General features: G+C 61.0%; 41 protein-coding genes and 1 tRNA gene (1 of these 42 running past the window's edge). 40 read left to right on the forward strand and 2 right to left on the reverse strand.

The annotated features are described in order from the left end of the window. The first annotated feature begins 224 nt into the window (after window positions 1-224). The 14 genes from GY33_RS0105475 to GY33_RS0105545 all read left to right on the forward strand — a co-directional run bounded on the left by GY33_RS0105475 (window position 225) and on the right by GY33_RS0105545 (window position 22,220). Window positions 225-2,252: a methyl-accepting chemotaxis protein gene (locus GY33_RS0105475; protein WP_031386374.1), complete on the forward strand. Its 2,028-nt coding sequence runs from the start codon at window positions 225-227 to the stop codon at window positions 2,250-2,252. A 77-nt stretch (window positions 2,253-2,329) separates the two neighbouring features. Next, window positions 2,330-2,812, forward strand: a complete 483-nt coding sequence (locus GY33_RS0105480; RefSeq protein ID WP_031386375.1) for a chemotaxis protein CheW — start codon at window positions 2,330-2,332, stop codon at window positions 2,810-2,812. Window positions 2,813-2,948: 136 nt separating this feature from the next. After that, entirely contained in the window at window positions 2,949-5,282 is a 2,334-nt protein-coding gene (gene hypF, locus GY33_RS0105485) for a carbamoyltransferase HypF (protein ID WP_031386376.1), read from the forward strand. A 274-nt stretch (window positions 5,283-5,556) separates the two neighbouring features. Beyond that, complete coding sequence (locus GY33_RS0105490; RefSeq protein WP_031386377.1) at window positions 5,557-9,147, forward strand: FAD-binding and (Fe-S)-binding domain-containing protein; 3,591 nt, start codon at window positions 5,557-5,559, stop codon at window positions 9,145-9,147. Window positions 9,148-9,190: 43 nt separating this feature from the next. Further along, window positions 9,191-10,597, forward strand: coding sequence for an NAD(P)-dependent malic enzyme (locus tag GY33_RS0105495; protein ID WP_031386378.1), 1,407 nt, complete (start codon window positions 9,191-9,193; stop codon window positions 10,595-10,597). A gap of 16 nt (window positions 10,598-10,613) precedes the next feature. After that, on the forward strand, window positions 10,614-11,039 hold the full coding sequence (ruvX, locus tag GY33_RS0105500; protein ID WP_031386379.1) for a Holliday junction resolvase RuvX: 426 nt from the start codon (window positions 10,614-10,616) through the stop codon (window positions 11,037-11,039). Between the two features lie 300 nt (window positions 11,040-11,339). Further along, window positions 11,340-11,431: transfer RNA gene (locus GY33_RS0105510), tRNA-Ser, on the forward strand. 920 nt (window positions 11,432-12,351) lie between these two features. After that, window positions 12,352-13,068, forward strand: coding sequence for an FmdE family protein (locus tag GY33_RS0105515; RefSeq protein WP_152555086.1), 717 nt, complete (start codon window positions 12,352-12,354; stop codon window positions 13,066-13,068). A gap of 75 nt (window positions 13,069-13,143) precedes the next feature. Then, window positions 13,144-15,048 carry a TonB-dependent receptor plug domain-containing protein gene (locus GY33_RS0105520; RefSeq protein ID WP_051822328.1) on the forward strand — a complete coding sequence of 635 codons (1,905 nt, stop codon included), beginning with the start codon at window positions 13,144-13,146 and terminating at the stop codon, window positions 15,046-15,048. A 304-nt stretch (window positions 15,049-15,352) separates the two neighbouring features. After that, window positions 15,353-16,357: an AraC family transcriptional regulator gene (locus GY33_RS19640; protein ID WP_051822329.1), complete on the forward strand. Its 1,005-nt coding sequence runs from the start codon at window positions 15,353-15,355 to the stop codon at window positions 16,355-16,357. 202 nt (window positions 16,358-16,559) lie between these two features. Continuing rightward, window positions 16,560-17,582: a class I SAM-dependent methyltransferase gene (locus GY33_RS0105530; RefSeq protein WP_031386383.1), complete on the forward strand. Its 1,023-nt coding sequence runs from the start codon at window positions 16,560-16,562 to the stop codon at window positions 17,580-17,582. Window positions 17,583-17,707: 125 nt separating this feature from the next. Further along, entirely contained in the window at window positions 17,708-19,822 is a 2,115-nt protein-coding gene (locus GY33_RS0105535) for a TonB-dependent receptor (RefSeq protein ID WP_031386384.1), read from the forward strand. A 221-nt stretch (window positions 19,823-20,043) separates the two neighbouring features. Next, window positions 20,044-20,670, forward strand: coding sequence for a hypothetical protein (locus GY33_RS0105540; RefSeq protein WP_031386385.1), 627 nt, complete (start codon window positions 20,044-20,046; stop codon window positions 20,668-20,670). A gap of 581 nt (window positions 20,671-21,251) precedes the next feature. After that, a complete protein-coding gene (locus tag GY33_RS0105545) occupies window positions 21,252-22,220 on the forward strand; it encodes a helix-turn-helix transcriptional regulator (RefSeq protein ID WP_031386386.1) in 969 nt (322 codons plus the stop codon). A 66-nt stretch (window positions 22,221-22,286) separates the two neighbouring features. Here GY33_RS0105545 and GY33_RS0105550 read toward each other — a convergent pair whose 3' ends face one another. Together GY33_RS0105550 and relB are read right to left on the reverse strand one after the other, a co-directional pair. After that, the gene (locus GY33_RS0105550) at window positions 22,287-22,556 is read right to left on the reverse strand and encodes a type II toxin-antitoxin system RelE family toxin (protein ID WP_031386387.1); all 270 of its coding nucleotides are present in this window, start codon (window positions 22,554-22,556) and stop codon (window positions 22,287-22,289) included. Next, window positions 22,540-22,764, reverse strand: a complete 225-nt coding sequence (gene relB, locus GY33_RS0105555) for a type II toxin-antitoxin system RelB family antitoxin (protein WP_031386388.1) — start codon at window positions 22,762-22,764, stop codon at window positions 22,540-22,542. Before relB ends, GY33_RS0105550 begins: the two co-directional genes overlap by 17 nt. Window positions 22,765-23,054: 290 nt before the next feature. Between relB and GY33_RS0105560 the strand changes: the two genes are divergently transcribed. The 26 genes from GY33_RS0105560 to GY33_RS0105685 all read left to right on the forward strand — a co-directional run. Beyond that, the gene (locus GY33_RS0105560; RefSeq protein ID WP_051822330.1) at window positions 23,055-25,256 is read left to right on the forward strand and encodes a TonB-dependent receptor; all 2,202 of its coding nucleotides are present in this window, start codon (window positions 23,055-23,057) and stop codon (window positions 25,254-25,256) included. Between the two features lie 286 nt (window positions 25,257-25,542). Next, window positions 25,543-26,430, forward strand: coding sequence for an ABC transporter ATP-binding protein (locus GY33_RS0105565; protein WP_031386390.1), 888 nt, complete (start codon window positions 25,543-25,545; stop codon window positions 26,428-26,430). Next, the gene (locus tag GY33_RS0105570; RefSeq protein ID WP_031386391.1) at window positions 26,427-29,798 is read left to right on the forward strand and encodes an ABC transporter permease family protein; all 3,372 of its coding nucleotides are present in this window, start codon (window positions 26,427-26,429) and stop codon (window positions 29,796-29,798) included. Before GY33_RS0105565 ends, GY33_RS0105570 begins: the two co-directional genes overlap by 4 nt. A gap of 273 nt (window positions 29,799-30,071) precedes the next feature. Further along, complete coding sequence (locus tag GY33_RS19645) at window positions 30,072-31,040, forward strand: helix-turn-helix domain-containing protein (protein WP_161788446.1); 969 nt, start codon at window positions 30,072-30,074, stop codon at window positions 31,038-31,040. Window positions 31,041-31,285: 245 nt separating this feature from the next. Further along, complete coding sequence (locus tag GY33_RS0105580) at window positions 31,286-33,487, forward strand: TonB-dependent receptor (RefSeq protein WP_084184818.1); 2,202 nt, start codon at window positions 31,286-31,288, stop codon at window positions 33,485-33,487. Window positions 33,488-33,753: 266 nt separating this feature from the next. Further along, window positions 33,754-34,638 (forward strand): DUF4198 domain-containing protein, encoded by an 885-nt coding sequence (locus GY33_RS0105585; RefSeq protein WP_031386394.1) that lies wholly within the window; start codon window positions 33,754-33,756, stop codon window positions 34,636-34,638. Window positions 34,639-34,678: 40 nt separating this feature from the next. Further along, on the forward strand, window positions 34,679-36,499 hold the full coding sequence (locus tag GY33_RS0105590) for an ABC transporter ATP-binding protein (protein ID WP_031386395.1): 1,821 nt from the start codon (window positions 34,679-34,681) through the stop codon (window positions 36,497-36,499). Continuing rightward, window positions 36,496-38,241 carry an ABC transporter ATP-binding protein gene (locus GY33_RS0105595; RefSeq protein WP_031386396.1) on the forward strand — a complete coding sequence of 582 codons (1,746 nt, stop codon included), beginning with the start codon at window positions 36,496-36,498 and terminating at the stop codon, window positions 38,239-38,241. The genes GY33_RS0105590 and GY33_RS0105595 overlap by 4 nt, the downstream gene beginning before the upstream one ends. Window positions 38,242-38,288: 47 nt before the next feature. After that, the gene (locus tag GY33_RS0105600) at window positions 38,289-39,056 is read left to right on the forward strand and encodes an outer membrane lipoprotein-sorting protein (RefSeq protein WP_200874836.1); all 768 of its coding nucleotides are present in this window, start codon (window positions 38,289-38,291) and stop codon (window positions 39,054-39,056) included. 13 nt (window positions 39,057-39,069) lie between these two features. Further along, entirely contained in the window at window positions 39,070-40,356 is a 1,287-nt protein-coding gene (locus tag GY33_RS0105605) for a DUF1302 family protein (protein ID WP_152555088.1), read from the forward strand. A 30-nt stretch (window positions 40,357-40,386) separates the two neighbouring features. Continuing rightward, entirely contained in the window at window positions 40,387-42,765 is a 2,379-nt protein-coding gene (locus tag GY33_RS0105610) for an efflux RND transporter permease subunit (RefSeq protein WP_051822333.1), read from the forward strand. A 392-nt stretch (window positions 42,766-43,157) separates the two neighbouring features. Then, the gene (locus tag GY33_RS0105615; RefSeq protein ID WP_235185473.1) at window positions 43,158-44,048 is read left to right on the forward strand and encodes a DUF3450 domain-containing protein; all 891 of its coding nucleotides are present in this window, start codon (window positions 43,158-43,160) and stop codon (window positions 44,046-44,048) included. Continuing rightward, window positions 44,045-45,385 carry a MotA/TolQ/ExbB proton channel family protein gene (locus tag GY33_RS21655; RefSeq protein WP_031386401.1) on the forward strand — a complete coding sequence of 447 codons (1,341 nt, stop codon included), beginning with the start codon at window positions 44,045-44,047 and terminating at the stop codon, window positions 45,383-45,385. Before GY33_RS0105615 ends, GY33_RS21655 begins: the two co-directional genes overlap by 4 nt. 75 nt (window positions 45,386-45,460) lie before the next feature. After that, on the forward strand, window positions 45,461-46,015 hold the full coding sequence (locus GY33_RS0105625; RefSeq protein ID WP_051822336.1) for a MotA/TolQ/ExbB proton channel family protein: 555 nt from the start codon (window positions 45,461-45,463) through the stop codon (window positions 46,013-46,015). 94 nt (window positions 46,016-46,109) lie between these two features. Further along, window positions 46,110-46,514 carry an ExbD/TolR family protein gene (locus tag GY33_RS0105630; protein ID WP_031386403.1) on the forward strand — a complete coding sequence of 135 codons (405 nt, stop codon included), beginning with the start codon at window positions 46,110-46,112 and terminating at the stop codon, window positions 46,512-46,514. Next, window positions 46,511-47,158, forward strand: a complete 648-nt coding sequence (locus tag GY33_RS19650) for an energy transducer TonB (RefSeq protein ID WP_031386404.1) — start codon at window positions 46,511-46,513, stop codon at window positions 47,156-47,158. The genes GY33_RS0105630 and GY33_RS19650 overlap by 4 nt, the downstream gene beginning before the upstream one ends. 2 nt (window positions 47,159-47,160) lie before the next feature. Beyond that, a complete protein-coding gene (locus tag GY33_RS0105640; RefSeq protein ID WP_031386405.1) occupies window positions 47,161-48,426 on the forward strand; it encodes a tetratricopeptide repeat protein in 1,266 nt (421 codons plus the stop codon). Window positions 48,427-48,876: 450 nt separating this feature from the next. After that, window positions 48,877-49,671, forward strand: coding sequence for a 2-amino-3,7-dideoxy-D-threo-hept-6-ulosonate synthase (locus tag GY33_RS0105645; RefSeq protein WP_031386406.1), 795 nt, complete (start codon window positions 48,877-48,879; stop codon window positions 49,669-49,671). Between the two features lie 9 nt (window positions 49,672-49,680). After that, window positions 49,681-50,664 carry a 3-dehydroquinate synthase II family protein gene (locus GY33_RS0105650; protein ID WP_031386407.1) on the forward strand — a complete coding sequence of 328 codons (984 nt, stop codon included), beginning with the start codon at window positions 49,681-49,683 and terminating at the stop codon, window positions 50,662-50,664. Further along, window positions 50,661-51,794, forward strand: a complete 1,134-nt coding sequence (pheA, locus tag GY33_RS0105655; RefSeq protein ID WP_031386408.1) for a prephenate dehydratase — start codon at window positions 50,661-50,663, stop codon at window positions 51,792-51,794. Before GY33_RS0105650 ends, pheA begins: the two co-directional genes overlap by 4 nt. A 35-nt stretch (window positions 51,795-51,829) precedes the next feature. Beyond that, on the forward strand, window positions 51,830-53,191 hold the full coding sequence (gene aroA / locus GY33_RS0105660; RefSeq protein WP_031386409.1) for a 3-phosphoshikimate 1-carboxyvinyltransferase: 1,362 nt from the start codon (window positions 51,830-51,832) through the stop codon (window positions 53,189-53,191). A gap of 68 nt (window positions 53,192-53,259) precedes the next feature. After that, window positions 53,260-53,985: a prephenate dehydrogenase/arogenate dehydrogenase family protein gene (locus GY33_RS0105665; protein WP_051822337.1), complete on the forward strand. Its 726-nt coding sequence runs from the start codon at window positions 53,260-53,262 to the stop codon at window positions 53,983-53,985. Between the two features lie 103 nt (window positions 53,986-54,088). Further along, window positions 54,089-55,522 (forward strand): anthranilate synthase component I family protein, encoded by a 1,434-nt coding sequence (locus GY33_RS0105670; protein WP_031386411.1) that lies wholly within the window; start codon window positions 54,089-54,091, stop codon window positions 55,520-55,522. Further along, window positions 55,503-56,129 carry an anthranilate synthase component II gene (locus GY33_RS0105675; protein ID WP_031386412.1) on the forward strand — a complete coding sequence of 209 codons (627 nt, stop codon included), beginning with the start codon at window positions 55,503-55,505 and terminating at the stop codon, window positions 56,127-56,129. The genes GY33_RS0105670 and GY33_RS0105675 overlap by 20 nt, the downstream gene beginning before the upstream one ends. Beyond that, complete coding sequence (trpD, locus tag GY33_RS0105680) at window positions 56,126-57,139, forward strand: anthranilate phosphoribosyltransferase (RefSeq protein ID WP_031386413.1); 1,014 nt, start codon at window positions 56,126-56,128, stop codon at window positions 57,137-57,139. Before GY33_RS0105675 ends, trpD begins: the two co-directional genes overlap by 4 nt. A 4-nt stretch (window positions 57,140-57,143) precedes the next feature. Further along, window positions 57,144-57,671, forward strand: partial view of an indole-3-glycerol phosphate synthase TrpC gene (locus GY33_RS0105685; RefSeq protein WP_031386414.1) — the 5' portion only. 261 nt of this gene lie beyond the right edge of the window; only the first 528 of its 789 coding nucleotides appear in the window; it begins with the start codon at window positions 57,144-57,146; its stop codon lies off the right edge, out of view.

A 57,671-nucleotide genomic window follows, 5' to 3' on the forward strand; every position in this document is an offset into this window, starting at 1 on the left:
CAACCCCGAAAGTTGAGTTCAATACTCATCCCGTTCGTTACGTTCCTTGGCCTCGCGTGAGAAGAATCAGGGCGCTTCTAAAGGAACTTGGGAAAGGAATCTGGGGAACTTGGGATTTTTCGCGAGTAAGGAGCGACTCGGTAAAGATATCGCGAAATTCGCCGATTAATGAAGTCCATGATCTGTTCTTCAAAATACTATAACTTTCCTGGAGTCGTGATCGTATGCGTGTTCCAATCTTCGGCAAACTGATCGGCATCATCGTCTTGGCGGTCCTTCTGACCAGCGGCGTTCTGTTTTTTACCACCAACCACTATGTCACCAAGGGGTTCGATGAAAAAGCGCTTGAGGAACTGGGCGGGTTCAAGGGTGCCGTGGAGGCGGAAGTCGAGGATTGGGAAGTGTTGCTCGGAACCGTGGGCATGCTCCTGGCCGCTAATTTCGAAGTCCAACACGCCATTGATGAGCACAACACCGGCTTTCTTCGCGCCCTGGCCCGAGATGTGATTGAACAAACCGGGATAGACTTTCTGACCTTTTCCGACGCCCGCGGCGTGGTTGTGGCCAGGGGGCATTCAGAAAATGTCGGAGACAGTGTTGCTGGACAGGTCAACGTCCAAAAGGCTCTGCGGGGTCAGCCCAGCGTGGGTATCGAACAGGGTACGGTGATCAAATTTTCGCTCCGTGCCGGGTATCCGGTCAAGATGGGCGATCGGATCATCGGTGTGATCACGCCGGGATTCGATCTTGGAAACTTTCAGTTCGTCGATGAACTCAAAAAACGCTTCGGCGTGGAAGCCACGATTTTCGAAGCTGACACCCGTCTGGCCACGACCATCATGCGCGACGGACAGCGGGTCGTGGGGACGAAGATGGACAATCCTCGTGTAATTACCACGGTGTTGCGCGAGCAACGGACATTCTTCGACCGCAATCTCATCCTTGGTCAAAACTACGATACGGCCTACTGGCCACTGATCGACGCCACTGGTCAGATCGGGGGCATGTTTTTCATCGGGGTCGAGCGCAGCGTCATCGAGCAAACCCAAAACAGCATTCTCATGTCCATTTTGTTGGTCAGCGTGATTATCGGCACGGTGATGATCGCCGTGGGCGCATTTTTCGCCCGGACTTTATCCGGCCCCATTGGACGTGCCACCAGTTTTGCCACCTTGGTGGCCCAGGGCCGGTTGGATGAGCAGCTGGACATCAAGAGTAAGGACGAAATCGGCACATTGGCTCAGGCCTTGAAAACCATGGTGGCCAACTTGAAAGCCAAGATTCAAGAGGCCGACGACAAGGCCGAAGAAGCCGATCGCAAGGCTCATGAATGCAATTTAGCCACCCAGGAGGCCGAGGAAGCCAAGCGTCAAGCCGAGCAGGCCAAGCGGGACGGAATGCTTCAGGCCGCGGGGAGTATTGAAGGCGTGGTAGAGCAGATGACGTCGGCCTCCGAGCAGCTTGCCGCCCAGGTGGAGCAGGCCAGCCGCGGGTCCGAGGAGCAGCGGGCCCGAACCGGGGAGACGGCTACGGCCATGGAGGAGATGAACGCCACGGTCCTGGAAGTGGCCAAGAACGCCTCTCAGGCCGCCGAAGCTTCGGATCAAGCCCGGACCAAGGCCGAGGCCGGTGCGAAAGTGGTCAGCGACTCTGTCGCCGCCATCAACAAGGTCCAACGACAGGCTGGAGAATTGAAGGAAAACCTGAACAACCTGGGGCGACAGGCAGAGCAGATTGGTCGGATCATGAACGTGATCGAGGATATCGCGGATCAGACCAACCTCCTGGCTTTGAATGCGGCCATCGAGGCGGCCCGGGCCGGGGACGCGGGACGCGGGTTCGCCGTGGTGGCCGACGAGGTGCGCAAGCTGGCGGAAAAAACCATGAACGCCACCAAGGAAGTGGGCGACGCCATTTCCGCCATCCAGGAGGGCACCCGGAACAACATCCAAGGTATGGACCAGTCCATGGTCGCGATTGAGGACGCCACGCAGCTGGCCAACAAATCGGGCGAAGCCTTGAAGGAAATCCTGGGATTGGCCGAGCAGGCCGCGGATCAGGTCCGATCCATTGCTACGGCGGCTGAAGAGCAGTCCGCCACCAGTGAGGAGATCAACCGCGGGGTGGAGGACATCAACAGGATTGCCTCGGAAACCAGCGAGGTCATGAACCAGTCCGCTCAGGCCATCTCCGAAGTGGCCAGGCAGGCTCAGGAGCTGCAAAACCTTGTCCGGGAACTGAAGAGCGTTTAGTGTTGCCGGTCTGCGTTTCAGGTGATAGGACGATTCCAAACAGTCACTGAGCCGTTCACCGCTTAGGGAGAAATCACATGCAAGAACACTATGCCCGGCAGGAAAAGGACAGCGCCCTGCTCCAACTGGTTACCTTTCACATCGGCGACGAAGAATTCGGTGTGGAGATCCTCAAGGTGCAGGAGATCATTCGGATGATGGGCATCACCCGGGTGCCCAAAGCCCCGGATTTCGTGGAGGGCGTGATTAATCTGCGCGGCAAGGTCATCCCGATCATCGACTTGCGCAAGCGCTTCGGCATGGCCGCCCAGGAGCACGACAAACATACCCGGATCATCGTTATCGAGATCAACACCGTCATCATCGGCTTCGTGGTGGATTCGGTCTCCGAGGTGCTGCGCATCCCGGCGAACACCGTGGAACCGCCACCGCCGATCATCTCCGGCATCGAGTCCGAATACATCAGCGGTGTGGGCAAGCTGGCCGACCGCCTGCTGATCCTGCTGGACCTGGACCGGCTGCTGAGCAAAGGCGAGCAGAACCTGCTCTCCGGATTGTAGGACGCCACTATCTTCCCGACTCTGTCTTTCCCTCCCCTTTGCCCCGAGGCGGTTTGTTCCGTCTCGGGGCTTTTTTGATTTTTCCATGAAGGATGTTTTCCCAGCCTGGACCGTAAAAAATGCCCCGTCCGCACCCATGCACTTTCTAACGCGTCATCGTCTCGTGGCCACCGGCCAGGTTCAGGGCGTGGGCTTCCGGCCCACGGTGTACAAGCTGGCCCTGGAAGCCGGGTTGACCGGGTTCGTGCGCAACGCACCCGAAGGAGTGCTCATCGAGGTCCAGGGGCCGGACTTCGCGGCTTCCTCCTTCAGCGACCGACTCCGGCAATCCCTGCCCCCTCTGGCACGGATCACCGCCCTGGAAACCGAACGGATCGCGCCCCAACCGGAGGAGGCGGACTTCCGGATTCTGCAAAGTACGGCGGGAGAAGGCCACCAGGTGCTCATCAGTCCGGATACGGCCACCTGCGAGGACTGCCTGCGGGAACTGTTCGACCCGCGGGATCGCCGCTATCGCTACCCTTTCATCAATTGCACCAATTGCGGGCCGCGCCTGACCATCACCCGAAGCATCCCCTACGATCGGCCCATGACCTCCATGGCCTGTTTCCCGCAGTGTCCTGACTGCCTGCGGGAGTACGAAGACCCATTGGATCGCCGGTTTCACGCCCAGCCCAACTGCTGTCCTGCCTGCGGGCCGCGGGTCTGGCTGAGTTCGCCGTCGGGGGAACGCTTGGCCGAAGGGGGCTCGGCAATGAGCGCGGCGGCTGCGGCCCTGGCCGCAGGAAAAATCCTGGCTGTGAAAGGGCTGGGCGGATTTCATCTGGTCTGCGACGCAGGCGACGACGCGGCCGTGGCCGAGTTGCGACGGCGCAAGCAACGCTGGGAAAAGCCTCTGGCCGTGGTGGCTCCGGACCTGGAAACCGCCCTCAGGGTGGTGGAGGCGGACCCGGCGGAGCGGGAGTTTTTGTTGTCCGCCCAACGGCCCATTGTCCTCTTGCCGCGTCTGACTTCCGCCGCCGGGCCGACTCTCTCGAAGCATCTGGCCCCGGACACGGACCGGCTGGGGCTGATGCTGCCCTACACGCCCTTGCACCATGTCCTGTTGGACGCATTCCGGGAAGCGGTCGGGGCAAAACGGCTCTCGATCCTGGTGGCGACTTCCGGCAACCTGAGCAGCGAACCCATCGCCCTGGGCAACCGGGAAGCCCTGGAACGCCTTGCGCCCTTGGCCGATCTGTTCCTGCTCCACGACCGGGACATCCTGATCCGCTGCGACGATTCGGTGCTGCGCGTGAACGGGAAAACAAAACGGCCAGAATTGTTCCGAAGGGCCAGGGGGTACACGCCGTCGCCGATTTTCCTGAACCGCGGCGGCCCGTGCGTGCTGGGGCTGGGGCCGGAACTCAAGGCGACGATCTGCCTGACCAAGGGTGACCAAGCCTTTATCAGCCAGCACGTCGGAGACCTGACCAACCTGGAAACGTACGCGTTTTATCAGGATACCATCCGCCATATGCGGACCATTTTGCGGGTCCAGCCCGAGTTGCTGGTCGCGGATCAGCACCCGGACTACATGAGTACCGGCCATGGCAAGGATCTGAGCGAGCAACAGGGAGTTCCCCTGGCCCAGGTGCAACACCACGTGGCCCATATCCTCGCGGTCCTGGCTGAAAACCGGCATGAGGAGCCCAGCCTGGGTCTGGCTTTGGACGGGGCCGGACTGGGCACGAACCGGACCATCTGGGGAGGTGAGGCCCTGCTGGTGGACCCGCGGAACGGGGAATTCAGTCGAGCGGCCCACTTCACGCCGGTGGTCCAGCCAGGCGGCGAGGCCGCGGCCCGGGAGCCCTGGCGTATGGCCAGGAGTTATTTGTGGAGCATCGGGATCACGGCCCCTGAAAATCGGCCCTGGCCCTGGCTGGTCGAACACGCCCAAGCCGACGCCTTTGTCGGAACCATGCTCCTAAAAGGGATCAACTGTCCGACGACTACCAGCTGCGGTCGCCTGTTCGACGCCGTGGCCGGCCTGCTCGGTCTGAAGCACGTCATGGCCTACGAAGGACAGGCCGCGATTCTTCTGGAACGGGCACAACACCTCGACGACCAGTCCGCGCCCTACGCCTGCCCGGTCCTGGCCGACTGTGATCCGGTACAGTTGGACACTTTGCTGCTGTTCCGCCAGGTTCATGCCGACTGGGAGGCCGGGAAACCGGTCGGAACGATCAGTCGGCGTTTCCATTTGGGCTTGATCCGCGGTCTGGCCGAACTCGCGGCCTTGCTGGCCGAGCAATCCGGTACGCGCACCGTGGGCCTGAGCGGAGGAGTGATGCAAAACGCCACCCTGAGCACGCTGCTGCCCCAAGCCCTGTCCCGGCGCGGCCTGACACCGCTGACCCACGCCCACCTCCCTCCCAACGACGCCTGCATTTCCCTGGGCCAGGCCATCTACGGCAAAATCCTGAGTTGAGCTCATTTCCGACGCTGGATTCCCGCCTTCGCGGGAATGACGTGTTTTTCCATGCCGTCTCCGAATCAGTCATACCCGCGAAGGCGGGTATCCAGGCCGTATTTCCTCGGATGAGCTGAATAGTTACCTTTCGATTTGGATTTCGATCGCGATTTCGATTTCGATTTCGATGAGAACGGATTTGTCCCGGACTCACCAAAAAAGTCGCCTTGTCTTTCCACGTCGTCTTGACTAACATTTTTTGTTTTTCGCCTTTTTCAAGTTGGTACCCATCATGACCCAGCGCGGACCTCATCTTTCCGTCCCTCATATCCGTCTTCTGCCCCGAGTTTTCAACCTGACCCAGGACCAGGTCGAGTCCTGGCCGGAAAGCGTACGCACCTTGGCCGTGGACCTGGCCGCCGAGTTGTTTTTGCTGCGCTACAACCCTTTCATCCCGCAGGAAATGGTTCGCGGCAGCGTGGATAATCAGTTGGCGGTCATTGTCCCGTCCCTGGCGCCGGAGTATGCCACGGCCCTGCAAGAGGCCGTGGAGCATTTTTGGCGGGACTATGAAGCGGAGCAGTTGTTCAAACAAAACCTGATCAAGCGTCTGCGGCAGTGTCTGCCGGAAGAGTGCATCAACAATCAGCCCAATGCCTTGGTGGAGTGCTCCACGGACGCCACGGACCTGCGCCTGGAACTGCCCTTGCTCGTTCTGGCGCCGGAAAATACGGAACAGGTCCAGTGCATCGTCCGACTTGCCAATGAACTGGAGTTCAGTCTCGTGCCTCGGGGCGGAGGATCCGGCCTGACCGGCGGGGCCATCCCGGCCGGACGGAGGACGGTGATTCTCAGCCTGAGCCGGATGAAGGCCGTTTTGAACATCGACGTTCAGGAAAAGGTTTTGTGCGCCCAGAGCGGGATGATCACCCTGAACGCGATCCAGGCCGCGGCGGCCCAGGGATTGTTGTTCACCGTGGACCCGGCCTCCAAGGCCGCCTCGTCCCTGGGCGGCAATATTTCCGAGAACGCCGGAGGCCCCTTTGCCTTCGAGTACGGGACCACGCTGGACAACATTCTCAGTTACGTGATGGTCCTGCCCAGTGGAGAGCGGATCGAGGTGCGCCGCAAGAACCATCCCCGGCACAAGATCCTGTCCCATGAAAACGCGATTTTTGAAATCCTGGACGACCAGGGTCGGGTTACGGAGACCATTGCTCTGCACGGCGACGAGATCCGGGGCGCGAATCTGGGCAAGGACGTATCCAACAAGTATCTGGGCGGGTTGCCGGGCATTCAGAAGGAGGGCGTGGACGGGGTGATCACCGAGGCCTGCTTCACCCTGTATCCTCAGCCGGTCTTCTCCCGGACCCTGTGTCTGGAATTCTACGGGCGGAGCATGCACCCGGCCATGTTGGTGATCAACGATCTGGTGGGCATGCGCGATACCATCCGGGAGCAGGGCGACTTGGTCAAGATGTCCGCTTTGGAGGAGTTCGGGCCGAAGTACGTTCAGGCCATCGAGTACCAGAAAAAATCCTCCCGCTACGAAGGCGACCCCATCTCCGTGCTGCTGATCCAGATGGATTCCGACGACGAGGCGGCCCTGGACGGGGCGGTAGACATGGTGGTGGACATTGTCGGGCCGTACGAGAACGTGGAGGTGTTCACGGCCACGGACGCCCGGCAGGCCGAGGTGTTCTGGGAGGACCGGCACCGGCTGAGCGCCATCACCCGCCGGACCAGCGGATTCAAGATCAACGAGGACATCGTCATCCCCTTGAAGGTGATCCCGGAGTTTTCCGATTTCCTGGAACAGTTGAACCTGCGCTATCTGGCCAAGGCCTACCGCAAGGCGCTCCAGGAAGTGGGCGGGCTGGAAGGCCTGCCGGACAGCGACGAATTCGTGGAGATGGAACTGGACTACTGCGCCCGGATTCTGCGTGGGGAGATCACGGCCAAGGAGCTGTCCGACCAGGAGTTCGAGATCCAGACCCAGTTTTTTTTCCAGGACTTGCGCAATCGCTATCCTCGCCGACAGCCCGAGCTGGACGCCATCCTTTCTCGAATGCGCGGAACCCGGGTCATCGTGGCCAACCACATGCACGCCGGGGACGGCAACTGTCACGTGAACATTCCGGTGAACTCCAATGACCCGCACATGCTGCACCAGGCCGAGGAAGCGGCCGGCGAGGTCTTCAAAAAGGTTTTGGAACTCAAGGGAGCGGTGTCCGGGGAGCACGGCATCGGGATCACCAAGATCGCCTTTCTGCCCGAGGAAAAGATCAAGGCCCTCAAGGCCTATAAAGCCAAGATCGATCCCGGAAACATCATCAATCCCGGCAAACTGACCAGCCGCGAGCAGCCGGTCCAGCCGTTCACCTTTTCCTTCAACCGTCTGATCCAGGATCTGCGCCAGAGCGGCTTGCCGGAACGGGCGCGGCTGATCAAGCTGCTGACCACCATCCAGACCTGCTCCCGGTGCGGCAAATGCAAGCAGGTCTGCCCTATGTATCTCCCGGAAAAGGGGCTGTTGTTCCATCCCCGGAACAAGAACATCAGCATGGGGGCGATGATCGAGGCGGTGTTCTACACCCAGCTCCAGTCCGGACAGCCGGATCAGCGTCTGCTCAAGGAACTGGGGCGGCTGATGGAACACTGCACGGGCTGCGGCAAATGCATGTCCGCCTGCCCGGTGAAGATCAACACCCCGGACGTGATCCTGGATCTGCGCGGCTACCTCAAGGGCAAGGGCGCGGACGGACATCCCTTCAAGAATCGCATCCTGGACTATATGGCCAAGGATCCGGCTTGCCGCCTGCCCAAGGCGGCCAAGTTCCTGGCCGTGGGCCAGGCCATTCAGAACACGGCCGTGGGGCTGATCCCCTCCAGATGGCGTCGACGGGCTGAGAGTCCGCTGCTTCAGGGCAAGGGGCCAAGCATGGAGATGAAGAACCTGTCCGAGAGCCTGAACCTGGGCAAGGGCGGCGTCTTTCTTCCGGCCGGCAACGGCGGCTCGATCCCGGACAAGGAGACCGTGCTTTACTTTCCCGGTTGCGGAGCCGGGCTCTTTTTTCGCTCCATCGGGCTGGCCACCATCTCCCTGTTGCTGGACGCGGACTGTCAGGTCATTCTTCCCGAATCCCATCTGTGCTGCGGGTATCCGCTGCTGGCCGGCGGCGGCGAGCAGGCCTTCGGGGCCAATCGGGAGCGGAACATCGCCGCGCTGAACCGCTTGCTGAACAAAACCAGAGCCCAGGGTTTCACGGTGTCCCACGTGATCACGGCCTGCGGTTCCTGCCGGACGGGGTTGCGCGATTACAATCTGGCCTCCTCCGGTCCGGTCTTGGAACTCCAGGATGCGCTGCAATTTCTGCTGCAACGCATCAGCTCAAAACAAGGGCGGAAACAAGGCCCAAAACAGGGTAAATCGCTGATCCAGTCTCTCCAGGCCGATGGTGCGCGCGAACTGCTCTACCACGCCGCGTGTCACGCTGAATGGTCCGGAGTGGAGGGCGTCAAGGCGGCCCGCATTTATTCAGAAGCACTGGGCAAGCTCCTGGACGCCAAGGTCCGCGTCAGCCCGCACTGCTGCGGGGAGAGCGGCCTGGGGGCCATGACCTCTCCGGCCATCTACAACAAGCTGCGCCGACGCAAGATCGACCAACTACGCACGGACATCAGCCAGGTGGAATCTCCTGCTCCGATCCTTGTCGGATGCCCGTCCTGCCGCATCGGGCTGACCAGATGCCTGAACGAGCTGGGACGCCCGCGGGAGGTCCGGCATACCCTCGAATACCTCGCCTCCCTGCTCGGCGGGAAAGACTGGGAAAAGAACGCCGTCAAACGTATTGTCCAGGCCCGGTTTGTTCCGGAGCGGTGAGACGTTATCATATAACCATCTAGCAAAAGGAGCCCTGTCCACCATGAGTACCCATTTTTCCGCAAGTTATAGTTTCACTATGGACATCCGGTTGGAGAAGAAACAGGAGAACCGCGTATCGCTTTTAGAAACCCTGGGCCGTGAAGGCGCGCGTCTGGTCCAGTTCTTCCGTGTGGGCGAGGACATGGAGGCCGAGGAAATTTCACTGGAATTCTACGGCACCTCCGTGGACCATGGGGAAAAGGTGGTCGCCGCGGTGCAGGCCCTGCCCTGCGTCCTGGATTCCTGGGCCACGGACACGACCATGGCCATTCACGACGGAGGCAAACTGGAGATCGCGCCGACGTCGTCGGTGGACAACGCGGACGAACTGGCCATGGCCTACACGCCCGGCGTGGCCCGGGTCTGCCAGGCGATCCACAAGGATCCGGAGCGATCCTTCGACCTGACTATCCGCCAGAACTGCGTGGCCGTGGTTTCCGATGGTACCGCGGTCCTGGGGCTGGGGAACATCGGCCCCTTGGCCGCCATGCCGGTGATGGAAGGCAAGGCCGTGCTGTTCAAGGCCTTTGGCCGGGTGGACGCCTTCCCATTGTGCGTAAAGACCACGACCCCGGAAGAACTGATCGACTTCGTGGAAAAGGTCGCCCCGACCTTCGGCGGGATCAACCTGGAAGACGTGGCCGCCCCGAATTGCTTCATCGTGGAGCAGGAATTGAAAAAGCGGCTGGACATCCCGGTATTCCACGACGACCAGCACGGTACCGCTGTGGTGGCCTTGGCGGCGCTGCTCAACGCCCTGAAGCTGACCGGCAAGAAGATCGAAGACCTGCGAATGGTGGTCAACGGGTTCGGGGCCGCCGGAGTGGCCTGCGCCAAGATGTTCGCCGAGGCCGGGGTGAAAAACATCATTCCCTGCGACCGTACCGGAGTGGTTTATCGTGGGCGGACCAAGGGCATGAACCCAGTCAAGGAAGAGTGCGCCCGGATTTTCAACCCGAACAACGAGCAAGGCACCCTCGCCGATGTGATCAAGGGCGCGGACATCTTCGTGGGCGTATCCGGACCGGGAACCCTGAAACGGGAAGACGTGCTGAAGATGGCCCCGAAGCCGATCATCTTCGCCATGGCCAATCCCATCCCGGAAATCCTGCCCGAGGAAATCGCGGACCTGGATTGCCTGATCGCCACGGGTCGCTCCGACTACCCGAACCAGATCAACAACGTGCTCTGCTTCCCCGGCATCTTCCGGGGCGCTCTGGACTGCCGGGCCTCGGACATCAACGAGGCCATGAAGCTGGCCGCGGCCCAGGCCATCGCGGATTGCGTGGACGACGAGCAACTGGCCCAGGGCGTGATCATCCCCAGCGCGTTCCATCCGGGAGTGGCCGATGCCGTGGCGGAGCGGGTGGAACAAGCAGCACGGGATTCCGGAGTGGCCAGGATCTAACCAATCGGGCTTGGGCATGCGTGTGCTGGGCGTCGACTATGGTACGAAGCGGGTGGGTCTGGCCCTGAGCGACGGCCTGGGGCTTCTGGCCCACCCCTACGCGACCCTGGAGCGGACCACCAGGGAGCGGCTTTTTTCCGACCTGCTGACCATCGTGGCCAGGGAAGGAATCCAGACCATTGTCCTCGGTTTGCCCCGAGCCCTGAACGGCCAGGAAACGGAAACCACCCGCCAAGTCCGCAATTTCGCTGAAAGCCTGCGGCGTCGGACGGACGTGCCTGTGGTGTTTCAGGACGAAGCCTTCAGCTCGCTGGAGGCCGAGCGCAACCTGCGCGAAGGGGGGCGTCACGGTCGAAAAATCAAGGCCGTGCTCGACCAGCAGGCCGCCGTCGTCATCCTCAACGACTATCTGGAATGCTCCGGACAGTCTCAACTCCCTTGAACCTGATCGGAAAAGACAAGGAGGGGTCATGGAAACCATTCTGTCCTCAATATTCATCATCCTGGTCGTGGTCGTTTTCGCGTTCATTATGCGCAAAGGCGGAGGTTTCTCCGGCTGAGGCCCGGCCAAGGGCTGCGGTACGCAGCCGAAGAGTCCGGAACCGACGTCAGGGAAGTCGAAAAAGCGACGAAAACAGTAACGACGCGTATAAGGCGGCACCTGGAAACATTTAGAAAGAATCGAGTGAAAAAGGACTTGCCAAGCACCGAACAATTCTTTAAGTATCTCCTTTTTTAAGCAGGAGAGGTGTCCGAGCTGGCCGAAGGAGCACGATTGGAAATCGTGTGCACGCTAACCCCGTGCCGAGAGTTCGAATCTCTCCCTCTCCGCCACTGCCGCTTACGTTAGCCCCCGGAAACGGGGGCTTTTTTTTGTCCATTGCGACGTTTGCGAGTGATCGACATCGAACCAGGGATAGACAATGTAACTGTCTTGAGTAGTTTTGCTGCTCGTTCAGAAAAGCACACGGAGCAAGAACTCTCCAGACACGTCCCGTGTCCGGTGCCTTCGGGTTGAGGCTGCGCCACATTTTTGATTTTTCATCCTGGCAAGCGAACCAAGGTCGAAGCTTTTTACCCATACGCGAGAGTTTGATCTTTTTTTTCGCGGCGTAGCAATTGGGAGTCTATCGACGGGACGGATAAGCATGTCTGCCTTGAAAATGGTTTCCATAGTCCTTGATTGTCAGTGTCGATCCGCGCTTCGAAACCGGTTCCTGGCACTTTGAGAATGCAAATGGAACTCGCCTCGTGTCGTGACAGCGGAACGTCTTCGGCGATCTATCTAGCGGTCGGACTGCCCCGTGAGTCGTGCCTCGCGGGACCACGGGTCGTGGACCGGGGCGTGCCAAACAAACAGAGATAGATTGTTTCTGGGTGGGCACTTGGCCTCTGGAGGTAAGGATATTTCTAAGATTATGAAATTGGTTATCATATTTTATTGACAGCTGAAATATTCTTCTCTATTTGAATCCCACTCGTTGCTTTTGAGGTCAGTTTTCGATTTTGTGAAATAATACGTACCAAAATAGTCGAATATCCCGAAAAATGAAAGAAGTCTGTTGGCTAATCATGTTTGAGAAAAGTATCGGCCACTAATGAAAAAGAATTTCGGTTTCTTTATCGTAGGTTTTTCTGTTGCGATACCATGTCTTCAATATCTCGAGGAAGTGATGGTCATCGATAAAATCCCGAAAAAATAAGCAATCAAGGCAGGAAACAATATCATGAACATCAACCTGTTTGGAGGAAGCATGACTTGGAAGACGGTATTGCGTTGGAACATCGGATGTCTGTTCATGTCCATGGTGGTTGCCATGGCTGGGGCGGCCTGGGCGGAGAAGGCGGAGTATCCCCAATCGGCGCGGGATCTGCCGCCGCTGACAGTGATTCAGGGCGGACAGGAACGCCTTATCAGTCTGTGCGATGCCTATGATTTCCATGGAAACGCCTGTCCGGGCGCGACATTGGGCTTTATGGCCGTGCGTTACGGCCTGGAGATCTTGTTCGGCGAAGAAACCCCGAATCTGGACGACCTGGTGGTGATCAGCAGGTCGGCCGGCGGCCCCATGGACCTTTTTGACCTGGTCATGAAGGGCGAGGATAAGTCCCAGCGCACATGGCCACCCGCGGGTATTGAAATGGGCGCGGAAAATTTCGCTTTTCAGTTCTATCGCAAGTCCACGATGAAGGGCGTGACCATGCGGCTGCGGGACGGTTTGTGGCCGGGCGACTGGTTTCAACTGCGGGAAAAGGCCAAAGACGGCACTATTACCGAGGCCGAGGCTGAAAAGCGCAAGCGTGATCGGCGGCATGTGATCGATACGTTTCCCGGAATGGCGCTGGAGGAATTGTTCGGAGAGCCGGAAGTCTACACCTTTGTTTTCTGGGGACACATGGAACAGGGCGAGATGGACCGGTTGATCCGGGAGCAGCGACGGGCCAGCCGACAATCGCAGACGACGGAGTAGGTGAAGGTCCGACGGCCAGGGTGCTGGATGCAAACAGTCCGATTAGTGGGCATGTAACGCATAATGGAGGAAGGAATGGTTTGGAAAGCGTGGATCGCGGCGGTGGGTGTCGTGGCCGCTCTGGGGGGAGGTCCGGTTTGGGCCGCTCAGGAGGAGGCGCCGCAACGACTGGACGAGGTGGTGGTTTCCGCCACGGGAACAGCGAAAACCATCCTGGACGCTCCGGGAGCCGTGGAGGTGATCACGGCCCGGGATATCCAGGATCTGAACGCCCTGACCGTGGCCGAGGCCCTGGAAGCAGCGGTGGGCCTGGTGGTGTCCCGGGAGTCCGGCCGGGTGCAGGTCCCCAGCATCCGCGGGGCGCGCAGCAAGCACACCCTGGTTCTGCTGGATGGACGACGTCTGGCTTTTGGTTTCAACGACATGGTGGATCTGCGCCAGATTCCCACGGTGATGGTTGAGCGTATCGAAATCGTGCGGGGCCCGGCTTCGGCCCTGTACGGCAGCGATGCCCTGGGCGGGGTGGTGAACATCATCACCAAGGCCGCGCCCAGAGAGTGGACCGGAGCGGTCCAGGGCCAGTTCGGGGTGAATCGGGACGGCGAAGCCAAGGAATACGTGGGCAGCGGTTTGGTCGGAGGCCCCATGGACCGGTTTCGCTTTCTTTTGTCCGGCGAATTGCGGCACAAGGACGGCTGGGACAAGTCCGGCAGCCTGCCCGACGACGGCTTCAAGGAGAAGCCCGGGTTTCTGGCCGGACGCTTTGCCTTTGACCTCACCGATTACCAGACCCTTTCCGCGGGCCTGGAGTACATGGACAACACCTACACCGGCGACCAGTTTTACGAACAGCAGGCCAGGGAGCGCAAAGCGGACGAGGAACGCTGGGGCTACTACGTGCAATACGACGCACAGTTGCGGGACGCGGACCAGCTCATGCTCCGGGTCAATCGCTCTGAATTCAGGAACGAGTTAGGATTTGCCCCCTTTGCCGCCTCTGGGGAGCGAAATACGAAGCAGTTCACGACCCAGGCCGAGGCCCGCTACAGCGCCCTGATCCTGAGCGATCACCTGGTGACCGTGGGCGCGGAATATCGCCGGGATGAACTGGACGATACGCAGATGCAGCTGCGGACGGACAAGGACGTGGACAATGTCAGCGTCCTGCTCCAGGACGAGTTTCATCTCCTCGATCCACTCTACGTGGTCCTGGGGGTGCGCTATGACCATCATTCCGCCTTTGGCGATCAATGGAGCCCGCGCGGTTCCCTGGTCTACACCCTTACGGACGGTCTGCGTTTGAAAGGCTCCGTGGGCCAGGGATTCCGTGCCCCTTCCCTGACCGAACTGTATGTAACCTCGTTTCGGCGCAGGGGGCAGGAGGTGTTCCAGGCCAATCCGGACCTGAAAGCGGAGAAGTCCACCAGCTACGAGTTGGGGGTGGAGGGTGAGCACGGCCCGTTCTGGGGCGGGCTGACCGGGTTTTATACCGAGGTGGACGACCTGATCGAGACCGTGTTCCTGCGCACCGAGGGCGCGGGCTCGGATCGGCGCAGCATGTTCGAGTACCGGAACATCGCCGAGGCCGACATCAAAGGCCTTGAGGCCGAGGCCGGAGTCCGGCTGCCCCTGGGTTTTTCCCTGGACGGCAATCTGACCTGGCAGGACGTGGACAACAAAACCGGAGGCGAGGACATCGGCGGCATGCCCAAGTACAAGGGGTTCGTGAAGCTGGGTTACGAGCTGCCGGAATGGCGGCTGCGGGCCAACCTCCGGATGTCCTACGTCGGCCGGATGACCTACGCGGACGGCGACAGCTATTCCTACCCCTTGTTCGGAACCTACCTGGCCAAGGGCTTCGGCGAAAACTTCGAAATCTTTGCCGGAGTGGACAATATCTTCGACAAGCGCATTGAGCGGGACGACGTGGTCCAAATCGAGCCAACCACGTTCTACGTCGGAGTGTCGGCGAAGTTCTGAGGCGCATCCGAAATATCAACGACAGGCGGCCATGATCCGAACATCAATTCGACAATGACCGCCTGTCGTTATCACTACAGCGATACTTTGCGGAAGCTCTTGAAAATGACGAGGCCAAGATTCCCTTGTTCCCAGGTTTTCCGTGTATTTCCGTGTGTTCCGTGGGCCACAATCAGGCCGTCTTGCTAATCAAAGCATGAAGTTTCGCTGTAGTATTATTTGATGCCACTGACTGCTTTGTAAGCCTTCCGTCAATTTCTTATCATCTCCCAACTCAAGATTCGTATGCGGAGACAATGTCGGCATGGACGCGAGGCTTGAAGACGATGGGGCGAAAAATCCGCCCAAGCAGGACGATGGCACCCTCAAAACCACGAAGATGAGGGGAGATACTCCCGAGGCGGTAGGCTCTTGGGCGCGACAAATCGACGTCAGGCCAGGCCTGAAGCTCATTCTGGCGGATTTCATCGCACGGGAGCCGGTCCGGATCGAGTTTGAGACCGACCAGGTTCCTTTCGAGTTTTCCTTTCATGCGTCCGGCCAGGCTCGTTACACGGTCGCCCATCACGACGGCGAGAGCAGGATCGCCGCCCGACCTGGAGCGAACGTGGTTTGCGCGTTTCCCCGGTCCCACGGCGTCATGGAATTTCCCGCGCATGTGCCGATCCGCGTTGCGGCTTTGCATGTCGAGTTAAACCTCTTCGATCGCTATCTTTCGGAACAGACGGACATTCACGCCCCGGAGCTGCTGGAGCATCTGCGGGGGAGCGGCGGGAACCATTACTATCAACCGAACGGGATGACCCCGGCCATGCACGTCGTGGTCGGGCAATTGCTGGCCTGCCCCTATCACGGCCTGACCAGGAGCATATTTGTTGAAAGCAAGGCCCTGGAACTCGTGGCGCTGCAAATGGCCCGGTTCTCCGGAAACAATTGCCGCCCCACACCCAGCCGAGCGGACAGGGAACGCGTCCGTCTGGCCAGGGAAATGCTGCTGCAAAATCTGCACGATCCTCCATCTCTGTTTGAAATAGCCCGTGCCGTGGGCATGGCGCATACCTCGCTGAACAAGGCCTTCAAGGCCGTTCATGGGACCACGCTTTTCGAGTATCTGCGTCGGCAGCGCCTGGAACAGGGCTGGCTGCTGATCCATGAAGGCGAGATGAACATCACGGAAATCGCCTACGCCACCGGGTTCAGCAGCCCGAGTCATTTTGCCCGCTCCTTTCTGGCCCATTTCGGAGTTCAGCCCAGCGCCTGCCTCAAGGAAGTCTTAAGCCGCAAGACAATCTTCTGCCCAGACGTCTGACCATGCCCGGCTCTCGCCGGATACCGCCGCCTTCTCTTTTTCTTTGTTCGCCAAATGACAGCATTGTTTCGCCATGTGTTCGACACAGGGACGAATAACAGCGATTCTGCCGCCTGAAAATGTTCACGGGACGGCCGGGAGCGCCCGGTATTGTGCGTCCGAAGCACTCAACGCGAAGCCAAGTTGAACAAAGGAAGGGAGAATGAAAACACTACCCGCGGTTGATCTCAGTTACCGGCCCCTGCATGAACTGGCCATGGGACCGTTGAAAGCGGCGTTCATGAATTGCGGCATCCGATTCAAGGTTTTCGACATCCTGACGGAATTCGCGTCCACGGAACAGGTCGCAACGCGGCTGGGCACGCATCCGGAGAACACCCGCCGTCTGCTGGACGCCCTGGCGACCATGGATCTTCTGGAAAAACAAGGAGGGCGCTACCGAAACCTTCCCATTGCCCGGCTTTTTCTGGTGAGCACGGAACCGACGTGCATCGGCCCCTTGCTGCTCCAGGCCCAGCATGCGGGGCTCAACCCCCTGGAAAAGTTGGCCGGTTTGGTGAAAAACGGCCCGGATGCGGACCAGGATGTCCAGAACTTTGCCGACGAGTCATTATGGGCCCGTGAAGCCAGGGATTCCGCGGGGTGGGTCTTTGGCGGCGTGGGAAGGCAGGTGGCTGATATCATCAAGACGCTGCCGGGTTTTGGAGAATTCGGCAAGATGCTGGACATGGGCTGCGGTCATGGAGTGTTTTCCTTGTACATGCTGCATGATCATCCGACGTTGCGGGCGGTTTTATTGGACAGGGCCGCGGTGCTCGAGGCGGCCGAAAGATTTGTTCATGAATGGGGCATGGCGGACAGGGTGGAGTATGCGCCGGGAGACTACATCACCGGAGACATCGGCAAGGGGTACGACCTGATTTTCGCCAGCGCGACCCTGAATTTCGCGCTGCACGGTTTGGAAGAGCTGATCTCGAAGGTGTTTCGGGCGTTGAAGCCCGGAGGATATTTCGTCGGTTTTCAGGATGGAATGACCCATGAAGGCACAAAGCCGGACACCATGCTCGGGGCAGTGATGCCGGCCATGATGCTGGGCATGGACTACACCTTTCCTCAGGGCAGGATCGCCCACGCGGCCGTGGACCGCGGCTTTCGCTGGGTGCGTTCCAGAACCATACCTACGCCCATTGGCAACATGGACGTGGATATTGCCCGCAAGGGGTAATGAAACGCATCATTGGTGCATGGCGCAATGATAGTGAAATGAGAATGAAGTTTAGAATCGTGCAATTTCCGCGAACTTTTTTTCGTGAAAAGGAGAAACCAATGTTTGCAACTCGGAAAAAAGATATGGCCTCAAAGATTTTGGCGATTGCAGCGACCCTTGTTTTCAGCTCTGTGTCCGTCCCGGCTCAGGATTCCGCCCAAGAGGAATCCCTTCAGCTTGAGCCCATGGTGGTCACGGCGGAAAAGCGCAGCGAAAACGTGCAGGACATTCCGGCGAGCATTACCGCGTTCTCGGAGACGCGGATTGAGGATGCGCGGATCACGACCATCCAGGACTTCTCCCGGATGGTACCCAACCTGTTCATTTCCAACTGGGGATTCCGCGGCAATTCGTTCGTGTTCGTGCGCGGAATCGGCGCGGTGAACAACGATCCCGCGGTCGGGTTCTACGTTGACGACGTGAACTACATGGATGCACGGGTGTTCGACGCCAATCTCTTCGACATCGAACGGATCGAGGTGCTGCGCGGGCCGCAAGGGACACTGTACGGCCGCAACAGCCTGGGCGGGGTCGTGAACATCGTCACCAGGAAGCCGGACAATGTCTTTCGCGTCGGGCTGGATCAGACATTCGGCAACTACGATCTGTTGCGCACCAACGTGTCCATGCGCACCCCTCTGGTGGACGACAAGCTCTATCTGGGCGTCTCGGGCGGTATGGAAACACGGGACGGCTACAGCCGCAACGACTACCTGGGCAGGGACGTGGACGACCGTGATTCCCTGAACGGTCGGATGCATCTGCGCTGGACCCCTACCGACGAGCTGGACGTGACTTACAGTCTGGACGGGGAGCGCCTGCGCGACGGCGTGTTTCCCTTGGCCAAACTCGATGAGGTCCGGAACAACCCCCATCATGTGGCCTATGACTACGAGGGTCGGAACCACCGGGACCATGTGGGCACTTCCCTGCGCGTGGCCTACGACGCCCCGTGGTTCAGGCTGACGTCCATCTCGGCTTACCGCCATTTTGAAGACGTCGCGGATAATGATCAGGATTTCACCATTTATCCGCTCATGACCGCGCACGAGGACATTGACGACGGCCAGTTCTCCCAGGAGTTGCGGTTTGCCTCGTTGGATGACGGAGCGAACTTCAAGTGGCTGACCGGACTCTACGGGTTCAGTTCCAAAAAGGAGCACAAACTGACCATGTCCTTTGCTCCGGACGTGGCCCTGCCGGGCATGGCCCTTGACCGGAAGACCAGCTCCGACCTCACGACACGGGGGGCCGCGATCTTTGGTCAAGGGACCTATACCTTGTTCGACAGGTTGGATCTCACGGCCGGACTGCGCTACGACTATGAGAAAAGTTCCATGGACCATGCCATGTCCATGGAATCCGGAGGCATGAATTTGGGGGGCGCGTCCCTGGACGAGTCCACGGATAATGGTGCCTGGCTGCCGAAATTCCAGTTGGGGTACCGGTGGACGCCCGACTTCATGACCTATGCCGGGGTCTCGCGGGGCTACAGAAGCGGCGGCTTCAACACCGGGCATCTTGAGCCCAGCGATGCATCCTTTGATCCTGAATACAGTTGGAACTACGAGGTGGGGTTCAAATCCGCGTGGCTGGACAACCGGCTGTTGCTCAACGCCGCGGCTTTTTACATCGACCTGCGGGATCAACAGGTGGTTCAGTTGCTACCCTCCGCGGACACGATCATCCGCAACGCCGGCAAATCCAGAAGCATGGGGTTTGAAGTGGAATCCAGCGCAATGCTCGCCGCGGGCCTGTCCCTGGAGGCGGGGCTCGGGTACACCGCCGCGGAATACGTTACGTACGACGATCCCCTGGCCGACATGGACTATTCCAAAAAGACCACGCCCTTGGCGCCGGAATACACCTACAACCTGGCCTTGCAATACCGCAGGCCGATTCTGGAGGAGTTCTCGCTGTTCGGGTATCAAAGTCCGTTGTCCGTCTTTGCCCGGGTCGAGGTGAACGGCGTCGGCCCGTTCTACTGGAACGACGCGAACACCCTCAGGCAAAGCGCCTACCACCTGGTGAACATGAGTCTGGGCCTGGAAACCGAAAATTTCGACCTCGTGCTGTGGGGAAGGAACATCTTTGATACGAACTATGAAGTCGTGGCCTTTGAATTTCCGGGCTCGGATCCCCTGGGCCAGGCCGGCGACCCATTGACTTTCGGTGTGACTCTACGGGCTCGTTTTTAGGCGTTTTCATTGTGTTGATATCCTAAGGTATTAAGGAAGCGCTTAAGCCGCATTCACGCCGGACGCCGATGTTGAGCCCGGCTTGGTGGGGCGCTCGCGTTGGCTCATGTCCCGTCGTCCATGCCAAAGAAGGATGCCTGGCCACCGCTTCCATGTGGTATGATTCGTGCTTTGGGAACGGGCATGCACATTTTTCCCACCACATGACATAGGAGCGCGAGATGTCGACGCAGATGATCGATTCAGCGGTATACGGCTATTCTTGGCAGCAGGCCGCCAACTTCGGCCAAGCTTCAGAGGCGTCCCAACAGACCCGGACGCAGACGCAGCAGTCCGGCGCAAGCTCCAGACAAACATCGCTCGCGTCTCAGGTTCGGGGGCAAATCGAGTCATTGCTGGCGGACATCCCGAGATCCATCGACAATAAGCTCACCTTCCAAGATGTGATTGACTACAAGTCAAGCCAGGAAAAGGAATGGTCCGAGCGCTTCAAGGCGGATATGGCCGCGCTTGAGGTGAACATGACAACCTCCCTCAGCCTGCGTCTTGATTCGTCCACGGGGTTGATCAAGGCCAATGAGAACCATCCGGACAAAGCGGTCGTGGATCAATACTTTATCGACAACCCAGACATGGCCGAGAAGTTCGCGAAGGACGTGCAGTTGAGCAAGCTGACCGGCATCGCGGAACGCAAGCTTTCCCCCATGGAACTCCGCCAAAGTCTGCATGCGCAGAATATGGCCGTCTGGTTCGAGTCCTCACTGTCCAGTTCGTTTCTGTTGCCCAGCGGCGGCATGGTCTTCGGTCAGGCCGGGACAGGCTACGCAGGTCTGGACCTGCGCGTGTAACGTTGCCCCTTCCCCGAGACCGCGGACCGCGAGCGGCGGGAGTTCCAGGACCAGAGAAGGCTCGCGGTTTGCCCAAGTTGGGGAGATAAAGCCGTTATGGCTTTTCAATCCGGCTGATCCGCTTAATTCCGACCGGATCCCGTGCGGCACGGACAGAATAGAGCCGTGTTTCCGCCTGGACGTCACCATCATCATAACGCCTGATATAAATGCGACGGGCGGGGGAGAATATGTACATGTTCTCTCCCTTATTCCAGGTCAATACCGGACGCGCATGGAGCGAAGACATGAACCGAGGGGCGTGTCAGAAGACCGTTGACATCTAAGAGGGATATCAATATTGACAACCTCTATCAATTTCGGGCGGTCGCGCTTTTGTACATTATCATGACAGGGTGCCGCCACCGGATTTCCATGTTTCGCCGTGTTAAGTTGCTGCCTTGGTAATCTTGTGAGGCTGGGCACGGCGACGAAATACCTCAAGGTCGTCGATGTCTTCAACCCAGTCTTGTTGCAGTGTTCCCTCCGACACGGGCGATTCCATCGTGGATTTTTACCGGCGGCATTACCGCGAGTGGGGTGTGTTTGCTGAAACCGTGCCGGCGCACAGCAGCCGCGGGGAGCGGTTGCGCATGGAATTGCCCCGGGGCAAGGGCAGCGGGTGGATGGAGATGGTCCAGATCGACCGCGGTCTGGGCGTTGGAATGTGCGACTATCTGCTCGAAGATCCCTTTGAAAGCAGCTATCACGATGTCGCGTTCAGGCTGGGCTTTCATGTGCTGTTGTCCGGAGGCTTCGAATTCGCCGTTCCGGAGATGGGTTTCCGCGAAAACGTGCAAGGCCGGGAGCTGTGGCTGCGCAAGGGCAGGGTGGGGGAAATCCGGTACGTGCAGCCGGCCCGTTGCGTGATGCGCGGCCTGTCCATCGAACTGCCGCAAGCCATGGTTGACGCCTGGCTGGACGGGGCGCCCGGCGGAATGTGCAAGTGCCTGGAAGCGATGATCAGCGACCATCATTCGGTCCGCGGCGGGACGCCCCGTGCCTTTTCCCCCCTGGTTCGTTCGTTTCCCGGGACGTCTTCCATTGTCCAGACCGCATCCCGTCTGCTGGCGACCCCGCGGGACACCGTGTGCGATGAGCTGCGGTTCGAATCCCTGACCCTGGACCTGTTGGCCCAGATTCTGTCCTTGGATATTGATTCGCCGCACAGCGGCACGGGGATCGATGCGCGGCGGCGGGCGGCGGTTGACGAGGCCGTGGACGTTCTGCGCATGGAGTGGTCCGACCCGCCGACCATCTCGGCCCTGGCGCGGCGGGTGGGCCTGAACGAATGCTATCTCAAGGCCGGGTTTCGCAACCACACCGGATTGTCCATCGGCGAGTACGTGCGCAAGCTGCGCATGGAGAACGCCCTGGAACTGATCGAATCCGGGGGATGTTCCATCCTCCAGGCCGCCCTTTCCGTGGGCTATTCCAATCCCAGCCACTTCAGCGCGGCCTTCAAGCGCTTCCACGGCCGTTTGCCCTCCTGCTACATACCCAGAACCTGATCACCGACGTCTCGGATTATTCCTTGATATTCTTGCCCAGGGTGTCAACATGAAGGGATTTGGAGGCTACTTGTAGACCTCGCGCCGGAGCCCCACCAACACAACGAGGATCAGAACTTGATGATCCTGAATTTCGCACAATATCCGGTGATCCCCGACGCGATAGCGCCAGAGACCGACGAAACGTGTGCCTTTGAGCGGCTCTCCCGTGTTTCGGGGATCTTCCAGGTTCGAAATTCTCTCACGCATGAATCGCAGGATTCTTTTTTCCGCCTCTTTTCCCAAACGTGAAAGGTTCTTGGCGGCCTCCGGCGTGAATTCAATCTTCCAGGGCAAGGCGACGCTCCAGTTCATCTAAGGGAATCGCTTTTTCCCCGCTTGCCCGGAATTTTTCCAGCGCTGATTCGGCAAGATAAATATCCTCAATATCTTCAAGGTACCGCTTCAGGGCTTCACGCACGTAAAAACTTTTGGGCCTGTTGGTGGCATCGGCAAGAACGTTGAGCCGGGATTCAATTTCTCCCGGAAGTCGAACGGTGAGCATGATCATCTCCTTTTGGTAATACATGTATTATCTGTAATACAAAGTCAATCCTGTTCGCGCCGCTTGTAGGTGCCGTGTCGGGCTCGCGAGCGAGCACTCACCGCCTTTTCAAAATCCCACCAGGTCGGTCCATGCGCAGCCAATACTTCGCCTTGTCGCCTAACAATCCTTTCCGGACAAGATAATTCCCGATCAGGGCATCGAGATTCCCGTTTCGGGTTGATACGCGAATGAAAATGGGAAACAAATTCAGGTTAACGCATTACCACGAACCCAAGGAGGTTGGATTCATGCTGGATTGTATTTTTTCTATCAGGCGTGGGGCAAAAGCTTTGCGTCGAACGTGTCCCAGGGTGGGGCCGGTATTGGTGGCCGTGTTGCTTGTATTCGCGGTCGGCAAAGGGGTTGGGGCCGAAGAGGGTGGGAGCGCGGATTCCGCGGCGGAGCATTCCGCGCGGTCTATTGCCGTGGAGGGCATCACGGTCACGGCGAACAAGATGGAGGAGGATATCACCGATGTGCCCCAGAGCATCACGGTGATTGATGAGTTCACATTGCAGGAAAAGGGCATCCGCAACGTGGCCGACGTGATCAATGAAATCCCCAACATGTCCGTACGCGTGGATCATGGCAATGCCGTGAATTTTCGGGGGTTGAACGCTTCGATGTTCACGAACAACAATCCGGTGGTGATCTACATCGACGGCGTGGCCTTCAGTGACCGGTACGGGTTTGACGCCTCCATGGTCAACGTGGAGCGGATCGAGGTGCTGCGGGGGCCTCAGGGCACGCTCTACGGCAAGGACGCCATCGGCGGGGTCATCAACATCGTCACAAAAAAACCGACGAACACCTGGCAGGGCAAGGCAGGGGCCGAATACGGCAGCTTCAACGCCGTGCAGGGGCTGTTCAACGCAGGCGGGCCGCTCATCAAGAACATGCTCTTCGCGGGCATCAGCGGTTGGTACAGTCAGGACGACGGCTGGATCGAGAACACATACCCAGGGATGAGCAAGCATGCCGACAAGAAACAGGATCGTCGCTTCAGCGGCTACCTCCTCTATACGCCCACCGAGCGGTTGAGCGCTCGGCTGACCCTGTTTAACGACTTTGCCAAGAAACACTGGCAACCCGGGTACGCCTTGCCCAGCGGCACGGGCATCAGCGCCTTCAACAGGGATGATGCCGAAAAGGTGAGTTACGACGTTCCGACTTTCAATACCACCGATACATTCGGGCAAAGTCTCAACGTGGGTTATGAGTTTGACGCCGTGACGCTTACTTCCACCACCACGCACAGGAAAATGGAGGCGGAAGGAGATTATGACGCGGATTTCGGGGATTCTCCTCTTTTTGCCGGACTCAAGCAGTTTGATGAATCCACGCTCGATACCTGGACCCAGGAACTGCGCTTGTCCAGCAACAATACGGAGGGCCTGCGCTGGGTCGGCGGGGTGTACGTTGATTTTGAGCGACGCGACCAAGGGCCCTACGGCATGCAGTTCCCGAACTTCGATCCGCTGACATACGCCTCTCTCGGAAATTTTGAGATGAACGCCGAGTCCAAGACCGACAGTAAAACCCAGGCCGTGTTCGGACAGGTCATGGTTCCGTTGGGAGCGGGATTCGAGATGACCCTGGGCGGACGATATCAGCGGATTGAAAAGAAGATCGATCTGGACATGTTCTACCTGCCCGTGGGCATGGCCGGACCGCCCATGTTCTCGTTTAACGACAAGAAGACCTGGAACACCTTTCTGCCCAAGGCGGCCTTGTCCTACAAGATCGCCGAGGATTGGACGGCTTACGCGTCCTATTCCCAGGGCTACATGCCGGGCGGGTTCAACTATTTCGCCATGGGGGGAACGGCCGAGGACAACAGCTTCGACCCCCAGCGGTCCACCAACTACGAGCTGGGGGTGAAGGGCGCCCTGGAGGGTTTTCGGGTGGCCGCGTCGGTCTTCCACATGGATATCAAGGACATTCATGTCTACAAGTCCGTGGGAACCATGTATCTGACGGATAACGCCAAAAAGGCCCATTCCCAGGGCGCGGAGCTGGAGCTGACCTGGTTGCCCATGGACGAGATCGAATTGACCGGCGCTTTCGGCATCATCAACGCCAAATACGACGACTACGACGCGGGCGCGGTGAAGTTCGACGGCAAGAAGATCGAAGAGACGCCGTCCCATACGGCCAGGGTGGGCGTGGCCTATTACCATCCCCTGGGGCCTTACGCCCGGTTGGACGTGAAAAACCAGGGCGCCATCTACTTCTACGACGACGTGAACAAGGATTTCGCCAGGCAGGGTGCCTACACCGTGGCGGACATGCGGATTGGCTGGCGCTATGCCGATTGGGATCTCTACGCCTACGTGCAAAACCTGACCGATGAAAAATATATTACGTCTTTCCGGTCGAACACAATGGTTTCCTATGCCGGGTTTGGACAGCCGCGAACCTTCGGGGTGGGTGTCCGGTACCAGTTCTAGTTCTGTCCTTTCCTTGCCAGCCGGGAACGTCTTACGGCCCTCGGGCGCATGTGCGTCGCGCGGGAAGTGAAGACGTGACCGGCTTTTTGTTTGGCAGGGCATGGCTTTTCCCGGCTGGGGCATGTGTTTTCCCGTGTCGGGTAGAGATGTGAATGAAAATAGGAAACAATTTCATATTCGAGTTTGGTAAGAGTGGAAAGGCGGGAAAATGAAAACGGAGCGGTACATGGAACGAATGATTGGGAAGGTGAGATAATGACGGTGATTCAAGATTGTGGAGCAGAGTATGTCTGAACGAGACGGACTCAGGGTCAGGAAACTGACCAAGACCTATGCGAACGGGATCAGGGCCCTGGATGGCGTTGATCTGGAGGTGGGGCCGGGCTTGTACGGGCTGCTGGGCCCCAACGGAGCCGGTAAAAGCACGCTGATGCGGACCCTGGCCACGCTGCAGTCGCCGGACTCGGGCGGCATCACATTCGACGGCGTGGACGTCCTGGCCGACCAGGACCACTTGCGTCGTCGGCTGGGATATCTGCCGCAGCAGATCGGGGCCTATCCCGGTGTTTCCGGGCGTGATCTGTTGGAACGGTTCGCCTGGTTGAAGGGACGCACGGACCGCGGCGAACGGCGGGCCGAGGTGACGATGCTTCTGGAACGGGTCAATCTGTCGCATGCCGCCGGGCGCGCGGTGGCCGGGTATTCCGGGGGCATGCTGCGCCGGTTCGGCATTGCCATGGCCCTGATCGGCTCGCCCCGGCTGTTGATCGTGGACGAGCCCACGGCCGGACTCGACCCGGCGGAGCGCAGCCGGTTTCACCGGGTGCTGGCGGACGTGGCCGCCGAAGCCGTGGTTCTGCTTTCCACGCATATTGTCGAGGATGTCGAAAGCCTGTGCTCCCGGCTGGCGATCATGGCCGGGGGGCAGATCGTTGCCGAGGGCCGACCCGCTGATATGATCGCTGGATTGCAAGGCCGGTTGTGGTCACGGGTGATCCCTCGCGGCGAGCCCTTGCCGGAGGCAGTTCATTTGTCGGCCGTCCCCGGAGGCACCATGGCCGTGGTTCTGGCGGACGCTGCTCCCGGCCCGGAGTACGCGACGCATCAACCCCGGCTGGAGGACGCCTATCACTTGGCGTTGGCCAGGGCGGGCGTGGAGGTGGGGGCGGAATGAGCTTTTTTCTGCGCGAGGCCTGGGACGAGTTCCGTTTCGGGATGGGCAACGGCATTGTCGTGCTGATCTATGTCGTACTGGTGGGATATTTGCTGCTGGTGCTGGCCAACGCGGACTACCTGCGCGACATGGGCGCGGCGGACATCCCGCGCAATGCCCCCAGCCTGGTGTACCTGATGACGTCGGGGATTTCGTTTTTCCTGTTTTTTGTCTGGGCCTGGGTGTTCGCCCAACCCATCGTCCGCGACCGGACGGCCCAACTGCACGAGGTGGTGCTGGCGGCCCCGATCTCTCTGCGGCGATTGCTGGCCGCGCGCTATGTCGGCGCCCTGGGGGTGGGGCTTGTCGTCGGCAGCTCACAGGTCGTGGGGTTTCTCGTCGCGCCGGTCCTGGAGTGGATGGGTGCGATTCCCCGTGGATCCCTGGCGCCGATGCCGTGGCTGGCCTTTGGCTGGGCCACCCTGATCTTTACGCTGCCTCTGGCCGCGGGCACCGGAGCCCTTTACTTCATCGCCGCGGTTCGGACCAGGGGCGTGGGCGGTCCCTTCGCGGTGGCCGCGGCCCTGATGGCCTGCTGGATGGTGGCCATGATCGTTCTCAAGGATGGTCATTTCGATCAATCCTACGTGACGATTCTTGATCCATCCGCTTACGCGGAAGCAGAACACCAGGTCGTCGACAACTGGACCCCCCATGAAAAACGCACCGCGCTGCTGGCCTTGAGCCCCGCGCTGCTCTGGAACCGGTTGATCTGGGGCGGCTTGCCCCTGGTGCTGCTGGGGATCGTCCTGTGGCGCGTCCGGCGCGAGTGGCTGGTTCTGGAATCGGTGCCGAAAAGTCCGGCCTCTAAGGGAGTTGCCGCCGGGAGAATCACGGAAAGCGTATTTCCAGTCGGCCCCATTCGCGCGAATGCCTGGTGGCGGGCGGCGGTGAGCGAATCGCTATGGCAGACGCGCCAGTTTTTTGAACGGCGGTGGATGTGGGTGACGCTGGCCATGCTGGTGTTGCTGGGCGTCGCCGGAGCATACGTACATGTGGTCCAGCACGCCTACGGCCCTTTGACGCCCCGTCCGGAGTTGGTCACGCCGCTCCTGGCGAAGATGTTCCTCTTGATCATCGTCTTCATGATCACGGGCCTGGTCGGAGTGGCTGCCCGACGCGACGAGCAACCCGGCATGAGCGAGATATTCGATGCCGCGCCCGCGCCGTGTTTCGTGCGGCTCGTGGGACGATCCCTGGCGGCCATGACGATCACCGTGGTCTTGGCTGTCCTGGCCGGAGTCAGCGGCATCCTGACCACGCTGTTTATTGCTCCTCAGCACGTAAGGCTGCTGCAGCCCCTGATTTATCAATTGACCGCGATCACTCCTGCCCTGTTGGAAATCGCGGCGGCGACCATCTTGCTGCATGCGCTGATCAGGCGGCCCGGACCGGCGTATGCCGCGTCGGTGTTGGCCTCCTTCATTATGATCGTGAACCATGAAGCCGAACTGATCACCTACCCTCCGTTGCAGATCGGCTTGCCGGTGGTGATCGGGTTTTCCGGATTGACGGGTTTGACGCCCTGGGTCGAGAAACTGGCGCTGATGGACGGCTTCAAGCTCTCGCTGGTGGTGGTTCTGCTGGCCCTTTCCGTCATGGTTGCCCGGCGGGGAACCGATACCGGACCGCATATCCGCTGGCGGATGTTCCGGAATCGCTTGCTGGGCGGTGCCGGCGTCGTGGCGGTGACGGCTTCCGTCTCCCTCGGAATCTTCGCCATGTTCCTGCACCAGCGCTACGTCGTGGAAGGCGGCTACGAAACCCTGGAGCAGGAACTTGCGGGAAACGCGGAGTGGGAAACCCGCTGGCTGGATCGGCAGGGCGCTTTTTCCATTGCCGGGGGCCGGGTCGAACTGGAAGTTGACCCCGATTCGCGGGTGCTGACCGGATTTTGGCGACTGCATGGCGTACTGGCGGACGGATCAGAACTGCATGCCACCCTGCCGCACGGGCTGGAATTGACGTCGGCCAGGGTCGGGGGCCGGGAGGTCGAGGCCGTGGTGGAGCACGATCATCTGGCCTTGCCGTTGGGGCTTTGTCCGGAAACGGGATGCGACGTGGAACTGTCCTGGTTCATTTCGGCAAGAGGGCTGGACACGGAACGGCGTCCTGCCTGGCTGCTGCGCCATGCCTACTGGCTGCATGCCCCCGAGGTCATGCCGCGCCTTGGCTTTGATGCGGACCGGGTCTTGCGCGTGCCTTTCGACAGGGAGCGTTTCGGGCTGCCGGAGGAGGTGCGCCTGCCCCGGTACCACGCGGCCTTGCCCAGCGGCGCGGCGGCGCCGTCGGGACACTGGACCTGGCGCGTGACCGTCAAGGGGGATGGCCGGGCGCGCCATGTCCGGGAAGGCGAAATCCACGGCCTGCTGGATTTCGCGGATGTCTGGGCACCGTCGGCGGTATCCGCAAGCCATGGCGGCGTTACGCTGATGCACGACCCCAGCCGCTCGGACACGGCCGTGGCCGTAGCCGAGGATCTGGCGGACATGCGGGCTTGTGTCGCCCGACGGCTCGGACAAAGTCCCTCAGTGGAGGTCGTATCCCAATGGCCGCGCGAGTTGGGTGACTCAGTCCTGACCGGAAGCTGGCTGCTGCTGGCAGAGAATCCTCACTGGGACGTGGCTGACCAGGGAATCTCCATGGGGACTGGTCGCTGGGTGCGCCGGGCCGAAATCGCCGCGGCGCTGGCCCGCAGGGTTGTGCGGGATGCCGCGGACCTGCGCCAGGGCGAAGGCGCGATCTGGCTGAACAACGGGCTGCCGGGCGCCGTCGGGCTGCTTTGCGTGGCCGAGACCGACGGCCTTGAGGCGCTGGGCGTCCTGCTTTCCAAGGGAGCGGATCAAGTGGCCCAGGCCATTGCCGCCAGCGCGACGCCGGTGGGGCCGTTGCGATACGCCGAGACGGACGGCTGGGCCGTTGACTATGCGCCCCTCGCCGCCCTGGACTGGACCAGCCGCCTGACGCCCGGGGATATTGCCTCTTTGTTGCGACAGGCGCGCATGGGCGGCGATATTGGCGCCGCGCTCGCCTCATTGGCGGGCAAGCATCTGGCGGATCAGATGCTCGGCGCGCCCAATGCGTCGGACGTTCGCGTATCGGTCACCGGATCGCGAACCCTGGTTTCGGGGGAGCGCTGGCAATGGGAGAACGGCGGCTGGATCCCCGCGGATTCGCTTTCCGAACCATGGCGCTATCGAGCCAAGGGCGGACGTCTTGTCATAGTGCCGACCGAAACCAATGATGCCCTTGATCCCGCGGAGTCGGTCGCTCTGTTTCTCGATGCTTGGTCGTCCTATGAAAGGGCACCGAAGGATAATTCCATGTAGTAATACTAGGTTGACATACGATATTGATATTAATATTGAGAATTCATATCTTCTTTCCAAGCAGACGCTGATTTCGTTCATGCAGCACGGCAAAAGATGGATGTCCATTCTTTTGCCGTGCTCAACCGCCCTCTCCGGGATAGCGAACCGCTGCCCCGGCGGCTAAGCGTATCAAGGTCTTCGATGTCCTCAACCCAGTCTTGTTGCAGTGTTCCCTCCGACACGGGCGGTTCGATCGTCGATTTTTACCGGCAATATTACAGCAAGTGGCGCGTGTTCGCTGAAACCGCGACAGTGAATGGTTGTCGCGGGGAGCGGTTGCGCTTGGAACTGCCCCAGGGCAAGGGCCGGGGCTGGATGGAAATGATCCAGATCGACCGCGGTCTGGGCGTAGGAATGTGCGACTACCTGCTCGAAGCCCCCTTTGAAAGCCGTTACAATGATGTCTCGTTAAGGCTCGGTTTTCACGTCCTGTTGTCCGGAGGTTTTGAATTCGCCGTCCCGGAGATGGATTTCCGCGAAAACGTACAAGGCCGTGAGCTGTGGCTGCACAAAGGCAGGGTGGGAGAAATCCGGTATATGCAGCCGGCGGGCTGCGTGATGCGCGGTCTGTCCATCGAGCTGCCGTCGGCCATGGTTGATGCCTGGCTGGACGGAGCTCCCGGTGAACTTGGACGGGCGTTGGAGGCGATGATTCAGGGCACTCATCAGGCCTGCGGCCAAACAGGCCGTGTTTTTTCTCCATTAATTCAAGCGGTTCCCGGCACGTCCTCCATCGTCCGAAGCGCATCACGCCTGCTCGCCATGCCGCGAGACACCGTGTGCGACCAACTGCGATTTGAATCCCTGGTCCTGGAACTGCTGGCCCGGATATTGTCCTTTGACTTCCCTTCCTGGCAAGGCCGAGCGCGGAGCACCGCGCGGCGGCGCGAAGCCGTTGACGAGGCCGTGGATATTCTGTGCGCGGAGTGGGCCGACCCGCCGACCATCTCAGCCTTGGCGCGGCGGGTGGGGCTGAACGAATGCTATCTCAAGGCCGGGTTCCGCAACCGCACCGGATTGTCCATCGGCGAGTACGTGCGCAAGCTGCGCATGGAGCACGCCCTGGAATTGATCGAATCCGGCAAGTGCTCCATCCTCCAGGTCGCCCTTGCCGTGGGCTATTCCAATCCCAGCCATTTCAGCGCGGCCTTCAAGCGCTTCCACGGCCGCCTGCCCTCCTGTTGCACGCCAAAATCCTGATCCCCGGCGTCTCTTGATTTTCCGCATTGTTCTCGCCGCGTATGTTGGCCGGGATATTTCGTTTCTGAAAAACGAATCATCTTTTTTTCTGTCTTTCCCCTGTCGTCCAATCGTAAAGAAAGTCCGGAGCCTCGGCTTTCCCGGTCGGGGCATCAAGAGAATTCCCGCTTCGGGTTGATGCGTTAATGAAAATGGGAAACAAATTCGTATTGACGCACTAACTCGAACGTAAGGAGGTTGGATTCATGTCGGATTGCATTTCTTTTATCAGGCGATGGGCAAATGCCAAGCTTTGGACATGCCCCAGGGTGGGGCCGGTAGTGGTGGCCGTGTTGCTGCTGCTCGCGGCAGGCGGAGGTGTTCGGGCCGAAGAAACAGGAATCGTGGAGCCTGGAGCGGCGCAATCCGAGCGGGTCATCGCCGTGATGGGCATCACGGTCACGGCGAACAAGATCGATGAAGATATCACCGACGTGCCCCAGAGCATCACGGTCATTGATGAGATCATGCTGGAGGAAAGAGGCATTAAAACCGTGGCCGATATTATCAGGGAAATCCCCAACATGAAGGTCAGCTCCGGTCCGGTGGCCGGTGCCGTCAGTGTCCGGGGGCTGAATCCGTCCATATTCACCAATAATAATCCGGTGGTCATCTATATCGACGGCGTCCCTCACAGTAATATCCAAGGATTTGACGCCTCCCTGGTCAACGCGGAACGAGTCGAAGTTTTACGAGGCCCTCAGGGCACGCTGTACGGCAAGGACGCCATCGGCGGAGTCATCAACATCGTCACCAAGACGCCCACAAACACCTGGCAGGGCAAGGTCGGGACCGAATACGGCAGTTACAATTACATGCGAGGCGTTTTCAATACCTCGGGCGCACTGATCAACGACAAACTGTTTCTCGGCCTGAACGGTCAGTACTGGCAGGATGACGGTTGGATCGAAAACACAGCCGAAGGGATGGACAAGAATTTCAACAAGGAGGATGACCGCAGGCTCAACCTCAACCTGGCCCTGACTCCCACCGACCGGTTTACGGCAAGACTCTCCCTGAACAACGAATACTCCCGACAACACGGGATCAACGGTATCGGCTTACCCAGCGGCGCGGTCATCGGCGATTTTTCCCGCGACGACGCTGAAACGCTGGAAATGGACGCGCCGACCAAGCAGATCACGGAGAACAACGCCCAGAGCCTGGGGTTGGCCTATGATTTCGGCCCCGTGTCCCTCAATGCCGTGACAACCCATAAAAACTTGAAATTCAGCGGTCAGTATGACGCTGACTTCGGCAATGACCCGCTCTATGCCGGTCTGATCCAGTTCAATGACTTTGACGCGAAAAGCTGGACTCAGGAACTCCGCCTGTCCAGCAACAACGAACGGGGTTTGCGCTGGGTGAGCGGTCTCTATTTTGAAACGGAAAAGCATGATCAAGACCGCATGGGCATGCAATTCCCCGACTTTGATCCGGTCAGTTATGCATACCTCGGAAACTCGGAAATGAGTGCCGTATCCCACACCGATTCAGACACCTGGGCCGCCTTCGGCCAAGTTACGATCCCTTTTGCCGAACAGTTTGAACTGACTCTGGGCGGACGCTACCAGCGCATCAAGAAGAAGATCGATCTCTCCATGTACTATTTGCCCGTGGGCATATCCGGCCCGGCCATGTACCAGCTTGAGGCGGAAAAAACCTGGGAGACATTTCTGCCGAAGGCGGCCTTGTCCTGGCAGTTCGCGGATGCCTGGAACACTTATGTTTCCTGGTCCAGGGGCTACATGCCCGGCGGGTTCAATTATTTCGCCATGGACGGCAGCGCCGAGGACAACCGATTCGAGCCGCAGATCTCCACCAACTACGAATGGGGCGTGAAGGGCAATTTCGAGCGAGGGTCCGTGGCCGCATCCATCTTTTACATGGATATTGAAGATATCCATATTTCCAAGGCCATTGGCACCATGTACGTCACGGGCAACGCTAAAAAAGCCCATTCTCAGGGTGTGGAACTGGAGGCAACCTACCGTCCCTTGGACGAACTGGAACTGAACGCCGCCATGGGCTTCATCCAGGCCAAGTATGATGATTACGACTGGGGTGGCGGTAATTTTGACGGACAGACAATCGAACAGACCCCGGCACACACAATCCGAGCAGGCGCGGGCTACACGCACCCAAGCGGATTCTACGGACGCATCGACGTATCAAACATAGGCAAGCAATACTTCCACGATAACGTCAATGCCATTGAGGTGTTTCCGAAACAGGACATGTATACCCTCGTCGACGCCAAAATCGGCTACCGCTTCGCTGACTGGGATTTCTATGTTTACGGGCGCAACCTGACCGATGAGAAATACGTCAGCATGTTTTCCGGCATGCATGTCATTTCCTACGGACAACCGCGAACCTTCGGAGTAGGTGTCCGGTACCAATTCTAGCCATTTCCCTCCTCCCAGCCGGGAACGTCTTACGGCCCTCGGGCGCTATCCGCGTCGCGTTGGAAGTGAAGGCGTGACCGGCTTTTTTGTGTGGTATTTCGATAACATTTCCCGTCCGGGGCATTTGTTTTCCCGTACCGGGTAGAGTCGTGAATGAAAATGGATAACAATCTCAAATCTGTCGTTGATGAACGGTCAGCAGGTCGGAAGGGGATATCTTTCACACCTTCATGCCGTCAACTTTCATACCTCTAAAGGAGCTATCCATGAGAAAAACGATTGTCTTCACCGTGTTGGCCGTATTGCTGAGCGTCGTGTCGGCCCGGGCCCATTCCCTGTGGATCAACGTCTTTGAATCCCATGCGCATCAGCCTCCCCACGCCATGGTTTCCCTGGGCTGGGGGCATGTTCTGCCCATGGACGACATCCTCAACTCTCCCAGCGGCAACATCGCCCTGGACCGCTTCGAACTGATCGACCCGGCCATGGCCAGGACCGATCTGCTCATGCCCGGGCAGGCATCCGGCGAGCCCGTGTTGACCACCGGCAACTTTGATTTGTTCGCCGCGGACATGGCCTTGCAAAAGGTTGCCCTGAAAAAGGACGGCGCTGAAGGCGTCTATCAGCTCAGCGCCGTGTCCACGGCCTCCTTTTTCACTCAATACATGGACACGCAAGGGCGGCCCCGGCTGCAGATGAAGCCGCGTGACGAGATTCAGGATATTCAGAAGATTCTGATGTCCGTAAAGTACCAGGCCTTTGCCAAGTCTTTCCTGACCGTGGGCGCATGGACCGATCCCGCGCCTTTGGGGCACGGCCTGGAAATCATCCCCCGCACCGACCTGAGCAATCTGCGTATCGGGGATCTTGTCGAAGTGGACGTGCTGTTCCACGGCCAGCCGCTGACCGCGACGGCAAAGAGCATCGAGTACATTACGGCCCAGGGCTCCGGGTTCGGACAGAGCGATGGCTTTTCCCTTTTCTCCTACATCATCAACGGCAAGGCCCAATTCCGGGTGCAGAGCGCCGGGCAGTGGATGATCAGCGTCAGCCACAAGGACGACGTGACCCCGGACGGCCCGCTCAAGGATTTGGTCGGCAAGGCGGATCAGGTTTACCACGGCGCGAGTCTGACCTTCACGGTGAAATAGAGTTGAACCGAAGCGGCGATGAGCCTGGACGGATAAAGAGATGAAGCAAGAAAAGAGAAAAACAGGTCTGTTGCGCTTGATCGAGCTGTCCGGAACGAAAAAGTGGTGGCTTTTGGGGTCGATGCTGCTGTCGGTCCTGGCCTCGGTGGCGTTGTTCGTACCCTATGTGGCGGCATACCATATCCTGACGGAATTGGCGGCTCACGCCGCCGATCCGTCCGGGATCGACGCGGGGTTCATCCGGCATTGGGGCTACGTCAGCCTGGGCGCGATTCTTCTGTTTGGAGTGCTTTTTTTCTGTTCGGGGATGCTTTCGCACATCGCCGCCTTCAACATCCTCTACGAACTGCGGCTGGCCCTGGCCCGCAAGCTGGCCAGGCTGCCCATGGGGTTCTTCACCAAGCGGTCCTCCGGGGACATCAAGAAGGTCATGGCCGAGGACGTGGAGCGCATCGAGTTGTTCGTGGCCCACCACATCCCGGACGTGACCTCGGCCGTGGTCTTCCCCGCGCTGATTCTGGGATACCTGCTCGTCGCGGACTGGCGGTTGGCCCTGGTGGTCCTGGCGGTGTTCCTGGCCGCGGTGCTGTTGCAGGTCGCGATGGTCTGGAGTCCGAAGATGAAGGTCCAGTACGAGGCCTATCACGCCTCTCTGGGCCGGATGAACGGCAGCATCGTGGAGTACGTTCGCGGTATCCAGGTGGTCAAGGTGTTCGGACGATCCATGGAGGGATTTGAGCGCCTTCAGCGAGACATCCTGGCCTTTCGCGACGACACCATTGCCATGGCCCGGAAATTCGCCCCCACCTACACCGGCTTTCTGACGCTGCTGTCCTCCACGGTCCTGTTCCTGATCCCCGCCTCCGTGGCGCTGCTCGTCGCCGCGCCTTCCTATCCGGTTTACGCGCCCACGGTGTTTCTGTTCCTGATCCTGGGCGGCGGCGTCTTCTTCCCTCTGCTCAAACTGCTGTACATGGGCAGTTTGCTGAAACAGAACGCCATGGGCGTGGAACTCATCGACGAAATCCTGAACAAGCCCGAGATCATTGAGCCTGTCGAACCGCGGCGGCCCGTAACGGACCATACGGCCGACGGCGTGGTGTTCGAGGACGTCACCTTTGCCTACGGCGCGGACCCGGTTTTGAAACAGGTCTCCTTCGAGGCGCGGCCCGGGGCCGTAACCGCGTTGGTGGGGCCGTCCGGGGCGGGCAAGTCCACCATCGCCATGCTCACCGCGCGGTTCTGGGACGTTTCGGGCGGCGAGATCAGGATCGGCGGCGTTCCCATCCAGCGGATCGGCACCTCCGAACTGATGCGCCATGTTTCTTTCGTCTTTCAGGACAACATGCTGTTTTTCGACACTATTGAGGAGAACATCCGCATGGGCGACGCAACGTCCGGCTTCGAAACGGTGCGGGAGGCGGCCAGGGCGGCCCAGTGCCACGAGTTCATCGAGAAGCTGCCCCAGGGCTATCAAACCCTGGTGGGCGAGGGCGGCACCTACCTCTCGGGAGGCGAGCAGCAGCGCATTTCCCTGGCCAGGGCCATTCTTAAGGACGCGCCCGTGGTGATCCTGGACGAGGCCACGGCCTATGCCGATCCGGAAAACGAAGGCAAGATCCTGGCCTCCTTCGCCCGGCTGATCAAGGGCAAGACCGTGCTGGTCATCGCCCATCGTTTGAGCACCATCACCAACGCGGATCAGATCCTGGTGGTGGACGGCGGCCGGGTGGTCGAACGGGGCCGCCACGAAGCCCTGCTGGAGCAAGGCGGCCTGTACAGCCGGATGTGGCAAACCTACACCATGTCCCGGGAGTGGGTGCTCGCTTCCCGTGGAAGCGGGGAGGAGACGCGATCATGAACTACGCGGCGCTGATCAACTCGGCCACCATGGGCCGACCGGAGCGGGTGCGCCCGCTGATCCTGTGGACAGTTTTCGAATACTTCCTGCGCGGCGCTCCCTACGGGGTTCTGCTGATGGTGGTCTGGGAACTGTTCAAGCCCTTGCAGGAGCCCGGCACGGCGCTGGATGTCGGGCGCATCGCCCTGTGGTGCCTGCTGCTGCTGATTTCGCTGTTCCTGCTCTACCTTGTCAGCCGCAAGGCCTATTTCGCGGCCTACAAGGACGGCTATGAAATCTGCGCCGACGGACGGCTGGCCATGGTCGAGCATCTGCGCAAACAGCCCATGGGCTTCTACAATACCCGCGACCCCGGAGACATCGGGGCCTATATCGTTTCCGACTACGCCAACGTAGAGCAACTATTGACGCATCAGTTGCCGCAGTTGTGCGGCGGCCTGGCCGCTCCGCTGGTGCTGCTGACCTTCCTGTCCTTTATGAGCTGGAAGCTGGCCCTGGCCGCGGCCCTGGTCATCCCCCTGGCCCTGCCTTTGGCCTGGATATCCTTCAAGATCATCGCTTTCTTCGGGCAAAAGCACCAGCACAGCAAGGTGCGGGCCGCATCGCGGATGATCGAATACATCCAGGGCATCCGTCTGATCAAAGCCTTCAATCTGGGCGGCGTACGTTTCGACCGTCTGGAAAAAGCCTTTCGCCGCCTGAAACAGGACAGCATCCGGCTCGAAGCCGGCGCCGGACCGACCATGATTTTCGCCTCCTTCGTCCTGCAGGGCGGCTTCCCCTTGATCATTCTCCTGGGGTTCACCCTGCTGGTGGCGGGCGAGGTTTCGCTGCCGGTCTACATCATGTTCCTGATCCTGGGTTCGCGGGTCTATGAACCCCTGGTGCACGCCCTGATCTTCATGGGCGAGTTGAATTATTTCCGCCTGGGCGTGGAACGCATCGAAGGTCTGCGCAAAAGCCGGCCTTTGCCCGAGGGCGACGGAAGCACGGTCATGCAGGCATACGACATCGAGTTCGAGAAAGTCGGCTTCAGCTATCACGAAACCGAGGTTCTGAAAGAGATCAGCCTGCGCATTCCGGCCAAGGCGCTAACAGCCCTGGTAGGGCCCTCGGGGTCGGGAAAAACCACGCTCACCCGCCTGATCGCCCGGTTCTGGGACGTGGACGCGGGGGAGGTGCGCATCGGCGGCAGGAACATCAAGGCCTATACCAACGAGCACCTGCTGGAGAACATGGCCATCGTGTTCCAGGACGTCTACCTGTTCAACGATACGATCTTCAACAACATCCGCATCGGCCGGCCCGAGGCCGGTCGCGAGGAGGTGGCCGCCGCGGCCCGCGCGGCCCGCTGCCACGACTTCATCGAAGCCCTGCCAGGCGGCTACGACACCCTGGTGGGCGAGGGCGGCGGCACGCTTTCCGGCGGGGAAAAACAGCGCATCTCCATTGCCCGCGCCCTGCTCAAGAACGCGCCCATCGTCCTGCTGGACGAGGCCACCGCGGCCCTTGATCCCCAGAACGAAGTCCACATCCAGGCCGCCATCGACGAGCTGGTCCGGGACCGGACCGTGGTGGTCATCGCCCATCGCCTGAACACCATCACCCGGGCGGACAAGATCATCGTCATCGATCAGGGGCGCGTGGTCCAGGAGGGACGGCACGAGGATCTGATGAACCAGGGCGGTCTCTACAAAAATCTTTGGGATGAACAGCAACGGCTGAAGGGCTGGAAATTTTGAACACGCAACCACGGGTATTGAGGATGAGAGCAAGAATACTGATCACGATGTGTTTAGCGGCACTGCTTGTACTGACGGCAGGCATCCCGGCATCGGCCCGGGAACTCGGCGGCCGGGAAATCATGGTTCTGGTGGATGAACGCCCGGACGGCGAAGACCGCCGGTCCGTCCTGACCATGACCCTGATCAACAAGCGAGGCAGCCAGAGGGTCCGGCAGGTGGAGAGCTTTTCCAAGGATTACGGGCGGGACAGAAAGTCGGTGATGGTCTTCCGGGAGCCGGCGGACGTCCGGGGAACGGCGTATCTGTCCTGGGAATACGACGAGCTGGACCGGGAGGACGACAAGTGGCTGTACATGCCGGCCCTGAAAAAGGTCCGCAGGATCAGCGGCTCGTCGCGCAACGAGTACTTCATGGGCACGGACTTCACCTACGACGACATGGGGCGGCGCAACGTGGACAAGGACGTGCATGAGCTGCTGGGCGAGGAGCAGGCAATGGGGCACGACTGCTGGAAGGTGGAGGCCGTGCCCGTGGACCCGAGGGACCTGTACACGAGGCGGGTGCTTTGGGTGAGCAAGTCCGCGCACATGGTCGTCCAGGCCGAATACTATGACAAGGACGGTCTGGTGAAAATCTACAGGGCCTTGGACCTCAGGCCGCACGAAGGATTCTGGACCTTGTTCCACTCCGAGATGGACAACGTCTCCAGGGAACACAAGACCGTCATGACCATGGAATCCGTGCGCTACGACACCGGCCTGGACGATGACCTGTTTCAGGTGTCCACCATTCAGCGCGGCCGTATCCGCTAGCAGCCCGTTGAAAATGTCTCTTTCAGGCGGACTGCCAGGCATGCGGCGGGCCGCGGCAGTGGTGACCTGCATCGCGTTCCTGCTGGCGGCTAATTGGGGAGCGGCCGGGGAGGAGCAGCCCTGGACGGAACGGCTGGAGCTTTCGGGATTTCTGGAAACCCTTCAGTCCATGCGGCTGCGCGAACCCCATGACGCCGTGACCTCGCGGGCAAGACTGCGCCTGGACCTGGGAGCGGACCTGGGACCGGTGTACGGTTTCGTTTCCGCGGACGCGGAGAAGAACTGGAAGTTGTCCTCGGAGACCGGGGTCGAGGCACGGGAGGCCTGGCTGGAGCATGACGGCGACGGGTGGGACGTTCGAGCCGGTCGCCAGATCGTGATCTGGGGCAAGGCCGACGGGGTCCAGATCACGGACATCGTCTCGCCGCCGGATTACACCGAGTCCGTGACCCGCGACCTGGACGAGATCCGCATGCCCGTGGACGCGGTCAAATTCAGACTGCTGGGGAAATGGGTCGATACGGAACTGATCTGGATTCCGGTGTTCAAGGCCGCGGTCCTGCCCACGGGAGACAATCCGTGGGCCGTTGCGCGGGTCGTGCCGGAAAACGTCCGCGTCAGCTCAGCCGCTCCGCGGGAACCGGCCACCACCCTGGAAAACAGCGAGATCGCCCTGAAGCTGTCCGCCTATCTTCCCGGCTGGGACGCGGCGGCGTCGATCTTTCATACCTGGGACGACCACCCGGCCATGCACCGCGACGTGCTGGATGACGAGGACGGCATGCATGTCGCCCTTGAGCCCAGGCACCACAGGCTGACCGTTTTCGGTCTGGAATGCTCGCGGCCCTGGTCGGATTTCGTGTTCAGGGGCGAGGCCGCCTATTTCCGGGGGCGGTACTTCGAACCGGCCTCCCTGTTCGAGAACCCGGCCCGGAAGAATGCCCTCAAATGGCTGGCCGGAGCGGACTGGACTCCGGGCAACGACTGGATGGTCACGGCCCAACTGGTCGGCGAGCATATGTTCGCTCATGAAGGGCGCTTGCTGCAACAGGCCAATTCCTACCTGGCCACGCTGCACGTTTCCAAAAAGCTGCTCCGTCAGACCCTGACCCTGTCCAACATGCTGTATTACGACCTGGACCATGGGGATTTCTTCGACCGGATCAAGGCGGAATACGCGGTGACCGACGCACTGACCCTTTCCGTGGGCGCGGATGTTTTCGGCGGCGATCGGGCCGGGTCGTACGGCGGGTACCGGGACAACACCCAGGTCTGGGTCAAGGTCAAGTATAGTTTCTAATTTCGACGGAACCAACGGAGAGTCCGCTTCATGCTGAACATTCAGAAGATCAACGCCCGCTTTCGGAGCATCGGGGAAGTCGTGCTGCGGCTGCGGTGGCTGAACATCCTCATCTTCCTGGCCGCCATGGCCGTCGCTGTCGGCGGCCTGCGGCTGCTGGAGTCCGATGTTTCCCAGGAGAACTGGTTTTTGGAAGACGACGTCCTGTTGCAGACCAAGGAGCGGTTCGAGGAGATCTTCGGCAATGACGAGTTCTGCGCGGTCCTGGTGGAAGCGGAGGACGTGTTCGCGCCGGACATCCTGGCCGGAATCCGGGAGCTGGGCCGGGAGTTGATGGAACGGGTGCCCTATGCCGACGACGTGCTCTCCCTGACGGACTTTGAATTCATGCTGGGCACGGACCAAGGCATGGAGATCATCGACCTCGTGCCCGAAGTCGTTCCGACATCCTCGGAGGAACTGGCCCGGATCAGGGCATTGGCCCTGGCCAAGCCGGCCATGCGCGATCGGATCGTCTCCGAGGACGGTCGGCATACCTGGGTCATGCTGCGCATGAAGACGCTCCCCGACGCCTGGGAGGGAAATGGCGGGGAAAGTCCGAACCTCACGGTGGGCCGGATGGTCAACGAAATCGCGGCCCAGGACAAGTATCGCGCCCTGAACCCCAAAACCACCGGCCTGCCCGTGGTGGACGTGGAAAAGCGGGAGTTTTTTTCACGGGAAACCCCGCGGCTGCTGGGCATCTCCCTGCTGCTGACCGTAACCGTTCTGGCCGTATCCCTGCGCAGCGTGCGCGGCGTGGTTTTCCCGCTGATCGCCGCGGTCAGCGGGATGGTCATTGTTTTCGGGACTCAGGGCTACCTGGGCATCAGCAACGACCCGTCCATGATCTTTCTGCCGATCTTTTTGTGTCTGGCCTTAGCCATCGGCTACTCCATCCACCTCTTCAATTTCTTCAAGCGCGAGTTTCTGCGCACCGGCAAGCGGCGCCACTCTTTGGTCCACGCCGTGGAAGAAGTCGGATGGCCCCTGCTGTTCAGCGCCCTGACCACCATTGCCGCGCTGCTTTCGTTCGTGTTCATCCCGATGCGGCCCATCCGCTGGGTGGGGTTGACCGCGGCCTGCCTGGTGGCCGTGACCTATGTCCTGGTCATCGTGTTGCTGCCATCCTTGCTGAGCTTCGGCAAGGATGTCGCTCCCGGGGCGGCCGGGGGGCGCGGCCGCGGACTGCGCCCCCTGGAGCGGCTCATGGAGTATCTGGGCGCACGGGTACTCTCCTGTCCACTGTTCTCCGTTGTCGCGTTTGCCCTGGTCGCGGTGGTCTGCCTGGTCGGCCTGGCCCGGCTTGAAGTCTCATTCGACGTCCGGCGGACCATGGGCGTGGGCATTCCCTACGTGGAGCGCCTCGACTATGTCGGGAAGACGCCGGTCGGTTCTATGTACTCCTACGGCGTTGCCCTGGAATTCGACCGTCCGGGCGCGGCCAAGGAACCGGAGAACCTGCGCAAGTTCGACCAATTGGTGGGCGAGATCCAATCCTTCCGCCTGACCAAGAAGGTCAGTTCACTGTTGGACATCGTCAAGGACATGAACCAGGTGCTCAATGCCGGGGATCCGGATTATTACGGAATTCCGGAAGAGCGGGACATGATCGCCCAACTGCTCTTGCTGTACGAAAACGCCGGCGGGGCCGAGGCTGAAAAATGGGTGGATTACGACTACCAGCGGCTGCGGCTGATGGTGGAGGTGGACGACTACAATTCCGGCCAGGCGGCCAGAGAGCTGCGCCGGATCGAGGAACTTGGCGGGGAACTGTTTCCCGACGCAAATATCCTGCTGATTGGTTCCATCTCCCAGTTTACCGTGATGATGGAGTACGTGACCTGGGGCCAGATCCAGTCCCTGTTCATCGCCCTGGTAGTTATCGCCGCGCTGATGGCCGTGGTCTTCGGCAGCCTGAAGACCGGGTTGATCGCCATGGTCCCGAACCTCGCGCCGGTCCTGGCCGTGGGCGGGGTAATGGGCTTCGCGGGCATCCCCCTGGACATGATGACCGTGACCGTGATTCCCATGCTGCTGGGACTGGCCGTGGACGACACCATTCACTTCACCAATCACAGCCAGCTGGAGTTCGAACGCACCGGCAGCTACCCGGAAAGCACCCGCCGGGTGTTCGCCACCGTGGGCGTGACCCTGCTGCTGACCTCCCTGGTCCTGATCCTGACGTTCTCGGCCTATCTGACATCCGCGGCCAATGTCTTCGTGAACATGGGCTTCCTGGTGGCCGTGGGCATCTTGGCGGCCCTGGCGGCGGACTTTTTCATGACCCCGGTCCTGCTGAGGTGGTTCAAGGCCTTTGGAGAGGAGCGTGTGCCTGGGGACAGAGCGTTTTCGGATCAACGGCAATGAAGGGCGTGTGAAGTTTTTAAAGCGGAGTTTTTGAGTATGGTTTTCATGTTCGTTGACATGATTTGTCATAGTTTGTTAGTCGGGGAGTTGGCTGTATCTGAATTGCCGTTTGTGAAGCGTGTGGCTCAAGCATCCTACCCGAGCAGACAAGCAGGATGTCTGAGCCACTATTTTGACTGCCATCTATCCAATCACGGTATAAAAGCACAGTGACGAAAGCGGTGAATCGAAATCAGCCTACTCCCTGAAGGTTTCTTCCTTATGAACAGAATCATCGTCTCTTTGCGATTATGACTTCCTTTATCCCTTGTGTCGGTTCATCACTTCGACAGTGTCGGGCATGCCGGGCCTTTGGCTTTCGGCTTTATAGGTACTTTTTTTTGACTTCATTCATGAGGAGAATACGCGTGTTGTCAGTTCATTTCGAACAAGTGTCCGCATCCGCCAGGCGAACCGGCTGGGGGAGAACGTGTCGAATCGCCACGTGGGGCATACCCTTTCTGTTTATCGTCTGGTCGTCCTTGGTTTTCGGGTCCGACCAGGTGACTCGGGCAATCGAAGCGGAAGAGGGGATCTTGCGCCATAGCCAAGCGTCCCAGATGAAGATCGACGCCATGTCCGACGAGACCATGCAACTGTTGCAGGAGTATCGGGAGCTGCGTCGCGAGTATGACAATCTGGCCGTGTACAACGACAACCTGGAGCAGATGACGCTGTCCCAAAAGGCGGAGCAGGCTTCCCTGGAGCGGCAGATCGAGGACATCCTGGTCACCCAGCGGGAGATCGTGCCGTTGATGCTGCGGATGCTGGACGCTCTGGAGGAATTCACCGTCGCGGATCTGCCTTTTCTGAATGAGGAGCGCGCGGCCCGGGTGGAGGGCTTGCGGGCCCTGATGCGCCGGGCCGATGTGGACATCCCGGAAAAGTTCCGCCAGATCATGCAGGCCTACCAGGTCGAGGCCGACTACGGCCGGACCATTGAAGCCTATCAGGGCGAGTTGCGCGACGGCGACGGCCCGGATCGCAGCGTGGAGTTTTTGCGCATCGGGCGGTTGGTGCTGGCCTACCAGACCCTGGACAGGACGGAGAGCGGCTTCTGGGAGGTCGGCGAACAAGCCTGGACGGTATTGGAGAATCGCCACAACCAGTCCCTGCGCCAGGGGCTGCGCATCGCGGCCCGGCAGGCCGCTCCCGAACTGATCGTGGTCCCGGTGACGGTGTCTGAGGCGCCATCCGTCTCCCCGTTTCCTCACCCGGAAGCATTGCGGGAGGACCAGCCGTGAGAAGTCTTGTTCTGGCATTCTTTCTGATCGTTTGCTGCGTTTCGGCTCAGGCTTCGACGGGACTGGACGCATTTCTGGAACAGGCCCGCCAGCGGGCCGCGGAGGAACAGCGCAAGGACCGGGAGCGGGAGCTGGAATTCATGGCCGATCTGGACGCGGCCCGTGAGCGGACTCAGGAAGCCCGGGCCCTGGTGCGCGGCGAGCGGGACAGGCAGGAGCGTCTGCTTGCGAAATACGACGCCAACGAGGCCGTGCTCGCGGAATTGGAAGCCGTGTTGCGCGAGCAGCAGGGCGGTCTGGGCGAGATGTTCGGCGTGGTGCGGCAAAGCGCCGGGGATTTCCACGCCCAGTTCCTGGGTTCACTGGCCATGGCCGACAAGCCCGAGGCCTTGGATTTTCTTCATGCATTGGGCAACAGCCGCGGCCTGCCAGGCATGGAGGAACTGGAGCGGTTCTGGCTGATACTCCTGGAAGAAATGGTCGGCTCAAGCCGGACGGACCGGTTCATGAGCGAGGTGGTGCTGCCGGACGGAAGCGCGCGGCAACGGGAGGTTTTGCGCGTGGGCCCCTTCAGCGCGGTTTCCGAGGGAGCGTACCTATCCCACGTTCAGGGCCGCAACCAGTTTCTGGAACTGCCGCGCCAGCCCCAAGGTCGGTATCTGCGCCTGGCAAGGGACCTGGAACAGGCCTTGCCCGGGCAAACAACCTTTTTCGCGCTGGACCCCTCAAGGGGCGCGATCCTGACCCACTTGGTCCAGTCCCCGACACTGACCGAACGAATCAAGCAGGGCCGGGAGATCGGCATGATCATCCTGGTTTTGGGGTTGGTGGGCGTGATCGTCTTCGTGGTCCGTTTTACCATGCTTACGGTGATCGGACGCCGGATCCGCCGGCAATTGCGCAGCCTCCAGGGGCTGCCTGACAATCCCCTGGGCCGAATCATGCTCCTTGCCCAGGCCAACAGTCTCTCGGATTCCGAGACCCTGGAAATCCGCCTGGACGAGGCCGTGCTCAAGGAAGTCCCCCGCCTGGAACGGGGCCTGACGACCATCAAGATCCTGGCCGCGGTGGCCCCGCTGCTGGGCCTTCTGGGCACGGTGGTGGGCATGATCGAGACATTCCAGGCCATCACCCTGTTCGGCACCGGCGACCCCCAGCTCATGGCCGGAGGCATCTCGCAGGCCCTGGTAACCACGGCCCTGGGGCTTTCCATTGCCATTCCCCTGTTGCTGCTGCACAGCGTTGCCGCGGCCAAAAGCCGCCAGTTGACGACCATCATGGAGGAGCAGGGCGCCGGGTTGCTGGCCGAGCATATCCAGCGAATGAGGGAGAAATAAGCCTTTTTAGGTACGTGAACGTGCACGAAGCAGCTCTTCTCGTTCCCGTTCACGTACCCGTTCACGGAACAACCCATGATCGAACAGTTTCTCAACTTGCAACGTTTTCTTGACGCCGGCGGGCCGGTGCTGTGGGCCATCCTCGGCGTGGCCATCGTTCTCTGGACCCTGATCATCGAACGCTACTGGCACCATTGGCGGGTTTTTCCCGGGGAACTGACCTCGGTCCGCGCCAAGCGTCGTCATGCCCCAGGCACGGACCGTCGGCTGGCTCGAAAGATCCTGGAAAAGGACGTGTCCGAACTGCGCCAGAGCCTGACCCGCTCTCTGTTTCTCATCCGGACCATGATCGCGGTGTGTCCGCTGTTGGGTCTGTTGGGCACGGTCACCGGAATGATCCTGGTCTTCGACACCATCGGCTTCAGCGGCACGGGCAACCCACGGGCCATGGCCGCGGGCGTGTCCATGGCCACCATCCCGACCATGGCCGGGCTGGTGGTGGCCCTGTCCGGCTTCGTGTTCAGCATCCGCCTGCAGCGCGGCGGCCGATCCAAGGCCCGACAGGCCGCGGACGTGCTGCTCAGGGACTTGTTGGAAGCGGAAGGGCGGAAGGAAGAGGGCGGAGGATAGAGCCATAGGGGCGCACCTGTGTGTGCGCCCTGTATATCTCGTTTTCAGCAATGGGCGCACACACAGGTGCGCCCCTACACCGGAACTCAATCCCATGCGACGCAGACGACGATACGACGAACAAGACAGCGCCCAGATCGACATGACCTCGATGATGGACGTGGTGTTCATTATGCTCATCTTTTTCATCGTGACCACGTCCTTCGTCAAGGAGGCGGGCATCGAGGTGAACCGCCCCACAGCGGCCAGCGCGGAGCGCCAGGAGCGCGGGAACATTATGATCGCGGTGTCCGAATCCGGCGCGGTGTGGATCGATGGCCGACAGGTGGATGTGCGGGCCGTGCGGGCCAACGTGGAGCGGTTGCGCGCCGAGAACCCCGAGGGGGCCGTGGTTGTCCAGGCCGACGAGGCCTCCCGCACCGGGATCCTGGTCCAGGTCATTGACCAGGTCCGTTTGGCCGGGGTGCGCGACGTGGCGGTGGCGGCGAGTCGGCCATGAATGCCGCGGCGCGTTACGGCCTTTCCCTGGGTTGCGGAATTCTGGCGGCACTGGGACTGTTCGTGCTGATGAACGTTCTTGTCAGCCGCGGCGAGGCCGGGGTGGAGGATCGACAACGTGTTCCGATGCCGCGATTCATCCGCATGGACGACCAGGAACAAGTCGTGCGCAGGCGTGAGCGGGAACAGCCCACCCCGCCGGAGAAAATCCAACCCCTGCCGCGGATGGAAGCCCTGGCCGCGCCCCAAAAGCGGTCTTTGGAAGCTCCGGCTCTTGACCTGCCCCTACCGGATATTTCCGCGGACTTGGCCCTGGCCGGACTGCCTTTGTCCGCACCTCCAGCCGAGCCGGAGGGCCCGGTCCGCTATACCCAGTCCCTGACTCCGGTCAGTCAGATCCCGCCGCGCTATCCCAGGCGGGCGCAACTGGACGGCATTTCCGGCTGGGTACGCCTGGAATTCATCGTCAACCCCGACGGCACGGTCAGCGACGTCACCGTGGTGGAAGCCGGACCCCGGCGGGGAATCTTCGACCAGGAGGCCGTGCGCGTCCTGAGCCGCTGGCGGTTCCAGCCTCAGATCCGGGACGGCGAGCCCGTCCCGGCCCTGGCCACCATTGTCATCAAATTCAGCTTGGAGGGGTGATCATGAATCACTTGACCCAATCGCTTCGTTCATCCTTGCGTTGGTTTCTTGTTTCCGCCGGGTTGAGCCTGGGGATGTTCCTTTCGGTCTCCATGACGGTTTCCATCGCTCCTGCTTCGGAGGACCGTCCCACGGTTTCCCATGCCGCGCACCAAAAGCTCACCGCGGCCCAGGAACTGCTGCACCACTCAAAATGGACGGAAGCGGAATCGCTCCTGGAGAAATTCGTTCGGGAAGAGGCCCATGAACCCTACGCCCAGGCCCTGGCCTGGCAGATGCTCGGCTATCTGTTTCATGAAACCGGTCGCCATGACCGAGCCCTGGAAGCCTTTGACCGGGTTTTGGCCGGTGACGGCCTGGATGCCCCATTGCGACAGCAGGTTTTGTACAATTCCGCCCAATTGCTGGTACAGGCCAGCCGTCCAGCCGAGGCCGTCAAGCGCATCGAAGCCTGGATGGAGCAGGCCGGTTCTCTTTCCCCGGAGCAACGGGCAAGGGTGGCCTGGATCTATTTCGGTTCGGAACGCCACCAGGCGGCGGTCATGCACCTGGAAGCCGCCATCCGCGAGACGACCACGCCCGAGAACGCCTGGCTGGAAATGCTCGTGGCCGCCTTGCACCACGATGAACAATACGAAAAACTGACGCGCTGGTTGCCGCGGCTGATCACCCGAAATCCCGAGGACGGCAGGTACTGGCTGCAACTGGCCGGCGTGTACCTGCGGCTGGACGATCAGCGTCAGGCCGCCGCCGTGCTTTCCGCCGCATACCATAAGGGGTTGTTTCAGACTTCCGAGGACATCGTCCGGCTGGCACGGATGTATGTTCAGGCCGGAGCGCCCCGCAAAGCCGCGCACCTCCTGGAGGAGGGGATAGAGAACGGTCGCGTCGCGGTCACCGCGGAGCACCAGGAACTGCTGGCCAATGCCTGGCTGCAAGCCCGTGAGACGCGCCGCGCGGCCTGCGCCCTGGGACAAAAAGCGCGTAACGGCGGGGACTGCAAAACCCATTTACGGGCAGGCCGCTTGCTGATGCAGGTGGAGGACTGGAGCGGGGCCAGGGAGCACCTGGAGCTGGCGACCCCGGGCCGATGCGAACGCACCCGGGCCGAAGCCCTGTTGCTGCTGGGCATGGCCGCGTATCACGAGGGCCGAATGGAAGAAGCTCGCGACGCCTTTGTCCTGGCCCGGGAAATCCCCGAGCAGCGCAGGCAGGCCGAGAGCTGGCTGGAGGTGCTGAGCCGGGGGCAGGGGAGGTCGGCGACGTGAGGGTGAAAATGTTCATGGTGCGGCGTTCTTCGTTGTGGTGTTGACGGGCATGAGTCCAGGGACTTTGGTGCGGGTTTGAACCAGGAAACGGTTTCTCAAGGTGCCTATCGGCCATCGAGCGCCAATCTGTTCTGAATCATTCCAAAAAGAAATATGCAAAAAACGCTTGACACATTCCAGCGGTATTCACTATTGACCTTCTCCATGCATTCCTCCACCACCTTCCTCACCACGAACTTTTATTTTGGTTTTTTTTATTTTTGGCGTGGTTTGGCCTGTGGTCAGAGGGAAGCGGTGTATCCGAAATAGCAGGAAACTCTATCAAAACCGCTCTCAAAGGGCCGCAGGCAAACCGCCGGCGGCCCTTTTTTTATGGCTGAATCGGCGGAAGCGACCCCCAGGGACAACACCAGGCGACAATGCCGGGGGAGGGGAAAGGTCATGCAGAACATGCACTTGGGCAAAGCCGTCCGTCTGGAACGGATTTTCAACCGCAACACGGGCCGGACCATCGTCGTGCCCATGGACCATGGGGTCAGCGTGGGGCCCATCGACGGGCTGGTGGACATGCGCGATGCCATCAACGGGGTGGCCGAGGGCGGAGCCAACGCCATCATCCTGCACAAGGGGTTGGTGCGCTGCTCACACCGGGGCAAGGGGGCGGACATCGGATTGATCGTGCATCTCTCGGCCAGCACGTCCCTGTCGCCCTTTCCCAACGCCAAGACCCTGGTGGGTACGGTGGAGGACGCCATCAAGCTGGGCGCGGACGCGGTCAGCCTGCACGTCAACCTGGGCGACGAAACCGAGCGTGACATGCTGGAGCAGATGGGCCAAGTGACCACCAAGGCCATGGACTGGGGCATGCCGGTGCTGGCCATGGTCTACGCCCGGGGGCCGAAAGTCGGCAACGAATACGATCCGGACGTGGTGGCCCAGTGCGCCAGGGTTGGCGTGGAACTGGGCGCGGACGTGGTCAAGGTGCCGTACACCGGCAGCGTGGAGTCCTTCCGGAGGGTTGTGGACGGCTGCTGCGTGCCGGTGGTCATTGCCGGCGGGCCGAAGCTGGACAGCAGCGAGGACCTGGTGCGCATGGTCTACGACAGTTTGCAAGCCGGCGGCGCGGGCTTGTCCATCGGCCGCAACATCTTTCAGGCCGCCCAGCCGGCCCGGCTGGTCCAGGCCCTGCACGGCATCGTCCACGACGACTGGGAAGTGGCCCAGGCCATGGAACTGTTACAGTAGGAGAGCATCATGATCCAAGTTTGGTTCAAGGCCGTACCCTTTGACAAAGCCACCGTGACCCTGGCCCTGGAATCCGGGGTGGACGCCCTGATCGCCCCGGCGGGCAAGGTTGATGAGATTAAGGCCCTGGGCCGGGTCGTGGTTTTCGCCGAGGACGAGGTGGATGCGATCCGGCTGGAGAGCAAGGCCGACGAGGAAGCCGCGACGCGATGCATGCGCTCCCAGGGCAAGGTGCTGCTGCGCCTGGGCTGGGAGATCATTCCCGTGGAGAACATCCTGGCCCAGGGCGAAGGCCTGGGCGTGGAGGTGGCCTCCCTGGATCAGGCCCGGCTGGCCGCCGGCATTCTGGAGCGGGGGGTGGATTTCGTGGTGGTCGTGCCCGAGGCCATACATGACCTGAAGGCCATCGTGGCCGCCCTGAAGCTCTCCGAGGGCCGCCTGGAGTTGAGCACGGCCCGCGTCGACGCCATCACCCCCGTGGGGCTGGGGCATCGGGTCTGCGTGGACACCTGTTCCCTGCTGCGCACCGGCCAGGGCATGCTGGTGGGCAATTCCAGCGCCTTTACCTTTCTGGTGCATGCCGAGACCGAGGAAAATCCGTATGTCGCGGCCCGGCCCTTCCGGATCAACGCCGGTGCCGTGCATGCCTACACCCTGCTGCCGCGAAACCGGACCGCTTATTTGGGGGAAGTCGCCTCCGGACGGGAAGTGCTGATCGTCGACGGCCAAGGGCAGAATCAGGGCCAAACATCATTGGCCGTGGTCGGCCGCGCCAAGGTGGAGATCCGGCCTTTGATCCTGATTTCCGCGACCTGCGGGGACAGGACCGGCACGATCTTTCTGCAGAACGCGGAGACCATCCGCCTCGTCCGCCCCGACGGGTCTCCTGTAAGCGTGGTGGCCCTGGCTCCAGGCGATGAAATTCTCTGCCGCCTGGACGTGGCTGGCCGCCATTTCGGCATGGCCATCAGCGAGGAGATCAGCGAAGCATGAGCCCGAACCATTCCGACCCGTCCGAACTGTCGCCCGAAGCCCAGGCTCGAATGGCCGAGCTACGCCACGGCATTGATGCCATTGACCAGGAACTCTTGGCCACCCTCAACCGCCGGGCCGCACTGAGCCTCGAAGTGGGGCGGATCAAGCGCGATTCACGGGACATCATTTTCAAACCGTTCCGGGAAAAGGAACTGCTGACCAGCCTGGCCACGGCCAACCCCGGCCCGCTCCCGGAAGAGCATCTGCGCAACATCTACCGGGAAATTCTTTCTTCTTCCCGGCGGCTGCAGCGGCCTCAGACCATCGTCTATCTCGGCCCGGAAGGCACCTTTTCCTACTTCGCCGGGGTGGAATACCTGGGTCACAGCGCGGAATTCCAGCCCAAACCGACCCTGCACGAGGTTTTTCAGGCCGTGGTGGCCCGGGAGGCCGAGCTGGGGGTGATTCCCCTGGAAAATTCCCTGCAAGGCACCGTGGGCCAGAGCCTGGACCTGTTCCTGCAATTCGAGGTCCACGTCCAGGCGGAAATCTATTGCAAGATCAGCCACGCCCTGCTCTCCACGGCCAGCCAACTGGCCGACGTGAACACGGTTTACTCCCATCCCCAGGCCCTGGAGCAGTGCTCGACTTGGCTGCGTTCCCACCTGCCCACGGCCCGGATCGTGCCCGCGGAAAGCACGGCCGCCGCCGGTCGCCGGGTGTTGGAGGAGCCGAACAGCGCGGCCATCGGCCACGTCCGCATGGGCCGAATGCTCGGCCTGACCGCCTTGGCCCGGCGGATCGAGGACCAGCCTGACAACTGGACCCGTTTTTTGGTCATCGGCTCCCTTCCCGCGGGCGCCGGAAACCAAGACAAGACGTCCATCCTGTTCACCCTGCCGGACAAGCCCGGCGCCCTGGCCGCGGTCCTGAATTTGCTGGCCCGCGAAGGCATCAACATGAAAAAGCTCGAATCCCGGCCCTTTCGCGGCGAAAAATGGAAATACGTCTTTTTCGTGGATCTGGAATGCGACGTCAGTCGCCAGGAGTACCAACAGGTCCTGGCCGACCTGCGCGACAACTGCCACACCCTGCGCATCCTCGGCAGCTACCCGTCCGGGCCGTATCTGGACGTCAGTGAAGGGTGAGCTTTTCACTTCTCAATCTTTTTCAGGAACAATCTATGCCGACCCCCGTCATCCTCCAGGCCCCGGCCTCCAAGTCCCTCTCCCACCGTGCCCTGATCGCCGCGGCTTTGGCCCCTGGTCAGTCCCATTTGAGCAATGTTCTGGAAAGCGAGGATCTGGAGCGGACCCGGGATATTTTGGCCCGGGCTTCGGCCCTGATTGAGCGCGGCGACCCCGGCAAGTACGCGGTTTCGGGCATGCCGCGCGGCCCGCTGGGCCGACAGCGCCAGGACGACCAGGAGCCGCTGGTCATGGACGTGGGCGAGTCCGGGACCACCTGTCGGTTGCTGACCGCGGTACTGGCCGCCGGGCATGGGTCATTTCGGATCCAGGGCCGGGGAAAGATGCACAGTCGGCCCATCGCCAGCCTGGTCACGGCTTTGATTTCCCAGGGGATCGAGGTGGAATATCAGGAGCAGCCGGGCTGCCCACCTTTGCTCCTGCATGCCACCGGACTGCCCGGAGGCGAGGTGACCATCGACCTGGACGAATCCAGCCAGTACCTTTCCGGTCTGCTCCTGGCGGCGCCCTTGGCCCGTGCGGTCATGACCATTTTGGTGGGCGGGAGCAAGGTGGTTTCCTGGCCATATGTCGGTCTGACCCTGGACATCATGGAGCGATTCGGTGTGACTTTCCAGGTGCAGACACTGCACCATGAGCACTGGATGGACGTGGACTGGCGCGAGCCCGGCGAGATTGCTCCGGGCCGGTTGCGCATCCGGGTTCAGCCCGGCGCGTACCAGGCCAGGGACATGGCCGTGGAGGGGGACTGGAGCAACGCCTCCTATTTCCTGGCCGCCGGGGCCCTGAGCGCCGTTCCGGTGGGGCTGCGCGGCCTGAATCCCGAGTCTCTTCAGGGCGACCGGGCCATCGTGGACATCCTGGCCCGGATGGGGGCCGTGGTGTCTTGGGATCAAGATCAAGTGACCGTGGTCGGCGGCGAGCTGCGTGGCGTGGACCTGGACATGGGTGCCTGCCCGGACCTGGTGCCCACGGTGGGCGCGGTGGCGGCCCAGGCCAAGGGGGCGACCACGATTCGCAACGTGGCCCATTTGCGGATCAAGGAAAGCGACCGCCTGGACGCGGTGGTCACGGAGCTGGCCCGAATCGGAGCCGGGACCACCGCCTTGGAGGACGGGCTGCGGATCGAACCGGCTCCGCTTCCCGTTGGCAAACGCCTTGCCTTCAAGACCTACGCGGACCATCGCCTGGCCATGAGTCTGTCCCTGCTGGAACTGGGCGGCGTCGGCGTGGACCTGGATCAACCCGGCTGCGTGGCCAAGTCCTTTCCGGAGTTCTGGACGCGGTGGGATGAGCTGAAAGCCGGCCTTGCCGGCGCGGGACGGGCAGCGGCGTGAGCACGACGGGCGCGCAAAATCAGGCCGGGACGATTTCCCGGTGCTGCGTAATCGGTTCTCGCGGACGGATGGGCGGTCTGTTCGTCTCCCGCCTGGACGCCGCAGGGATCGCGGTGATCGGGCTGGATCAGCCCTTGGAGCAAGCCCGGTTGGTCGAGGTGCTGCCCGGCCAGGACCTGCTGCTCCTGGCGGTTCCTGCCCCGGCCATGGAGGACGTCCTGAAGAAATGTTGCCCGCACTGCTCTCCGGAGACCATCCTGATGGACGTCTGCTCCGTGAAGGTCCAACCTCTGGGCCTGATGCTCCGCCATCATCCCGGCCCGGTGGTGGGCACGCACCCCTTGTTCGGCCAGGAGCCCGGCGACGATCCCCGGGTAGCCGTGACCCCCGGCCGGGACGAGTCCGCGGCCCGAGCCGTGTCCGTCCTCATGGAGCAACTGGGCTTCATCCCTTTCCCGACCACAGCGGAAACCCACGATCGGGCCATGGCCGCGGTTCAGGGGCTGAATTTCGTGACCACCTGCGCCTATCTGGCCGCCCTGGCCGGGGACGAGGAAATCCGCGACTTCCTGACCCCGTCCTTCCGCCGCCGCCTGGACGCAGCCCGCAAGATGCTCACCGAAGACGCAGCCCTGTTCGCGGATTTGTTCGAGGCCAACCCCTACAGCCAGGACGCGGTCCGGCTGTTCCGCTCCCACCTCAACCTCGCCGCTGGCGGGGACATGGACGTCCTGGCCCAGCGGGCAGGCTGGTGGTGGCGAAGCTCGAAGCAAGGGGGGGAGACCGGCCCGTGAGTCCAGGTGCATCCAGAGTGTACTGAAGATAAGAAAGCCGCTTCTCCCCCAGGGGAGGGCGGCTTTTTTCGTAAACCAAGAACTCAAACACTTCAAAGGAGCCATCATGTCAATCGACTTGTCCCAGACCGGCCAGTGGCTGGCAGCGGACGTGCAGACGCCTATCAGCCTGTTTCTTGGGCTGGTGGGGAAGCGGCAGGGGATTTTGCTGGAGAGCGCGGAGGTGGACGGGCGGCTGGGCCGCTATAGTCTGATCGCCTGGGACTTCCGGCTGCGGCTGAGTTGCCGGGACGGGCGGATGGACGTCCAGGCCCAGGATGCCCGCCTGAAAAGTCTGGAAAAGCTCGACGGAGAGGAGTTCATTCCGGCGTTGCGTGAAATCCTTTCCACCGTGCGGATCACGCCCCATGACGAGTTCGCCGGGTTGCCGGCCCTGGCCCGGGGGCTCTACGGCTATTTCGGCTACGGCATGGCCGGGCTGTTCGAGCCCAAGTTGGCCGAGCAGCTTCCTCCGAGCCAGGCCGATGCCTGTCTGGTTCTACCCGGGCGGGTGGCTCTGTTCGACCATCTGCATCATCGCTGCTGCGTGCTCAGCCTGGACCCGGACCGGTCCGGAGTAGACGAGCTGCAGCAGAGCGCTCCGGACGAGCCGCCGGTGATGGGCCAAGTGCGGCATATCCCCGAGGCCGAGGAGTTCATGGAGCGGGTCCGGCGGACCAAGGAGCTGATCCGCACCGGCGAGGTGATCCAGACCGTGATGTCCACCCGGTTCGAGGCCCCCTTTTCCGGCGAGCCCTTTGTCCTTTACCGTCGCTTGCGCCAGATCAACCCCTCGCCGTACATGTTCTTCATGCGCCTGCCCCGGCTGACCCTGCTGGGCTCTTCCCCGGAGTTGCTGGTCCGCTGCCAGGGCGGTCTGCTTCAGTCCCGACCCATCGCCGGAACCCGGTTACGGGGCGAGACCGAAACCCAGGACCGGGAGCTGGCCGAGGAGTTGTTGGCCGATCCCAAGGAACGGGCCGAACATGTGATGCTCGTGGATCTGGGCCGCAACGATTTGGGCCGGATTGCCGCGCCGGGCAGCGTCACGGTGGAAAAGTACATGCAGGTGGAGCGCTTCTCCCACGTGATGCACATGACCTCCTATGTCCAGGCCCAACTGGCCCAGGGCAAGGACGCCCTGGACGTGCTTCGGGCTACCTTCCCTGCCGGGACGGTCAGCGGCGCGCCCAAGATCCGGGCCATGGAGATCATCGCCGAAGAGGAGGGGCTGCCGCGCGGGCCCTATGCCGGGGCCGTGGGCTGGCTGGGCCTGAACCCGGCGGAGGGTCCGGACCGGGATGCGGTTAATCTGGATACGGGGATCACCATCCGCAGCCTCTGGGTGCGAGACGGCCAGGTCCATTTCCAGGCTGGGGCCGGGATCGTTCACGACTCTGATCCACACAAGGAATGGCAGGAATGTCACAATAAGGCCCGAGTGCTTTTTGAAGCCTTCAGCCGTCAGGGAGGAAGCGATGTTTTTACTTATCGATAACTACGACTCGTTCACCTTCAATCTGGTCCAGGCCTTTCAGGTTCTGGGCCGTTTCCCCCACGTGGTCCGCAACGACCAGCCGGAGTTGCCGGGCCTGGCGAGCAGTCCGGAGTTGGAGGCCGTGGTCATTTCTCCGGGGCCGAGCCGACCGGAGCTGGCCGGGAAGTGCCTGGAGTTCCTGAAGCTGCTGCCCACTACCGTGCCGGTGTTGGGTATTTGTCTGGGACATCAGATTTTGGGACATCATGCCGGGGCCTCGGTGGTGGTGGGCCAGCGAATCATGCACGGCAAGACATCTCCGGTCCGGCATACTGGCGAAGGCTTGTTTGCCGGGCTGCCCCAGCCCATGGAGTGCGGGCGTTATCATTCCCTGCTGGTCCGGGTGGAGGAAGCGCCGAAGCTGCTGGAGCGCACGGCCTGGACGGAAGATGGTAAGGACGATGGCGATGGCGAAGACGAGGTCATGGGGCTGCGCTTCACGGACCGGCCCTGGGCCGGGGTGCAGTTTCATCCGGAGTCCATTCTGACTCCGGACGGCCCAAAACTTTTGGAGAATTTTCTGAAGATGCACGCCTTAACCGCTGAGCCGGGAGGAAAGAGCCAATGACCACGCGTATCAGCGACATCCTTGAACAACTGGCCCGCAGGCAGCCGCTGACCGACGTGCAGGCGGACCAGGTGTTCAACGCCCTGCTTCTGGGCGAGTTGAGCCAGGCCCAGGCCGGAGCCTTCCTGATGGGCTTGCGGGCCAAGGGCGAGGACTCCACGGATTTGGCCGCCGGGGTGCGGGCCGGACTGGCCCATGCCCGTCAGATTCCCGGGCTTTCCGGGCCGCGCATCGACACCTGCGGCACCGGGGGGGACAATGCCCACAGCTTCAACTGCTCCACGGCCGTGGCCCTTTTTTTGGCCGAGTTAGGCTATCAGGTGGTCAAGCACGGCAACCGGGCCGTGTCCTCTTCCTGCGGCAGCGCCGACGTGCTGGAAGCCCTGGGCGTGCCCCTGGAGACGAACCCCGAGGACGTGGCCGGGCGGCTGGCCGCCGGCAAATTCGTTTTTCTCTTCGCCCCGGCCTATCATCCGGCCTTTAAGCATATCATGCCCGTGCGCCGGGATCTGGGCATCCGGACCCTGTTCAATCTGATGGGACCGCTGCTTAATCCGGCCCGACCCACCCATCAGCTCATCGGCGTGGGCGACCCGCAGGCCCTGTTCACCATGGGCGAGGCCCTGCTGCTCACCGGGGTGGAGCGAGCCCTGGTAGTCCACGGGGCCGGCGGGTTCGACGAGCTGACCACCTTTGGCCCGGCCCGCTGCTATCTGGTCAAGGACGGGATCATGGAAAAAACGGCCATCAATCCGGAACGGCTGGGTTTCGACCGCCACGCGCCGGAGGACGTGGCGGTCCGGGACAAGGACCATGCCGTGGGCGTGCTGCGGGAAATTCTTGGCGGCGGCGGCCCGGAGGCCATGGTCCAGATGGCGGCCTTGAATCTGGCGGCCTGCCTCTTTCTGCTGGAAGAAGGCAAGACCCTGGTGGAATGCGCGGATTTGGCCCGGGCCGCGATGAAGCGGGGCGTGAGTGGCCGGGTACTCCATGGGGGACTCCATGGGTAGCTCCATGCTTGAGCGCTTTCGCCAGGCCAAGCAGGCTGAAATCCGGGAGCTGATCTCCCTGGAATCCGCGGGCCGCCTGCCCGAGCCGTCTATCACTCCTCGTCCGTCTCTGGCCAAAGCCTTGCTGGAGCGGGGACCGGGCGCGGTGATCGCGGAGTACAAACGAGCCTCGCCCAGTCGGGGAGTGATCAACGCGAACTGGCCTCCGGACCGGGCCGCCGCCGGGTATGCCCGGGCCGGGGCAGCGGCCTTGTCCGTGCTCACCGAGGAGACCTATTTCCAGGGTAGCCTGGAGTATCTCCCGGTCATGGCCGTTTCCGGCCTGCCCCTGCTGCGCAAGGATTTCTTGCTCCACCCCTTGCAGGTTCGTCAAACCGCCGCCACCCCGGCCTCGGCCCTGCTGCTCATCGCCCGGATGCTCAGCCAGTCGGAGTTGGAAATCATGTTGACAGAATGTCGGACGTTCGGCCTGGAAGCCGTGGTGGAGGTTTTTGACGAGGCGGACTTGGACAAGGCCAAAGCGGCGAACTCG

This window comes from Desulfonatronum thiodismutans (assembly GCF_000717475.1).
Lineage (GTDB): Bacteria > Desulfobacterota > Desulfovibrionia > Desulfovibrionales > Desulfonatronaceae > Desulfonatronum > Desulfonatronum thiodismutans.

Bases quoted from the DNA above. Each gene is read 5' to 3' on its own strand.
- GY33_RS0105475 (WP_031386374.1), top strand. From the start codon at position 225: ATGCGTGTTCCAATCTTCGGCAAACTGATCGGCATCATCGTCTTGGCG.
- GY33_RS0105480 (WP_031386375.1), top strand. From the start codon at position 2,330: ATGCAAGAACACTATGCCCGGCAGGAAAAGGACAGCGCCCTGCTCCAA.
- hypF (WP_031386376.1), top strand. From the start codon at position 2,949: ATGCACTTTCTAACGCGTCATCGTCTCGTGGCCACCGGCCAGGTTCAG.
- GY33_RS0105490 (WP_031386377.1), top strand. From the start codon at position 5,557: ATGACCCAGCGCGGACCTCATCTTTCCGTCCCTCATATCCGTCTTCTG.
- GY33_RS0105495 (WP_031386378.1), top strand. From the start codon at position 9,191: ATGAGTACCCATTTTTCCGCAAGTTATAGTTTCACTATGGACATCCGG.
- ruvX (WP_031386379.1), top strand. From the start codon at position 10,614: ATGCGTGTGCTGGGCGTCGACTATGGTACGAAGCGGGTGGGTCTGGCC.
- GY33_RS0105515 (WP_152555086.1), top strand. From the start codon at position 12,352: ATGACTTGGAAGACGGTATTGCGTTGGAACATCGGATGTCTGTTCATG.
- GY33_RS0105520 (WP_051822328.1), top strand. From the start codon at position 13,144: ATGGTTTGGAAAGCGTGGATCGCGGCGGTGGGTGTCGTGGCCGCTCTG.
- GY33_RS19640 (WP_051822329.1), top strand. From the start codon at position 15,353: ATGGACGCGAGGCTTGAAGACGATGGGGCGAAAAATCCGCCCAAGCAG.
- GY33_RS0105530 (WP_031386383.1), top strand. From the start codon at position 16,560: ATGAAAACACTACCCGCGGTTGATCTCAGTTACCGGCCCCTGCATGAA.
- GY33_RS0105535 (WP_031386384.1), top strand. From the start codon at position 17,708: ATGGCCTCAAAGATTTTGGCGATTGCAGCGACCCTTGTTTTCAGCTCT.
- GY33_RS0105540 (WP_031386385.1), top strand. From the start codon at position 20,044: ATGTCGACGCAGATGATCGATTCAGCGGTATACGGCTATTCTTGGCAG.
- relB (WP_031386388.1), bottom strand. From the start codon at position 22,764: ATGCTCACCGTTCGACTTCCGGGAGAAATTGAATCCCGGCTCAACGTT.
- GY33_RS0105560 (WP_051822330.1), top strand. From the start codon at position 23,055: ATGCTGGATTGTATTTTTTCTATCAGGCGTGGGGCAAAAGCTTTGCGT.
- GY33_RS0105565 (WP_031386390.1), top strand. From the start codon at position 25,543: ATGTCTGAACGAGACGGACTCAGGGTCAGGAAACTGACCAAGACCTAT.
- GY33_RS0105570 (WP_031386391.1), top strand. From the start codon at position 26,427: ATGAGCTTTTTTCTGCGCGAGGCCTGGGACGAGTTCCGTTTCGGGATG.
- GY33_RS0105580 (WP_084184818.1), top strand. From the start codon at position 31,286: ATGTCGGATTGCATTTCTTTTATCAGGCGATGGGCAAATGCCAAGCTT.
- GY33_RS0105585 (WP_031386394.1), top strand. From the start codon at position 33,754: ATGAGAAAAACGATTGTCTTCACCGTGTTGGCCGTATTGCTGAGCGTC.
- GY33_RS0105590 (WP_031386395.1), top strand. From the start codon at position 34,679: ATGAAGCAAGAAAAGAGAAAAACAGGTCTGTTGCGCTTGATCGAGCTG.
- GY33_RS0105595 (WP_031386396.1), top strand. From the start codon at position 36,496: ATGAACTACGCGGCGCTGATCAACTCGGCCACCATGGGCCGACCGGAG.
- GY33_RS0105600 (WP_200874836.1), top strand. From the start codon at position 38,289: ATGTGTTTAGCGGCACTGCTTGTACTGACGGCAGGCATCCCGGCATCG.
- GY33_RS0105605 (WP_152555088.1), top strand. From the start codon at position 39,070: ATGTCTCTTTCAGGCGGACTGCCAGGCATGCGGCGGGCCGCGGCAGTG.
- GY33_RS0105610 (WP_051822333.1), top strand. From the start codon at position 40,387: ATGCTGAACATTCAGAAGATCAACGCCCGCTTTCGGAGCATCGGGGAA.
- GY33_RS0105615 (WP_235185473.1), top strand. From the start codon at position 43,158: ATGAGGAGAATACGCGTGTTGTCAGTTCATTTCGAACAAGTGTCCGCA.
- GY33_RS0105625 (WP_051822336.1), top strand. From the start codon at position 45,461: ATGATCGAACAGTTTCTCAACTTGCAACGTTTTCTTGACGCCGGCGGG.
- GY33_RS0105630 (WP_031386403.1), top strand. From the start codon at position 46,110: ATGCGACGCAGACGACGATACGACGAACAAGACAGCGCCCAGATCGAC.
- GY33_RS19650 (WP_031386404.1), top strand. From the start codon at position 46,511: ATGAATGCCGCGGCGCGTTACGGCCTTTCCCTGGGTTGCGGAATTCTG.
- GY33_RS0105640 (WP_031386405.1), top strand. From the start codon at position 47,161: ATGAATCACTTGACCCAATCGCTTCGTTCATCCTTGCGTTGGTTTCTT.
- GY33_RS0105645 (WP_031386406.1), top strand. From the start codon at position 48,877: ATGCACTTGGGCAAAGCCGTCCGTCTGGAACGGATTTTCAACCGCAAC.
- GY33_RS0105650 (WP_031386407.1), top strand. From the start codon at position 49,681: ATGATCCAAGTTTGGTTCAAGGCCGTACCCTTTGACAAAGCCACCGTG.
- pheA (WP_031386408.1), top strand. From the start codon at position 50,661: ATGAGCCCGAACCATTCCGACCCGTCCGAACTGTCGCCCGAAGCCCAG.
- aroA (WP_031386409.1), top strand. From the start codon at position 51,830: ATGCCGACCCCCGTCATCCTCCAGGCCCCGGCCTCCAAGTCCCTCTCC.
- GY33_RS0105665 (WP_051822337.1), top strand. From the start codon at position 53,260: ATGGGCGGTCTGTTCGTCTCCCGCCTGGACGCCGCAGGGATCGCGGTG.
- GY33_RS0105675 (WP_031386412.1), top strand. From the start codon at position 55,503: ATGTTTTTACTTATCGATAACTACGACTCGTTCACCTTCAATCTGGTC.
- trpD (WP_031386413.1), top strand. From the start codon at position 56,126: ATGACCACGCGTATCAGCGACATCCTTGAACAACTGGCCCGCAGGCAG.